Source organism: Actinacidiphila paucisporea, assembly GCF_900142575.1.
GTDB classification, from domain to species: Bacteria; Actinomycetota; Actinomycetes; order Streptomycetales; family Streptomycetaceae; genus Actinacidiphila; species Actinacidiphila paucisporea.
Window position 1 is genome coordinate 1 of record NZ_FRBI01000020.1, and the last position, 57,671, is coordinate 57,671.

A 57,671-nucleotide genomic window follows, 5' to 3' on the forward strand; every position below is an offset into this window, starting at 1 on the left:
CACCCACAACACCCCCATCAACTGGACCACCCACTTCACCAACACACCCACCACCGACCTCCCCACCTACCCCTTCCAAACCACCCACTACTGGGCCAAGTTGTCGGCCGGGAGCGGTGATCCGAGCGGGTTGGGTCAGCAGGCGGCGAACCACCCGTTCCTCGGGGCGTCGGTGCACCTGCCGGACGGGGCGGCACTTTTCACCGGGAGGATCTCCCTCGCGGACCACCCGTGGCTCGCCGACCACGCCGTCGGCGAGACCGTGCTGCTGCCCGGCACCGCATTCGTCGAACTCGCCCTGCACGCAGGTGAAGGGACCGCGCACCAGGCGGTCGAGGAGCTGACGCTCGAAGCGCCGCTCGTTCTGCTTCCGGGCCAGGCGATCCAGCTTCAGGTCACGTTGGGCGCACCTGACGACGCCGACCGCCGTACCCTCACCGTCCACTCCCGGCCGGAGCCGGGCGCGGGCGCGGCTCATGACGACCCCGACGCCACCGCCTGGACCCGGCACGCCACCGGCACCCTCACCACCACCCAGGCGCCCGAGCCCCCGCTGACGCCGGCCGACGCCGCCTGGCCGCCCCCCGGCGCCACCCCGATCGACCTCGCCGACGCCTACGACACCCTCGCCGACCAGGGCTACACCTACGGCCCGGCATTCCAGAACCTCACCGCGGCCTGGCAGGACGGCGACGACCTCTACGCGGAGATCGGGCTCGCCGCGGACCAGCAGGCCCAGGGCGCGCGCTTCGGAGTGCACCCGGCGCTGCTGGACGCGGCGCTGCATCCGGTGGCGCTGGCGGCGCAGGCGCAGGCGCGGCTGCCGTTCGCGTGGAGCGGGGTGCGGGTGCACGCCACCGGCGCCACGGCCGCCCGCGTCCACCTGACGCGTACCGGCGAGGACTCCCTCGCGGTCGAGCTGGCGGACGCGGCCGGGCAGGCGGTGGCCACCGTGGAGCGGCTGACGACGCGCGTGCTGGATGCCGCGCAGGTCGCGGCGATCGGACGGCAGCCGGTGGAGGGCCTGTACGTCGAGGCGTGGGCGCCGCTGGCGGTCGAGGCCGCCGGTGCGGCGCCGGCGGACAGCTCGCGATGGGGTGTGCTGGGCGAGCCCGGGGAGTGGGCGCCGGGGCCGGTGTACGCCGACCTGGCCGCGGTGCCCGACGCCGACGGCCGGCCCGAGGCGCTGGTGCACTTCCTTCCCGCCACCGCCGGCGACTCCACCACCGCCGGCGACTCCGCCCCCGGCGACAAACCCGCAACCGCCACCCGCGACCACCTCGACGTCCCGGGCCGGGCGCACGCGGCGGCCGAGCGTACGTTGCTGTTCCTGCAGTCCTGGCTTGCCGACGACCGCCTGCTGGACGTCCATCTGGTGCTGGTCACCCGTGGCGCGGCCGCGGTCGGACCGGGCGATGACCCCGACCTCGTGCAGGCCACCGTGACCGGCCTGGTCCGGACGGCGCAGAGCGAGTTCCCGCAGCGGATCACGCTGGTCGACAGCGACGGCACGGCGGAGTCGGGACAGGCCCTCGCGCGGGTGGTCGCGGCGGCCCGCGCGGCCGACGAGCCGTATGCCGCGGTTCGCGCGGGTACGGCGTACGCGCTACGGCTGACGCGGCACGTCGCGGCGCCGGACGACGGGGCGACCGTGCCCAGCGGCCATCCGGAGGGCACCACCCTGATCACCGGCGGCACCGGCGTGCTGGCCGGACTCACCGCCCTTCACCTCGCCGAGCACCACGGCCACCGCCACTTCCTCCTCGCCAGCCGATCCGGCCCGCAGTCCCCCGCCGCGACGGAACTCACCACCGCCCTGGCCCACTTCGACGCCACAGCCACCGTCGCCGCCGCCGACACCGCCGACCCCGACCAACTCGCCACCCTGCTCGCCGGCATCCCCGACGAGCACCCCCTCACCACCGTCATCCACGCCGCCGGCACCCTCAACGACGCCACCCTCACCACCCTCACCCCCGAACAACTGCACGCCACCCTCACCCCGAAAATCGACACCGCCTACCACCTCCACACCGCCGACCTCCCCCACCTCCAGCACTACGTCCTCTACTCCTCAGCCGCCGCCACCCTCGCCAACCCCGGCCAAGCCAACTACAACGCCGCCAACAGCTTCCTCGACGCACTCGCCCACCACCGCCACACCCACCACCAACCCGCCACCAGCCTCGCCTGGGGCCTGTGGGAACAGACCAGCTCCCTCACCGGCACCCTGGACACCGGGCAGCGCCGGCGGCTCACCCGGCAGGGGCTCCAGCCCCTCACCACCCCGCACGCCCTCTCCCTCCTCGACACAGCCCTCGCCGCACCCGATCCGGTGCTGCTGCCGGTCAGTCTCGACGCTCGGGCGCTGCGGGCGCTGTCGCCGACGCCCGCGCTGCTGCGGCAGCTGGTGCGGCGGGCGGCGCGACGGGGGCCGGACGGATCGTCGCGGCCCGCGGCACTGGCGGGTCTGCCGCCGGAGGAGCAGCGGCGCGAGGTGACGCAGTTGGTACGCGGCACGGTCGCCGCGGTGCTGGGGCACGCGGATCCGTCGGCGGTCGACACGGCACGGCCTTTCAAGGAGCTGGGGTTCGACTCGCTCACCGGGGTCGAGTTGCGCAACCGGCTGGACGCGGCGACCGGGCTGCGGATGCCGGCGACGCTGGTGTTCGACCAGCCGACCCCGTCAGCGGTGATCGAGTTCGTGCTGGGACGGCTGGCCGACTCCCGGCCGGGCCCGGCGGCGCAGCTTTTCGCGGAGCTCGACCGGGTGGACGCCGCGATCGCCGGGTTCGACGCGGTCGACGAGGCGGCGCGGGAGAAGGCCCTGTCCCGGGTGCGCGGCATCCTGTGGAGCCTGGAGGCGGCCGCGGGCGGCGGCGCTGCCGACGGGGCCGACATCGGTGGCGGCACGAACGGCGCCGACATCAGCACGGCGACCGCTGAGGACCTGCTGGACCTGATCGACCGCGAGTTCGACCTCGGCGGCTCGGCTTCGGAGGGCGCGTGAGCGGCCCGCAGCCAGGCACTGCGGCCGGACCGCCGGGCGCCGCACAAGGTCTCCGCAAGCCGGGCTTTAGCGCCGGTCATGAGCATGAGGCGGTACGACCGCGGACTGCCGTCCACAGCGCCGCCGCCCCTCAATCCCACCTCCCTATAGCCGATCTTGCCGAGAGGACCAGGATGTCCGTGCCCGAGGAGGATGTGTTCGGGTTGCTGCGAGCCGGGCTCGCGGCCGGTGCGTACCCGCGGCTGCGGGGGCTGCTCGCCGGCCTGCGCGACGCCGACCTGCAGCGTGCCGGCCGGCTGCTGGCGCGGCTCGACCCGGCCGAGGTGCTGCGTGAGCACCCCGGCACGCCGGTGGTGAAGGTCGCCGTCACCGGTCATGGCACGCTGTCCGCGCTGGTGCCCGCGCTGACCGTGCAGGCGGCCCGGCACGGGCTGCTGCTGCGTCCGCACGTGTCGGCGTTCGACAGCTGGATCTTCGAATTGTCCGATCCCGGCAGCGGGCTGTACGCGGCCGACGGCGACCTCACGCTGTGCGTGCTCGACCCGTTCGTCGTTTTCGACGAGGTGCCGGTGCCGTGGGGGCCGGCGGACGTCGAGCGGGTGCTCGGGGAGAAGCTGGCCACGCTGGAGCGGCTGGTGAAGACCTTCGACGCGGCCGGTCGCGGCGGGGTGCTGGTCCTCAACACGATTCCGCTGCCTCGCCGTTGGTCCGCGCAGCTGGTGGACCTGCGGTCGCGGGCGGAGCTGGGTGCGGTGTGGCGGGAGGCCAACGCCCGGTTGCTGCGGCTGGCCGGCGCGTCCGTCGCGGTCGTGGACCTCGACCCGCTGCTGGCGGAGGGGGTGCCGGTCACCGACCCGCGGCTGAGCGCGTACGCCAAGGAGCACCTGTCGGCGGAGCTGATCGCCGGCTATGCCCGCGAGGTGGTGCACCTGGCCCGCGGCGGAGCCGGGCGGACGAAGAAGGCGCTGGTCGTGGACCTGGACGAGACGCTGTGGGGCGGGGTGCTCAGCGAGGACGGCGTCGACGGCATCGAGATCGGCGAGGGCTACCGGGGTGAGGCCTTCGCGGCCTTCCAGCGGGTGGTCAAGCAGATCGGCTCGCAGGGTGTGATCCTGGCCGTGGCCAGCAAGAACGACGCCGAGCCGGTGGCGCAGGCGCTGCGCGAGCGGGACGGCATGGTGCTGCGCGAGGAGGATTTCGTCCGGGTGACCGCCAACTGGCGGCCCAAGCACGAGAACCTGACCGAGCTGGCCGCCGCGCTGAACATCGGCGTGGACAGCCTGGTCTTCGCCGACGACAGCCCCTTCGAATGCGGCCTGGTGGGGCGCCAGTTGCCCGATGTGGCGGTGGTGCGGCTGGACGAGGAGCCGGCGCTGCACATCGAACGGCTGCTGGCCGACGGCTGGTTCGACGTCCGCGAGGTGACGGCGGAGGACCGGGCCCGGACCTCGCGCTACCGCGACGAGCTGGTGCGGGCCGACTTCCGGGAGGGCTTCACCTCCGTGGACGATTACCTTGCGGAGCTGGACATCCGGGTGGACCTGGCCGTGCCCTCCGACCGGGAGGTGCCGCGGGTGTCGCAACTGACCCTGCGCACGAACCAGTTCAACCTCACCACCCATCGGTTGCAGCCCGCCGAGGTGAGTGCGTGGATCGCCGACCCGGCCGGGCTGGTGCTGCGCATCGCGTCCTCCGACAGGTTCGGCGAGAACGGCCTGGTGGGCGCGGTTTTCGCCCGCTGGGAGGAGAAGGTGCTGCGGATCGACAACATCGTGCTGAGCTGCCGGGTGTTCTCCCGCGGCATCGAGCAGACGTGCCTGGCCGCGGTGCTGGCGCACGCCCGGGCGGAAGGCGCGAGCGCGGTGACGGGCGACTACCGGGCGACGGCGAAGAACGCGATGGTCCGCGACTTCTACCCGCGGCACGGCTTCGTCCGGCTGGACGACGGCGACGGGTCCGCCGCGTCCTTCCGCCTCGACCTGCACGCCTCGCCGGACGCGGACGGAACCGGCGGGACCGAGGGGACCGGCGCCGCCGGCGGGACCGGCGGGACCGGGACCGGCGGGACCCGAGCCACCGACGGGACCGGCTTTCCGGCCCACGTACAGCTGACGACGACACTGAGCGGGGTACCACGATGACCGAGGGCAGGACGACGGCCGGCAGCGTACCGGCGGCGGGCACCGCCAACGATGTGCGGGAGCTGAAGCAGTTCGTCGAAGTGCACGCCAAGGCGCAGCAGTTGAGCCCGCGGACCTATCAGCCGCTGCTGGCGCGGATCACCGGCGACGGCGAGGGCACCCCCGGCTCGTGGGTGTACGAGTGGAGCCGGGCGGCGGCGGAGGCCGAGGCGGCCGGCCGGCTGCTGGAGGCCAGCCGCTACTACAACATGGCGCGCTTCCCGTTCGTCAACGGCCCGGCCCGCCAGGAGGCGCTGGACCGCTGCGTGGCCGCCTTCGACGCCTGGCGCAGCACCCAGAAGGGCATCGAGCGGCTGGACGTGGACCTGCCGGCCGGCAGGGTGCGCTGCTGGACCTCGGGGCTGCCCGCGGCCGGTTCCGACGGGAAGCGGCGGCCGCTGCTGCTGGTCACCGGCGGCATCGTGAGCGTCAAGGAGCAGTGGGCGCCGATCCTGGTGCAGGCCACCCGGCTGGGGGTGGCGGGCGTGGTCGCCGAGATGCCCGGAGTCGGCGAGAACACCCTGCCGTACGACGAGGACAGCCCCGCGATGCTGTCGGCGATCCTGGACGCGGTCGGCGAGCGGGCCGACACCGAGCGGACGTACCTGGTGGCGTTGAGCTTCAGCGGCCACATGGCGCTGCGGGCCGCGGCGGCCGATCCCCGGATCAAGGGGGTGATCACCGCGGGCGTGCCGGTCAGTTCGTTCTTCTCCGACCGCGACTGGCAGGCGCGGGTGCCGCGGGTGACCGTCGACACGCTGGCGCACCTGCTCGGCACGACCCCGGGCGGCGTCGGCGACCGGGTGGCGGGCTGGGGCCTGACCGACGGCGAACTGGGCGCGCTGGACGTGCCGGTGGCGTGCCTGTGGAGCCGTCGCGACGAGATCATCCCGTCGGCCGACCCGCAGGCGCTGCGTCGCTCGGTGCGCCGGCTGGACCTGGTCGACAACGACGACGTGCACGGCTCGCCGTCGCACCTGCTCGAGACGCGGGTGTGGGTGCTGCTGTCACTGCTGCGGATGCTCGGCGTACGGGACGTGAAGCGGCTGGTGTTCGGCGCACTGTGGCGTGCGCTGCGGCTGGCCGGCCGGCGGCGCGGGAACTGACCCGCGCCGCAGACGGGGAGAGGGTGGGAGTGGGTATGGCGGACGAGGCGAAGCTCGTCGATTACCTCAAGCGGGTCACCGCGGACCTGCGGCGGGCCCGGCAGCGGGTGCGGGAGTTGGAGGCCGAGCGGACGGACCCGATCGCCGTGGTCGCCATGGGCTGCCGCTACCCGGGCGGGGTGCGCGGGCCCGAGGACCTGTGGCGGCTGGTGTCCGAGGGCGTGGACGCCATCGGCGGCTTCCCGACCGACCGCGGCTGGGACCTGGACGCGCTGTACGACCCGGACCCGGAGCGGCCCACCACGTCGTACACCAGGCGCGGCGGTTTCCTCTACGACGCGGACCGCTTCGACGCCGACTTCTTCGGCATCAGCCCACGCGAGGCGCTGGCCACCGACCCGCAGCAGCGGCTGCTCCTGGAGGTCGCCTGGGAGACGCTGGAGCGGGCCGGGATCGACCCGGCGGAGCTGCGCGGCAGCGACACCGGGGTGTTCGCCGGGGTGATGTACGACGACTACGCCTCCCGCCTGCACCAGGTGCCGGACGAGGTGGCCGGTCTGATCGGGAACGGCAGCGCGCCGAGCGTGGCGTCCGGCCGGATCGCGTACACCTTCGGCTTCCGCGGCCCCGCGGTGTCGGTGGACACCGCGTGCTCCTCGTCGCTGGTGACGCTGCACCTGGCCGCGCAGGCGCTGCGGGCCGGCGAGTGCTCGCTCGCGCTGGCCGGCGGCGTCACGGTGATGGCCACGCCGGGGCTGTTCGTGGAGTTCAGCCGGCAGCGCGGGCTGTCGGCGGACGGCCGCTGCCGGTCCTTCGGGGCCGGCGCGGACGGTGCGGGCTTCTCCGAGGGCGTGGGCCTGCTGCTGCTTGAGCGGCTCTCGGACGCACGCCGCAACGGCCATCCGGTGCTCGCGCTGCTGCGGGGCAGCGCGGTCAACCAGGACGGCGCGAGCAACGGCCTGACCGCCCCCAACGGCCCCTCCCAGCAGCGGGTGATCCGGCAGGCGCTGGCCAGCGCGCGGCTGCGCGCCGACCAGATCGACGTGGTGGAGGGGCACGGCACCGGCACGTCGCTGGGCGACCCGGTCGAGGCGCAGGCGGTGCTCGCCACGTACGGCGCCGACCGGCCTGCCGACCGGCCGCTGCGGCTCGGCTCGGTCAAGTCCAACATCGGGCACACCCAGGCCGCGGCCGGCGCCGCGGGCGTGATCAAGATGGTGATGGCGATGCGGTACGGGGTACTGCCGCGCACCCTGCACGCCGAGGAGCCCTCGCCGCACGTGGACTGGAGCGCCGGCGCGGTGGAGCTGCTGACCGAGGAGGTGCCCTGGCCGGGCGGGGCCGAGCCGCGCCGCGCGGCCGTGTCGTCCTTCGGGATCAGCGGCACGAACGCCCATGTGATCCTGGAGGAGGCGCCGCCGGCCACCGACGGCGGGGACGAGGGCGAGGACGCGGCCGACGGGTCCGCCGCCGAGCCGGCCGAGGTGTTCGCGCCGCCGCTCGCGCCCTGGGTGCTGTCGGCCCGCACCCCGGATGCGTTGCGGGCGCAGGCGGCGCGGCTGCTGGACGCCGTGGCGGCGCCCGCGGGCGACGGCCACGACCCGGTCGACGTCGGGCGGGCGCTCGCGTCCACCCGCAGCGCCTTCGAGCACCGTGCGGCGGTCGTCGCCGAGGACGCGGCGGGGCGGTCGGCCGCGCTGGCCGCGCTGGCCGCCGGCGGCACCGCACCCGGGCTGCTCACCGGTGCAGCCGTCAAGTCGTCCACGACGGCGTACCTCTTCACCGGGCAGGGCAGCCAGCGGGTCGGAATGGGACGGGAGTTGTACGAGGCCTTCCCCGTCTTCCGTGAGGCGCTGGACGAGGTGCTGGCGGAGTTGGATCCGCTGCTGGAGCGGCCGTTGGCGCCGCTGCTGTGGGCGGCGCCTGGTTCCGAGGAGGCCGCGCAGCTGGACCGTACGCGCTTCACGCAGCCCGCGCTCTTCGCCGTGGAGACCGCGCTCTACCGGCTGCTCACCACCCTCCGGCCGGCCCCCGACCTGGTGGCCGGCCACTCGGTCGGCGAGCTGGCCGCCGCCCACGCCGCCGGGATGCTGGACCTGCCGGACGCGTGCCGGCTGGTCGCGGCCCGCGGCGCGCTGATGGACGCGCTGCCCGCGGGCGGGCTGATGGCGTCGCTGCGCGCGTCGGAGGCGGAGGTCCTGGAGTCCCTGGGCTCGGTCGCGGGCCGCATCGGGATCGCCGCGGTCAACGGCGCGCAGTCCACCGTGGTCTCCGGGGACGCCGACGCGGTGGCCGAGGTCACCGCCCGCTGGCGGCAGCGCGGCCGGCGGGTCAAGCAGCTGCGGGTCAGTCACGCCTTCCACTCCGCGCACATGGACGGCATGCTCGCCGACTTCGAACAGGTCGCGGCGGAGATACGTTTCCGCGCCCCTTCGATCCCGGTGGTCTCCGGCCTCACCGGCCGGCCCGAGGAGCGGATGGCCACGCCCGCGTACTGGGCCGAGCAGGTGCGCGGCGCCGTACGCTTCCACGACGCTGTCCGGCACCTCGCCGGCGCGGGCGTGACCGTCTTCGTGGAGGTCGGCCCGGACGTCGCGCTCTCGCCGATGGCCCAGGAGAGCGGCACCGCGGGCGCCGTCGTCGTCCCGACGCTGCGCCGCGACCGGCCCGAAGCCCGCACGTTGGCGCTGGCGCTGGCCACCCTGCACGTCAACGGAGTGCCGGTGGACTGGAGTCGCTGGTACGGCACGCCGGGGCCGCGGGCTGCGGCCCGCCATGTGCCGCTGCCGACGTACCCGTTCCGCCAGGTGCGCTACTGGCTGGACGAGCCCGCCGCGCAGGCCCCGCGGAACCGCTCCGACGACGTCTTCTGGGACGCGGTGACCGCGGGCGACGTCGACGGCGCCGCGACGGCCCTCGGCCTGGCCGACGGGACCGGCCCCGCCCTCGACACGCTGCTGCCCCAACTCGCCGCGTGGCGGCGCCGCCACACGTGGTGGTACCGCTTCGACTGGCGCCCGGCGGCCGGCCCCGCCGCGGCCTCCGCCGCCACGGCGACCGGCCCGGGCCGCTGGCTGCTGCTGGGCGGCGAGGACGGCGCGGTGGGCGAGGCCCTGACCGCGGCAGGCGCGCAACTCGGCCACGCCGGCGCTCCGGACGCCGCCGAGTGGCCGCGGCTCGCCGCCGACCCCGCGCTCGACGGGGTGCTGCTGCTTCCCGGCGCGGTCAGCGGACCGGCGGAACTGGCCCGGTTCGTCGGGGAATTGGGTGCCGCCGGGCTACGAGCCCCGCTGTGGGCGGTGACGCGGCAGGGGGTCGCGGTCGACGCCGACGACGACAGTCCCGCGATCGGCCAGGCGCCGTTGTGGGATCTGCCCGGCGGGGTGCCGTGCGGGCTGGTCGACCTGCCGGCCGAGGTGGACGCGGCCGCGGGCGCCGCGTTCGCGGCCGCGCTGGCGCAGGGCGGCGAGGACCGGGTCGCGGTCCGCCGCACGGTGACGTGGGTGCGGCGGCTGCTGCCGGTTCCGGCGCCCGAGCCCGAGCCGAAGATCGCCGCGGCGCTGCGGTCCGGTACCGCGCTGGTGGCCGGATCGGGCCCGCTGGCAGGGGAGTTCGCGGCCGCGCTGGCCGCCCAGGGTGCGGGCCGGGTCCTGCTGGCCGGTCCGGACGCCGGCGCGGTGGCCGGGGCCGGCGTCACGCCGGTGGAGTGGGCCGCGGGCGACGAGGCGGCACTGGCGGCGGTCCTTTCCGGCCTGCCGGCGGACTTCCCGCTGGCCGCGGTCGCCGTGGTCGCCGAGAGCGGCACGCCCTCGGCCGCGTCTGCCGCGGGGACGGCGCACCTGCTGGACCGGCTGACCCGCGCCCACGACCCGGCGGCCTTCGTCCTGCTGTCCGACGCCCTGCTGCCCGCCCTCGGCTTGCGGCAGCCCGAAGAACCCGCCGCCCACGCCCCGTTCGAGGCCCTCGCCCACGCCCGTCGCGACGCGGGACTGCCCGCGGTGGCGCTGGCACTGGGCCCCTGGCAGCCCGACGGCGCCCCCGGGGTGCGCCCTGTCACCGTCGGCATGCTCACCCACGTGCTGGCGGGAACGGCCGTGTCGCTCGCCGTCGCGGACATCTCCTGGCAGGAGTTGGACGCCGAACAGCTCGCCGCGGCGCGGGCGTTGCCGCTGCTGCGGGACGTGCCCGAGGTCACCGCCGCCGGCGGGGCCAGCGGCGGGCCGGACGCTGCCGGACAGTTGCGGGAACGGCTGGCCACCGTGCCCGACGGGGCGCGCCTCGACGTCCTGGTCGAGCTGGTGCGGGCGCACGCGGCCAGCGTCCTCGGCCACGAGTCGGCCGCGTCCGTACCCGAGGAGGCGAGCCTGCTCGACCTGGGGTTCTCGTCCTTCACCGCGCTGGAGATGCGGGGGCTGCTGAGCGAGGACACCGGCCTGGACATCTCCGCGATGGCCGTCTTCGACCACCCGACCCCGCGTGCGCTGGCCCGCCACCTCCACGAGGCGCTCATCGCCGCCCACCCTTCAGGTGGGTTTTAGACGCTCTGGCGATATTGGCGCAAGAGTGCGGCCGGCCGGCCGACGGAGCGAAGGAGACGGGCTTGCTAGGCAGCCGAGGCGGGGGCTCGAAGCAGTCAGGGATGGTTATCAGGACGGTCGCGGCAGGACTGGTGTGTCTGACCGCGGCGGCCTGCACGTCCGGTGGCTCCAAGGCCGGCGGCGACAGCGGCACCCCCACCGCCGGCGGCGACCTGAAATTCGCCACCTCTGTGGAACCGGAGTGCCTGGACCCCGAGGTCGGCGCCCGCGACGTGGACGCGCTGATCGACCGGAACATCTTCGACTCGCTGGTGGAGCAGGCCAAGGGCGGCACTTTCAAGCCGTGGCTGGCGACGTCGTGGACGGTCTCGCCGGACCAGCGCACGTACACCTTCACCCTGCGCCCGGGGGTGCTCTTCCACGACGGCACGCCCCTCGACGCGGCGGCGGTCAAGGCGACGCTGGACCACGCCGTCGACCCCAAGGCCCGCTCCTACTACGCGGCGAGCCTGATCTCCGCCTACAGCGGTGCGACGGTGGTCAACGCGACGACGATCGCGATCCACCTCTCGCGCCCGTCACGGCCCTTCCTGCAGGCCCTGTCGACGCCCTACCTGGGCATCCAGTCGCCGAAGTCGATCCGCGAGAACGGCACGAGCCTGTGCCAGAAGCCGGTGGGCTCCGGCCCGTTCGTCTTCGACAACTGGGCCAAGGGCACCAGCGTGAAGCTGTCGCGCAACCCGAAGTACGCCTGGGGCCCGCCGACGGCCGCCCACACCGGGCCGGCCCGGCTGAACAGCCTCACCTTCAGCTTCGTGTCGGAGGACTCCGTCCGGCTGGGCGCGCTGACCTCCGGCCAGGCCGACGTGATCAGCGAGGTCCCGCCGCACGACGTGACCGTGGTGCGCAAGGTCGACCAGCTGCTGACCGCCCCCGAGCCGGGCGCCGTCTACACGCTGCTGCTGAACACCAGGTACGGACCCCTGACCGACGAGCGCGTCCGCAAGGCCTTCCAGCGCTCGGTCGACTTCGGCAAGCTGGTGGACTCGGTCTATGCCGGGCAGTACAAGCGCTCCTGGAGCGTGCTCTCGCCGGCCACCCCCGACTACGACAAGGCCACCGCGAACAGCTGGCCGTACGACCCCGCGCTGGCGGGCTCGCTGCTGGACCAGGCCGGCTGGACCGGCCGGGACGCGCAGGGATACCGCACCAAGGACGGCAAGCGGCTGACGCTGCGCTGGCCGTACTCGGCGACGATGCAGCGCGACCAGCGGGTGGTGTTCGGCCAGGGCATCCAGGCCGAGGCGAAGAAGGTCGGCATCGACGTGCAGTACGCCAGCGAGGACCCCGGCAAGCTCGGCGCCGACCTCAACAGCGGCAAGAACCTCGACATCTTCGCGATGAGCTTCGTGCGCGCCGACCCGGACATCCTGCACTTCTACTTCGGCTCCGACCAGACGGTGGCCAAGGGCGGCGGGAACATGTTCCAGCTGTCCGACGCCTCGCTCGACGGCTGGTTCGGCACCGAGATCGCCACCTCCAGCCCGGCGGCAGCCACCACCGCGGTCGCCGCCGCGCAGCAGTACATCAACCAGCACGCGCTGGCGCTGCCCACGTACGCCTCGTCGTACCTGCTGGGCGCGGCGCACAAGGTGCACGGCATCACCTTCGACCCGACCGCCTACCCGCTGTTCTACGACGTCTGGCTGGGCAAGTGAGCCCACAGGACACGCAGGACCGGCCGGACACGCGGGACGGGCAGGTGAAGGGCGGCGGGCCGGCGGGTTCGCCGGGTACGGCGAACCTGTGGCGGTGGCTGGTACGCCGGCTGCTCCTGTCGGTCGTGGTGGTGCTCGGGTCGGCGACGGCCGCCTTCGTGGCGCTGTACCTGCTGCCGGGCGACCCGGTGCAGACCATGCTCGGGCCCACCGGGCAGACCCCGGCGCTGGTCGCCGAGGTGCGGCACGAGACCGGCTTCGACCACCCGGTGTACGTGCGGTACGGGCTGTTCATGGGGCGGCTGCTGCGCGGGGATCTCGGCCAGTCCTACCAGCTGCACCAGTCCGTGAAGAGCCTGATCTTCGACCAGCTCGGCTCGACGGTCGAACTGGCGGTGACCGGTTTCGTGCTGGCGCTGGTGGTGGCCACGGTGCTCGCCGTGACCACCGCCGGGCGCCGCCCGCTGCTGCGGGGCCTGGCCTCCACCCTGGAACTCGTGCTCGCCTCGCTGCCCGGGTTCTGGATCGGGGTGCTGCTGCTGACCTTCTTCTCCTTCCGCTGGCAGCTCTTCCCCGCGGTCGGCGGCAGCGGCGTCAACGGGCTCGTACTGCCGTCGGTGACGCTGGCGCTGACGCTGCTCGGCGTGTTCGCGCAGGTCATGCGCGAGGGCATGGAAAGGGCGCTGAGCGAGCCCTTCGTGCTCAGCTCCCGGGCGCGCGGCGCGAGCGAGACGACGGTACGGGTGCGGCACGCGCTGCGGCACGCCATGGTGCCGATGGTCACGCTGTCGGGCTGGTCGGTCGGCGCGCTGCTCAGCGGCGCGGTGATCATCGAGACGATCTTCAGCCGGCCGGGCCTCGGACGGGTGCTGGTGTCGGCGGTCAACAGCCGGGACCTGCCGGTGATCAGCGGTGTGGTGGTGGTCTCCGCGGTGGCCTTCAGCGCGGTCAACCTCCTCACCGACGTGCTCTACCGCGTGGTCGACCCACGACTGAAGGAGGCGCAGGCATGACGCGACGCGTGCTGGCGGCGGAATTGGTACTGCCCGGCGGCGACCAGGAGGCCGTGCCGGACGGCGCGGTGCTGGTGGACGGCGACACGATCGCCGACGTCGGCCCCAGGGACGCGGTGATCGGACGCGCCCCCGCGGGCACCCCGGTGCAGGAGCTGGGCGCGGCCACGCTGCTGCCCGGCCTGATCGACTGCCATGTGCACCTGGTCTTCGACGCGAGCGAGGACCCGCTGACCGCCTTCCTGGCGGCCGACGACGCGGCGCTGCTGCCGGCGATGGTCGGCCGCGCTGCGCGGCTGCTGGACGCGGGTGTGACCACCGCACGCGACCTGGGCGACCGCAACGGCCTGGTGCGCAAGGTGCGGGACGCGATCACCGCGGGCGACATCCCCGGGCCCCGCCTGCTGTCCGCCGGCACGCCGGTGACCGTGACCGGCGGCCACTGCTGGTTCCTCGGCGGCGAGGCCGACGGACAGGACGCGGTGCGGGCCGCGGTGCGCCGCAACCTGCGCGACGGCGCCGACCTGACCAAGATCATGGTCACCGGCGGCACCATGACCACGACCGGGCCGCGCCCCCACCAGGTCCAGTTCACCGCCGCCGAACTCGCCGCCGCCGTCGAGGAGTCGGCGCGCTTCGGCCGCCGGGTCGCCGCGCACGTGCATGGCACCGAGGGCATCGAGGCCGCGCTGGAGGCGGGCGCGGACACCCTGGAGCACTGCACCTTCGCCTCGGCGGTCAAGGGCCAACCGGCCCACAAGCACGAGCTGATCGACCGGATGGCCGCCGACGGGGTCTTCGTCTGCCCGACGTTCAGCAGCACGCTGGACTCGGTCGCCCGCGAGCGCGGCGCCGACACCATCCAGCCCTATCTCGACCTGGTGCGGCGGGAGTACGAGGCCGGGGTGCGGCTGGTGGCCGGCACCGACGCGGGCGTGCACCTGGCCACCTTCGAGGGCTACGCGGAGGGTCTGCTGTGGTACGAGCGGGCCGGGCTGCCGGTGGACGCGGTGCTGAAGATGGCCACGTCGGAGGCGGCCGCCGCACTCGGCGTCTCGGACCGCACCGGGCGTATCGCGCCGGGTCTGGACGCCGACCTGCTCGTCGTACCCGGCGACCTGCGCGAGGACCTGCGGGCGCTGCGCGACCCGCTGCTGGTGCTGGCCCGCGGCCGCGTCCACGTGCCGCCGGCGGCGGCGGAACGCGCGGTGCTGAGGCCGCAGGAGAAGGTGGCGCCGTGACCAGGACAGGTGCGGGCGCCGGCGGGGCGGCCTCATGAGCGCGCTCGGAACGGTCGACGGGCCGGGCTCGGTGGTCCCGCGCGCGCGGTCGCGCGGGGCGGTGCGGCTGCCGGCCTGGAGCGTGCTGATCGCCGGCCTGGTGGTCGCGCTGGTCCTGGTCGCCGCCCTCTTCCCCGGCGTGCTGACCTCCACCGACCCCAACGCCGTCGACCCGATCGCGGCCCTGGCCCCGCCCGGCGGCGGGCACCTGCTGGGCACCGACCAGCTGGGCCGGGACGTGCTGGCCCGGATCATCTACGGCGCCCGGCCGTCGCTGCTGATCGGTGTCGGCGCGACCGCGATCGCCGTCGCCGCCGGATCGGTCCTCGGTATCCTCGCCGCGACCGGCGGCCGGGTGCTCGACGAGGCGATCATGCGGCTCACCGACGTCTTCCTCGCCTTCCCCGGGCTGCTGCTCGCCCTGGTGGTCGCGGCCGTGCTCGGCCCCGGCACCGGTGACGCCACCCTCGCCATCGGCGCCTCGCTCACCCCCGGCTTCGTCCGGCTCGCCCGCGGCCAGGCCCTGGTGGTCAAGAACGCCGACTACGTGCGCAGCGCCGTGACGTACGGGCGCGGGCGGCTGAGCAACGGCGTTCGGCACCTGCTGCCGAACACCCTGCCGCCGCTGCTGGTGCTGGCCAGCATCAACATCGGCACGGCGGTGATCGCCGGCTCGTCGCTGAGCTTCCTCGGCCTCGGCCCCAAGGCGCCCACGGCCGAGTGGGGCGAAATGCTGTCCGACGGACGGGACTTCCTCGCCACCGCGTGGGCGATGGCGGTCTTCCCCGGTGTGGCGATCACCGTCACCGTCGTCGCCGTCAACATCCTCGGCCGCGACCTGAGGCGGCGCTTCGAAGGGCGGGAGGGATGATGACGAAATACCCGAACGGGCCTCAGGAGCACGGTAGTTCGTCCGCCAGCCCCCGGGACGCGCAGGCCGAACGGCCGCAGGAGCCCGGCGCGCGGGCGGTACGGCCGCTGGTCGCCGTCGAGGACCTGCGGGTGTCCTTCCGCGGCGCCCGGGGCGTGGTCGTGGAGGCCGTACGCGGGGTGGACCTGGCCATCGCTCCCGGCGAATGCCTGGCCGTGGTCGGGGAGTCCGGGTCGGGCAAGAGCGTGACCGCCCGTGCGCTGGTCGGCCTGGCGGGCGCGGGCGCGACCGTGCGGGCGGCCCGGCTGGAGGCCGACGGTCGCGACCTGCGCGGCCTGGACGACCGGCAGTGGCGGGAGATCCGCGGCCGCCGGATCGGGCTGATGCTGCAGGACGCGCTGTCCTCCCTCGATCCGGTCCGCACGGTCGGCGCCGAGATCGCGGAGGCACTGCGGGTGCACCGCGTCGTGCCGAGGGCCGAGGTGGGCGGCCGGGTGGTGGAACTGCTGGCCCAGTCGCGGGTGCCCGAGCCGGAACTGCGTGCCCGGCAGTATCCCTACCAGCTGTCCGGCGGCCTGCGGCAGCGCGCGCTGATCGCCTCCGCGATGGCCGCGGACCCCGGCGTGCTGATCGCCGACGAGCCCACCACGGCGCTGGACGTCGCGGTGCAGGCGCAGATACTCGACCTGCTCGCGGCGAAGAAGGCCGAGGGCACGGCGGTGCTGCTGATCAGCCACGACCTGGCGGTGGTGGCGCGGCTCGCCGACCGTATCGCGGTGATGTACCGCGGGGTGTTCGTCGAGACCGGCACCGCTGAGCAGGTGCTGCGCGCACCGTCCCACCCCTACACCCGGCAACTGCTGGCCGCGGTGCCGTCCGCGCACGCCAAGGGCACCCGGCTGTCGCCGTGGCCCGGCGGCCGGGCCACCGCGGGCGGCGCATGGGACGGCACCGGCTGCGCGTTCGCCGACCGCTGCCCGCTGGCCGTCGACCTGTGCCGCGAGCAGCAGCCGCCGGACGTGCCGGCGGGCGGGGACGCCGAGGCCGGCGCCGCCGGCGGTGAACACCGCGCGCGCTGCTCGCGGTTGGACGTGCCCTGGCCCGCGCCCGCCGCGGTCGCGGCCGGCCGCGGCCGCGGTGGCGACCAGCGGACCGTCCTGGAAGTGAGCGGCGTCAGCAAGAGCTTCGCCGGGCCCGACGGCGTCCGCCGGCTCGCCGTCGACGACGTGTCCTTCACCCTGGATGCCGGCGAGACGCTGGGCGTGCTGGGCGAGTCCGGATCCGGCAAGAGCACCACCGCGGCCGTCGTGCTGGGCCTGCTGGAGCCCGACGCCGGGTCGGTGCGGGTGCTGGGCCGGCCCTGGTCGGGGCGGCCGGAGTCCGAGCGGCGGCCGGTGCGCAGCCGCGTGCAGCTCATCCACCAGGACCCGCTTGGCTCCTTCGACCCGCGCTTCACCGTGGAGCGGGTGATCAGCGAGGCGCTCGGGACACCCGGGCGGCGCACGGTGCGCCGGGAGCGCGCCAGGATCACCGAACTGCTGCGGCTGGTCGGCCTGGACCCGGCGCTGGCGGGCCGCCGCCCCCGGCAGCTGTCCGGCGGGCAGCGCCAGCGGGTGGCCATCGCGCGGGCCATCGCACCGGAACCGGACATCGTCGTCTGCGACGAGCCGGTGTCCGCACTGGACGCCTCGGTGCAGGCGCAGATCCTCGACCTGCTCGCCGACCTGCAGGAACGGCTGGGCATGGCCATGCTGTTCATCTCGCACGACCTCGGCGTCATCCACCACACCAGCGACCGGGTGCTGGTGATGCGCCAGGGGGTCGTGGTGGAGAGCGGCCGGGTCGAGGAGGTCTTCCTCGCCCCGGCCCACTCCTACACCCGGGAACTGCTCGCCGCCCTCCCGAGGGTGGACGATCCCGCGGCCGTACCGGACAAGGAGGTCCGGACCGTCTCCACGGCCAAGGCGGCCGCACCGGCGGAGCCCGTAGCGGGCGACCCGCCGGCCGGCCCGACCTCCCCGCCACCTTCTACCGCTCGGACCGCCCGCAAGGAGGCACCGCTGCGCTGATGCCCGGCGCCCCGGCCGTCCGATGGCCCGCCGCACCGCCCGACCGGAGAACGACGAGGACCCGCCATGACGCCTGACCCGTCCGCCCGTTCCGCAGGTGACTTCGCCGCCGACACCGACACCGCCGACTGGGTCCGGGTGCACCGCCCGCGCCCGGACGCCGCCCTGCGCCTGGTGTGCTTCCCGCACGCCGGTGGCGCCGCGTCCGCCTTCTACCCGTGGGCGGTGGCGCTCGACGACGTCGAGGTGCTCGCCGTCCAGTACCCGGGCCGCCAGGACCGGCGCGCCGAGCCGCTGGTACGCGACCTGGCGCGGCTCGCCGCGCTGACCGCGCCCGCGGTGGCCGCCGTGCTGGACGACGGCCGCCCGTACGCCTTCTTCGGCCACAGCATGGGCGCGGCGCTCGCGTTCGAGGTGGCCAGGCTGCTGGAGGGGCAGGGCAGGGGGCCGTCGCTGCTCGCGGTCTCCGGCCGCCGCGCCCCCTCGCTGCCGGCCACCATCGGCCCGGTCGTCCTCGGCCTGGACGACCCGGGCCTGGCCGCGCACCTGGGGGACCTCAGCGGCACCGACCCGCGGCTGCTGGCCGACCCGGAGGTCCGCCAGATGATCCTGCCGGTCATCCGGGCGGACCTGCACGCCGCGGAGACCCACCTGCTCCCCCGCGGCACCACGGTCCGCGCCCCGATCCTGGCCCTCACCGGGGACAGCGACCCCTGGGCGACGGTCACCGCGTCCCGCGCGTGGGCCGCGCACACCACGGGCGGCTTCGAATTCCGCGCGCTGCCCGGCGGCCACTTCTACCTGGTCGAGCACCAGCGGGAAGTGCTGTCGCTGCTGACCGCCCGGCTGTCCGCGGCCGCCGCCCGCACGGCGGTGGAGGCGAAGGGCTGACCCGGGGATTCCGGGACCGGGCGGCCGCGGCGGGAACTCGGCGACGTGCCGCGCCTCTTGGGGCCACAGACGGCGCCGCGGGCGCCCGGGAAGCCGGGCGGAAATTGGCATGGTCGGACTCGTTGCGCTTCGACAATTCGACTGTCATCGTATCGGCCAATCCCCCGATGACGGCAGCGAACTGCTTCACCCCACTGTCGAAGCGCTTCGACAACGCGTCTCCCACGCGTGGCCGTCACGGCTCACGAACGGAGTCCCCCATGCGTAGAACCCTTCGCGCGAAACCCCGCGTCGTCCTGCTCGGCCTGGTCGCCGCCGCGGCCGCCGCGGTCGGGCTGGCCGCGGCGCCGGCCCAGGCCGCCACCTGGTCGTCCGGCGACCAGTGGGCCACCTGGTCCAACGGCGGCTACACGCTCTACAACGACGTCTGGGGCAGCGGCGCCGGCCCGCAGACGATCTGGGCCAACTCGTACAGCAACTGGGGGGTGTGGGCGAACCACCCCAACACCGGCGGCGTCAAGTCGTACCCCAACGCGACCCGTTACGTGGGCAGGAAGCTCAGCACGCTGCACTCCGTCAGCTCCGGCTTCAACGTCAGCGTGCCGTCGAGCGGCGCGTACGAGACGGCGTACGACATCTGGGACACCAACAACGCGTACGAGATCATGCTCTGGATGAACAAGACCGGCGCGGTCGGCCCGCTGGGCACATCGCAGGGCACGGTGAGCGTCGGCGGCAGCACGTGGACGGTCTACAAGGGGAGCAACGGCGCCAACGCCGTCTTCTCCTTCGTCCGCACCTCCAACACCAGCTCCGCCACCGTGGACGTGCTGGCCGTCCTGAACTGGATCAGGAACACCAAGGCCTGGTTCGGCGACATCACCCTCGGCAATGTCCAGTTCGGCTACGAGATCACGTCCTCCTCCGGCGGCCTGGACTTCACGACGAACTCGTTCTCCGTGTCGTCCTCCTGAGGCTCCGGCATCCCTGATGCGTGCCCCTCACGGACCGGCGCGCCCTGAGGTATAGTCGACTTCGGTTACTCGAACTCGACTATGATCTCTGGGGGGTCGGATGCCGCCGCGTGCGCTGCGGACACCGCTGACGCTCGCGGTGCTGAGCCTGCTGCGGGAAGGCCCCCGGCATCCCTACGAGATCCAGGCGCTGGTCCGTGAGCGGCACGTCGACCAGGTCGTGAAGATGCGCGGCGGTTCGCTCTACGACGCGATCGGCCGGCTGGCCGACGCCGGCCTGATCACCGCCGTCACCTCGGAGCGGGCCGGTGCCCGGCCGGAGCGCACCGTCTACGCGATCACCGCCGAGGGCGCGGCCGTGGCCGACGCGCTCGTCCGGGACTATCTGCGCACCCCTGCCCAGGACTTCCCGGTGTTCGTCACCGGTCTCGCGCACATCCTCAACCTCGACGCGGCGACCGCGGCAGACCTGCTGCGGCAGCGCAGGACCGCGATCCAGGCCACCTACGACCAGGTCGCGGGCCGGCTGGCCGCCGACACCGCGGACCTGCCGCGGGTGGTGACCCTGGAGGCCGAGTACGCACAGGCGCTGCGCGTCGCGGAGGTGGCCTGGCTGGACCGGGTCATCGGCGACATCGACGCGGGCGCCCTGCCCTGGCTGGAGCCGGCGGACGTGCCGCCGGCCGGCGGCACATAGCCGCGCACGGACATCCGCACGGACAATCGGAGGAATCGCATGGGAACGGTCGTGTTGGCGGTCGACGTGGTGCGCGACGACACCGGTGTCCTCGACGTGTCATGGGAGTTGGCCGGCGCGGGTCCGGTGGAGCTGGCGGTCGGGCCCACGCCCGAGTCGGTCGACCACGGCCGCCCGGTCGCCCTCGTCGACGGCGGTTCGACGCGGGTGTCGCTGAAGGAGCTGGGCCCCGGCCGGCACTACGTGTCCGTCGTGCCGGCCGGCGGCGGCGCCGCGGTGCTCGCCGCCGAGCGGGTCGTACCGCTGGAGGGCGCGAGCAACTTCCGCGACCTGGGCGGCTATCGGACGGCGGACGGCGGCCGTACGCGGTGGGGCATGGTCTTCCGCGCCGACGCGCCCGACCGGCTGACCGCCGCCGACCTCGCCGCGATCGACCAGCTCGGCCTCCGGGTGGCCTACGACCTGCGCACCGACGACGAGCGGACGAAGGCGCCGTCCGCGCTGCCCGCGGCCGTCCGGCACGTGCCGTTCGCCATCGGCGGCGACGCCTCGCGGCCCAACCCGCTCGGCGACCTGTTCCGCAGCGGCCGGGTCGCCGAGGTCCCCGACGACCTGCTGCACCGGATCTACCTGGACATGGGCGAGCAGGACGCGGCCGTGCTCGGCCGGGTCCTCACCGGGCTTGCCGCGCCGGACGGCCTGCCCGCGGTGATCCACTGCACCGCGGGCAAGGACCGTACCGGTATGGCGGTCGCGCTGCTGCTGTCCGTGCTGGGCGTGGACGACGCGACGGTCCTGGACGACTACACGCTCAGCAGCGTGTACTTCAGCGAGCGCCGGGTGGCCCACCTGCTGCCCAGGCTCGCCAAGCTGGGCCTGGACCTCGCCCGCTACCGGGAGGTGTTCGGCGCGCCCCGGCACGCGATGGCGGCCACCCTGGAGGCCCTGCGCGGGCGGTACGGATCGGTGGAGGACTACCTGACCGGGCCCGGCGGGGTGACGCCCGGGACGATCGCGACGCTGCGGGAGCGGCTGGTGGCACCCGCCCAGGTGTGAGGCACAAGCGTGCGGGGGGCGCGGCGATCTCGCCGCGCCCCCCGCACGCTTGCCCCGTCCGGCCCGGTCAGACGCGGGCCGCCCAGTCGATCCGGTAGTCCAGGACCCAGTCGAGCCCGCCGTCGGGCGCCGCGTCGTTCAGCTTGGCGGCGGACGCGCGGGCGCCCAGCGCCACGATGCCCTCGACCCGCTCCCTGCGCAACTCCTCGTAACGGGCCAGGGCCTGGCGCCTCGGCAGGTCGCGCAGGCACTTGGCGAGCACCACCGCGTCCTCGATCGCCATCGACGAGCCCTGTCCGGAGGTCGGCGTGGTGGCGTGCGCCGCGTCACCGAGGATGACCATGTCGTCCCGCGACCAGGTCGGCACGCCGCCCAGGTCGTGGGTGGGCAGCGCGTACAGGTCGGTGTACGTCGCGCGGATCACGTCCGCCACGTAACCCGGGGCCTCGGCGAAGGTGTCGAGCAGGCGCTCGGTGAGCCAGGCGCGGTCCATCGCCGCCAGTTCGGCCCGGCTCGGCTCCGCGCCCCAGGGCAGGTTGGCGAACCACCACACCTCGCCCGCACCCGAGCCGGCGTAGCCGAAGAACCCCTTGGGGCTGCGGACGAACTGCAGCTGCGCGGCCTCGCCGGGGGCCTCCACGCCGGACGCGAAGCCGCCGAGGTTGAGCAGCGGTACGTAGCGTGCCGTGGGCGCGGCCGGGTCGATGATCGACCTGGTGCGGGAGTGGATGCCGTCGCAGCCGACGAGCAGGTCGCCGGCGAGGGCCGAACCGTCGGCGAACCGGGCGACCACCCCGTCGGCGGTGGTCTCGGCGGCGATCAGCTTCCGGTCGTGCTCGATCCGCGCGCCGCGGGCCGCCGCGGCTTCGCGCAGCAGGCGGTAGAGCCCGGCGCGGCGCATGGGGGCGAAGCCGGACGGGCCGACCGCGCCTGCCAGCGACTCGCGCAGCACCGTCTCCTCAAGCCCCAGCACGTCGAGCGCGGCGAGGCCGTTCGGGGCGACCATGACCCACAGACCGGCGTCCTTGTCCTCGGCCGGGCGGGCTTCGCAGACGGTGACGTCGACACCGATGGAACGCAGGGCGACAGCCGTGGCAGGACCGGCCACCCCGCCGCCGATGACCAGAGCGTGCATCGCTAGCTCCTCTCTTTGCCGGTCGCGCGCGCATGCACGATCCGGCCGCCGAACAGGTCGGGCAGCGACGGGTCGAGCCCGTAGCGCGCCAGGCAGTCGTGCCAGCCGATGTCGGCGACGCTGTCGAAGCCGGCGTCGGCCAGTTCCGCCGCGATGTCGGCCGGTGTGAAGAACGACCGCCACGGCTCCCCCGCCTTGGCCATCGCCTCGGCCTGCGCGGCGCGGGTGGCCTGGCGGTGCGGGGGCAGCGCGTCGGCCGGCTGGTTGTAGTCGAAGACCAGTTCCGCGGGCGCGGGCAGCTGCGCCACGAAGCGCGCCGTGGCCAGCAGCGCGTCCCTGGTCAGGTAGGGCGCCACGCCGAGCAGCAGGAAGAAGGCCGGCGCGTGCCGGTCGAACCCGGCCGCCGCGAGCCCCTCCTGCGCGGTCTGCTCGGCGAAGTCGACCGGGCAGAAGACGACGGTGTCCGGTATGTCGATGCCGGCGTCGGCCAGCCGCCGGCGTTTCCACTCCTGCGTGGCCGGCAGGTCGACCTCGAAGACCCGCAGCGCCGGATTCCGGTTCCGGTACGCGAAGGTGTCAAGGCCCGCGCCCAGGACGACCACCTGCCTGGTCCGGGCGGCGGCCCACAGCGCGTCCTCGGCGACCCGGTGGCGCAGCGCCATGAACAGCCGGACCTCGGCGGGCATGGCGGGCACCCCCGGAGGCCGCGGGTCGTCGTCGGCGACGCCGCCGACGATGCGCACCGCCAGCGGGTCGGCGAACACCGGTGGCGAGTCCGCGACCTGGTGGACGGCGCGGGCGCGCGCCGAGCTCATTGCGGTACGGCTGGGCCGGCCCGTCTGCATCACCGATCTCCTCCTGTGGTGCTCAGCCGCAGCCGCCGGGCGTAGCTGATGAGCTCCGCCCGGCGGCTGACTCCGAGCTTGACCTTGATCGACGCACGCTGCGCCTCGATGGTGCGTACCGACAGACCCAGCTCGTCGGCGATCTGCGGATGGGTCAGGCCGTCGGCGATCAGCCCGAGCACCTCGCGCTCCCGGCGGCTCAGTTCGCCGTCGGGGTCGGTGTGCCGGTCGAGCAGGGACGCGCCGAGTGCCGGGTCGAGGTACCGGCCGCCCGCGGCGAGCGCGTCGACCGCGGCGACCAGTTCCTCGGCGGCGGCGTCCTTGGACAGGAAGCCGTGGGCGCCGGCGGCCAGCGACTCCCGTGCGGAGTCCAGGTCGTTGTGCATGGTGAGCATCAGCACCCGGGTGGCGGGCGAGACCGCCCGCACGGTGGGCAGCACGCACAGGCTGAGGGTGCCGAGGAAACTCAGGTCGAGCAGCAGCACGGTGGGCCGGTGCCGGTCCACCTGCTCGACGGTGCCCGCCAGGTCCGCCGCCTCGCCCACGACCCGGTAGCGCTCGTCGGGGAGCAGCGTGCGGATGCCGCAGCGCACCACGGGGTGGTCGTCGCAGATCAGGATGGTCGGCCGGTACGAGGGGTCGGGCGGCGTCATCGCGGGACTTCCCCCTCGGGCACCGGGTTCCTGGGTAGTGAGAGGGTGACGAAGGTGCCGGTGCCGCGGGACTGGACGGCCAGGTAGCCGCCCGCCTTCCTGGCCTGCGCGTACATCGAGGTGAGCCCGAAGTGCGGGCGGGCGGTGGCCGGCGCGAAGCGCCCGTCGTCGGACACCACGCAGACCAGCCGGTCCCGCCGTACGGCCACGGTGACCCCGGCGTGCCGGGCGCCGCTGTGCCTGGCGGTGTTGTGCAGTGCCTCGCGCACGATCCGGTAGGCGACCAGGTCGTTCCCCGCCCACCGGCCGCGCGGTGCGGTGCGGCTCTCGACGCTGATGTGGATGCCGGTGGCCGACTGGAGGTTCTCCGCGGTGGCGGCCAGCGCGCTGGGCAGGTCCGGTTGCGGTGGTGTGGGCTGTGCGGAACCGCTGATCAGGTGGCGGAGGTCGGCGATCTGGCGGTCCAGCATCAGCTTCAGGTCGGTGCCCAGCTCGCGGGGCAACGGGCCGGGCGCGGCGAGCGCCCGGCCCAGCTGGATCCGGGCGACTGCCAGCTCCTGGAGGACGCCGTCGTGGAGGTGCCGGGCCACATCGGGCAGTTCGCCGCTCATCGCGCCCCCGGATGGCGTGCGGCGAACAGGCAGACGGCCCCGGTCCTGACCGTCTCGACGTCGGTGAAGCGGGCGCGCAGCTGCTCGTCGAGGTCTTCGAGACGGTCGTCGAGGTTGCTGAACACCTCGCTGCGGTTGAGCTTGGCCAGCAGCTTGCCGGAGCGCGCCGTGTGGTGCGGGCCGGTGCCCAGCACGGTGCTGCCGAACACCCGGGCGCCGGGCCGCAGGTACGGTGTCACGTGGTCGAACACCACCGACTTCTGCCGCATCGTGCCGGGCAGGCAGTGCAGCAGGAAGTTCATGCCGACCGAGTCGAACCGCTCGGTGCCGAGGTCGAACGGTTTGAACGCGTCACCGACCCGGATTTCCGGACGATACCGGCTGATCCGGTGCGCCGCGGTGGAGAGCACCACCTCGTTGAGGTCGACCAGGGTGATCGACGGGGATTTCACCGGAAATCTGCATTTGTCCAGAAACCAGCCGGTGCCCGGCCCGATATCCAGATGCGTCGCGCCGACCTGCCGGTCGTAATGCGCAAGCATTCTGCCACGCGGGCAGCGCCACATGAACCGGCTCATCATGCCCAACACGAACATGTCGTAGGCGGCGAGCATCGGCCGCCGATACGACTCGGCTGCGGCCTCAATGCGGGCCTGCGTCGGTTCGGGAAGTTCGGTCTGTGCCTGGTTCGATTCCATATCCTTCGTCCCGGTCAGTCGCGGGTCGCGGTGATGAACTGGCCGCCGGACAGCCGGCCGTCGGGTCGCCCGTAGCGCGGCCCCAGCTCGCCCCGGTCGGTGATCTCGATGGTCCAGCCCTGGCCGGCCACCCAGTCCCGGCCGCCCGGGCCGAGGCCGCCGCGGACCATCGCGCTGATCCGGTCCGCGCCGGGCGTGGTGAACGCCGCGGCCGCGGCCTTGGGGTCGGGGCCGGCCTTGTCGGAGTGCTCGAAGACCAGCCTGCTGCCGGGCGCCGACAGCCGGCCGACGTCGGTGATCACCTGCCGCGCCTGCTCGGCGGTCAGGTAGGGCAGCACGCCCTCGGCGACCCACGCGGTGCGCCTGGCCGGGTCGAACGTGCTGCCGGCCAGCCGCGCGGCGAAGTCTTCCCGCAGGTCGGCGTCGACCGCGGTGCGCGAGCGGGCGGTGGGCCGGGCGCCGGCGTCGGCCAGCACCTGGTCCTTGAAGGCGAACGCCGACGCGGTGTCCACCTCGAACACGTCGGCGTCGGGCAGCGGCAGCCGGAAGGCCCGCGCATCGAGGCCGGCCCCGAGCAGCACCACCTGGGTGCAGCCGCCGGCCGCCGCCTCGCACACGAAGTCGTCGATGAAACGGGTGCGCACCACGCCGCGGGAGTAGAACAGGTCGACCCAGGCCGTCAGCGACGGCCACTCGCCGGGGTCGGAGACCGCCTTGGCCACGTCGACGAACGACTGGGCGTACGGGTCGTGGAACAGCCGGTCGGGGCGGCCGGACTCGATGGCCCTGGCCATCGCCACGGCGACCGCGGTGATCCCTGCGCCGGCCGGTGCCTTTATGGGTGCTGCTGAGGCGTCCATTTTCATCTCCGGGGCAATCGAGGAAATCAATTGGAGCCAGTGAAGCACCGGGCCGGAAATAACGTCAATAATTCGGTGGGTCGGCAATAGATCATCCGCGAGGATGGGTCGGCCTCATTCTCGGGCATGAGCCGATTTAGTTCTCCAGGCTGAAGATAATCAGGACCATTATTGCGTAGCCTGAGTTGCCGGGTTCGTAGCCGAAATGCGAAGGGGAATCGCTGTGTCGACATTCACAATTAGTGAGCTCATGGAGATCCTGGTCGTGAAAGCCGGGTTGCCGCGGTCCGCGGTCACCGCCGACCCGAGTGCCACGCTCAGCGACGTCGACCTGGACTCGCTGGCGCAACTGCAGGTCAAGGCGGAGATCGAGGACCGCTACGGTATCGAGTTGGACGACGAGCATGCGAACGCGACCTTCGGTGAGCTAGTGACGCTGGTCAACGAGGAACTGAGCGAGCGGGCACGATGAGCGGCCGGCGGCGCATCGTGGTCACCGGGATCGGCGTGGTCGCGCCCGGTGGCGCCACGCGGAAGGCGTTCTGGCAGCTGATCACCGACGGGCGCACCGCGACCCGCCGGATCTCGCTGTTCAACCCGGCGCAGTTCCGCTCCCAACTGGCCGCCGAGGTCGACTTCGACCCGCTGGCCGCGGGTCTGACCCGGCAGGAGGTCTTCCGCAACGACCGTTCCGTCCAGTTCGCGCTGGTCGCCGCCGACGAGGCGATGGCCGACTCGGGCCTGGACCTGGACGGCGGATTCGACCACGACCGGATGGCGGTGTGCCTGGGCAGCGCGGTCGGCGCGAGCACCCGCCTGGAGGACGAGTACGTGGTGGCCAGCGACGGCGGCCGGAACTGGCTGGTCGAGCCGGAGTTCGCCTCCGACTTCCTCTACCAGGCGTGGGTGCCCAGCAGCATGGCCGCCGAGGTCGCCTACCGGTACGGCGCGCACGGACCGGCCTCGGTGGTCTCCACCGGCTGCACCTCGGGCATCGACGCGATCGGCCAGGCGTACCAGCTGATCCAGGACGACATGGCCGACATCATGATCGCCGGTGCGAGCGACGCGCCCATCACGCCGATCTCGATCGCCTGCTTCGACGCCATCGGCGCCACCAGCACCCGCAACGACGACCCCGAGCACGCCTCCCGCCCGTTCGACGCGACCCGCGACGGGTTCGTGATGGGCGAGGGATCGGCCGTGCTCATCCTCGAGGAGTACGAGCACGCCCGCCGGCGGGACGCGCACATCTACGCGGAGATCCTCGGCTACGCCAACCGGTGCAACGCCTTCCACATGACCGGGCTGCGCCCCGACGGCCTGGAGATGGCCGCCGCGATCGGCAGCGCGCTCGACCAGGCCCGGCTCGACCCCACCGCACTGGACTACGTCAACGCGCACGGCTCGGGCACCAAGCAGAACGACCGGCACGAGACCGCCGCCATCAAGCGCAGCCTGGGCGCGCACGCCTTCCAGGTGCCGGTCAGCTCGATCAAGTCCATGGTCGGGCACTCCCTCGGCGCGATCGGCTCCATCGAAGTAGCCGCCACCGCGCTGGCCATCGAGCACAACGTCGTGCCGCCCACCGCCAACTACGCCCACCCCGATCCGCTGTGCGACCTGGACTACGTGCCCAACACCGCACGCGACCACCGGGTCGACGCCGCGCTGTCGGTCGGCAGCGGCTTCGGCGGCTTCCAGTCGGCCATCGTGCTGGCCGGGGTCCGCTGATGGCCGCCGTGATCACCGGGATCGGCGTCGTCGCGCCGACCGGCATCGGCGCGGCCGAGCACTGGCGCGCGACCCTGGCCGGTGAGCTGGCGGTGCGCCCCATCGAGGCCTTCGACGCCGGCCGCTACGCCACCACGCTGGCCGGCCAGGTGCCCGGTTTCGACGTGGCCGAGCACGTACCCGACCGGCTGGCGATCCAGACCGACCGGTGGACCTGGCTGGCCTTCGCCGCGACCGGTATGGCCCTCGACGACGCGGGCTACGACCCGTCCGCCCACGACCCGTACGCCACGTCGGTGATCCTCGGCAGCGGCTCCGGCGGCAACGAATTCGGCCAGCGGGAGATCCAGGCGCTGTGGAGCCGGGGCCGCAAGGCGGTCGGCGTCTACCAGTCCATCGCCTGGTTCTACGCCGCGAGCACCGGCCAACTGGCCATCCACCACGGCGCCAAGGGGCCGTGCGGCGTGCTGGTCTCCGACGCCGCGTCGGGCCTCGACAGCCTCGGCTGGGCCGACCGGGCGATCAGACGCGGCACCGGCGCCGTGCTGGCCGGCGGCACCGAGGCCCCGATCGCCCCCTACGCGCTGACCGCCCAGATGGCCGGCGGCCGGCTGTCCACCGCGACCGACCCGAGGGCCGGCTACAAGCCGTTCGACCGGGCGGCCAACGGCCACCTGCCCGGCGAGGGCGGCGCGGTGCTCGTGGTGGAGGACGAGTCCGCCGCGCGTGCCCGGTCGGCGCCGGCCGGCTACGGCGTCATCGCCGGCTACGCGGCCACCCAGGACGCGCACCACTACCGGGACACCGCGCAGGACGGGCGGCAGTACGCCCGAGCGATCGACCTGGCGCTGCGACGGGCCGGCGTACGGCCCGACGAGGTGGACCTGGTGCTCGCCGACGGCGCCGGCCGTCCGGACGCCGACGCCGCGGAAGCGGCGGCGCTGTGCTCGGTGTTCGGCCCACACGGGGTCCCGGTCACCGCGCCGCAGGGCCTGGTGGGCCGGCTGCTGGCCGGGGGCTCCGCGCTCAACGTGGCAACGGCGCTGCTGGCGATGCGGGCCGGCGTCATCCCGCCGGTGGGCAACCTGGACGACCCCGACCCGGCCTACGGTCTCGACCTGGTGCGCGAACCGCGCGAACGCAAGCTCGGCACCGTGCTGGTGACCGCGCGCGGCCAGGGCGGATTCAACAGCGCGCTGGTGCTGCGCACCCCCACCGCGCAGGGCGCGCAGCAGCTCACGCCGGGGGTGCCAGAAGGCGGCAGATAGCGAGTACCCCCACGACTGACCGGGGGCGGGGCCGTGACATGACGTGGCCGCGCGGGCTTTCTTCGAGTGCGAACAAGAAGGGTGCCCGCGCGGCCACCGTCATGCCACGGCACCGCGCCCGTCCCCTCCCGCGACTCCGCTCGGAGCCCGGGGCCGCTGTCCGCACTACGGCGGACAGCGGCCCGGACGTACCGATATTCGGTGCGCTTGGCGCTGACTATAGGGGAGCGTACGGACGCCGGTTACGCGAGTGCGCGGCGGGGAGAGCCAACTGGTGGCGGTGATGTCTGCCCCACAAATCCACAGATGGTTTATCACTCTGCGGGGGTCTCGATGGATATTGTCCGTGGTTTAGACGATTTGTTGCCGGTCGCAGTTTGTGGTGGTCCTGGCGTGTACCGGGCAGGCATGATGACCGTACTGCGGGGTATACAGGGGATAGATGTGGTGGTCGAATTCGACACCGCGAGTTATAATCCCGGTTTGCTGAAGGAGCATCAGCCGCGCGTGTTGCTGATGGACCTCGACAGCTTCGACATCGAGGAGCTGCTGGCGAGGCAGCTGGTGAGCCGGACCGCCGAGGAGTCGGTGAAGGTGCTCGCCCTGTCCGCCAACCTCGATCCGGGCACGGCGCTCAAGGTACTCCTCGGGGGCGCCCAGGGCTTCCTGCACAAGGACACGCCGGTGCAGGGGCTCGTGGACGCGATCCGGGCCGTCGACCGGGGCGGCGTGGCCCTGGACCCGCAGGTGGCCAGCGAACTGGTGACCGCACTGCGCTTCAGCGGACCTTCGGGAGTGCCGGCCGGGCCGGGCAACGGGGTGAAGCTCACCCCGCGGCAACGGCAGATCCTCGGCCTGATCGGCCACGGGTTGACCAACGTGGAGATCGCCGACCAGCTCCAGCTGGGCAGGCCCACGGTCAAGACGCACATCTCCTCGCTGCTGCGCACCCTCGACCTGCGCGATCGGACGCAACTGGCGGTATACGCCTGTACGCACGGATTCCGGGCGCACGCGGCGGTTCCCTGACCCCAGGGGGAATGACCGCTTGACGGGCCGGCGGGCCTTGCCCGCCGGCCCGCTTTCTTTTTCTTCGCCGACCGGCCCGCTGCGGGTTCCCCGCAGCGGGTTGCGGAATAACCGCCGATATTTCGCGGCAGATTTCCGATGCGATACCGCGGGGCCGTCGGACATGATTCACCTATGAGTGATTCACAGGTGAGCCGAATCCGCGCCGATGAGATAGAGCCCTATCGGAAACGCGGCGGCCAGTTGCGTATGGTCCTGCATCCCGGTTCCGTGGGCAGCCGATCCGGCTATATGGGCACGGCCGTTCTCCAGCCCGGTGAACACGTGGTGGAGCATTTCCACCCCTATTCCGAGGAATTCCTCTTCGTCATCAGCGGCGATCTGGTCCTCGAAGTCGAGGGCGAGAACTGGACACTGGCGGCCGGCGAGGGCATCTACGTGCCCATCGGCAAGCGGCACCGGCTGCGCAATGTCGGCACGACCGAGTCGCTGACCGTCTACCACATCGGCCCGCTCGCGCCCGACCCGTCGCTGGCGCACGTGGACACCGAGGTCCTCGGCGAGGCGGCGGAGGTCGAGGAGGCGGACGGCGCGGCGGGCACCGCCCGCGTCCTGTTCATGATGAAGGTCGATGAGGACAGGCGGGAGGAGTTCCTCGCCGCCTACGAGAAGGTCCGCTTCAGTGTCGCGGCGACCCCCGGCCACATCCGCGACCAGATCTGCCAGGCGCCCGACGATCCGCGGAGCTGGCTGATCGTCAGCGAGTGGACCACCCTCGTGGACTTCTTCACCTGGGAGAAGTCCGAGAGCCACAAGGAAATCGTCCGGCCGATGCGGGACTGCTACTCCGACCCGGAGTTCCGCAGTTTCACCGTGGTCGCCGAGACGTTGGCGACGTGGTCATGAGCACCATTTCCGCCGAGGAACGGCTGATGACCTACATCAACGTCTTCCACTGCAAGCCGGAGAACCAGCAGGCGCTGTCCACCGCCATCCGCAAGGAGACGGACGAGATCGTCCGGCACATGCCCGGTTTCATCTCCGCCAACGTGCACTGCAGCGTCGACGGGACCCGGGTGACGAACTACGCCCAGTGGAGCGAGCTGACGGCCTTCCAGGAGCACATCCGCAGCGAGGCGGGCCGCGCGCTGATCCTCGAACTGCACAAATACGCCGACAACGTGGACGTACACGTCTACCAGGTCGACTGGATCGTATCCGGCGAAAGGGAACTGACATGAAGACCGCCCGGGAACTCTGGGAGGCCGTGTACGCCGCGGTCGAGGCCGAGAACCACTTCGCCTTCTACGAACTGTGCGACGCGGAGATGGACATCCGCACCGCGAGTCAGAGCAAGATCGGCCCGAAGGCCCTCGCCGGGATGTTCACGCAGCAGCGCGGGCTGTACGCGCAGCTGGAGCACACCGTCGACGGCACCATCGAGTCCGCGGACGGCTCCGCGTTGTCGGTCGAGTTGACGCTGTCCGGCGTGCCCAAGGGCACCGACGAGCGGTTGACCTGGAACGTCGTGGAGACGATACGGGCCGACGCCGGCCGCATCGTGTCCTGGCACGCCATGCTCGACCGCGCGGGACTGGTCCAGCGGATCCGCGCGCTCCAGGGATGACCGCCATGCCGGTCGGGATTCCCGTGCGCCAGGAGGTCGAGGTCGCCGACGGCGTCGTCGCGGTGGTCAACGGCGACGGCAGCGCGGGCCTGTCCAACAGCGTGCTGCTGCTCGGCGGCCCGGCCACCGTGATCGACACGATGCTGCTGCCGGAGATGGCGGACGCCGTCGTGGCGGCGCTGAGCCGCCGGGGCCGCACCGCGGAACTGGTCGTCAACACCCACATCCACACCGACCACATCGGCGGGAACGTCCTGTTCGACAAGGTCCCGATCATCGCCCATCCGCGCACGGTGGCCGGGATGCGCAAGATGATCGGCGAGCCGGGACTGCCCGCGCTGCTCGCCAAGGTGATGCCCGCCTTCGCGGACCGGCTCGGCGGCTGGGACAGCGTGGCCGCGGAACCGGTGCCGCCGGCCGGCATCGAACGCGCACTGCCCGACGGCACGCGGGTGCTGGAGTTCACCGACGCCCACTCCGCCGCCGACCTCGCGGTGTGGCTGCCCGCCGAAAGGGTGCTGGTCAGCGGCGACCTGTGCTTCGCCGGCGTGACACCGCTTGCGGTGCACGGCCGGGTCGGCCGCTGGCGGGCGGCACTCGACCAGCTGATCGCGCTGGACCCCGGGGTCGTCCTGCCCGGTCACGGCAGGCCGGCCGGCATCGAGGCGCTGCGTGACCTGGCCGACTACTTCGACCGGGTGCTCGCAGCCGCCCGGGAGGCACACGCCGAGCGCCTGTCCGCGGAAGCGGTGTGGGCGCGGTTCGACCCGGGCCCCGCGGCGGGCTGGCTCGAACCGGAACGCACTCTCGTCAACATCCAGGTAGCCCTTTCCGAAATCACCGGAAAACCATTCCAAGGAGAACATCGTGTCCAACAAGACCGTGGCCCGTCGCATTCTGGATGAAGGATTCTCCCAGGGCAACGCCGACGTCCTGGACGAGGTGATGAGCGAGGACTTCGTCAACCACAACGCGCCGCCCGGAATGGACACCAGCCGTGAGGGCGTCAAGTCGGTGATCCTGATCGAGCGACAGGGCTTTCCCGACCTGAAGGTCAACATCATCAACGAGTTCGAGGACGGCGAGTACGTCATCCAGCACGTCGAGCTGACCGGCACCCACAAGGGCGTCGTCTTCGGCGCCGAGCCGACCGGCCGCACCATCAGCTGGAACGAGATCCACATCGCCCGGGTCCGCGACGGCCGGGTGAGCGACCACTGGGCGTGCAACGACCTGCACGTCCTGATGATGCAGCTGGGCAAGATGGCGCCGCCGGACACCTCCGCATTCCGCCGGGCGCCCGCCGCTTCCTGACCGGTAACCCGCGTCAGGCTTCCGGATTTCGGGGTTTCGGGATTTCGTCGAGGAGATGCATCATGACAGACGGGTTCGCAATCATCGGTATGGCCGCCCGGCTGCCCCGGGCGAATGGACCGGCCGAATTCTGGCGGCTCCTGAGTTCGGGCACCGACGCCGTCACCGACCCGCCTCCTGGCCGGCCGGCAGCGCGCCGTGGTGCATTCCTCGACGACATCACCGGATTCGACGCGGCTTTCTTCGGCGTCTTCCCACGGGAAGCCGCCGCGATGGACCCGCACCAGCGGCTGATACTGGAGCTGGGCTGGGAGGCGCTGGAGCAGGCGCGGCTGACCGCGGCCCGGCTGGAGGGCACGCAGACCGGCGTGTTCGTGGCCGCGCCGGGAGAGATCGCGCCGGCTTCCCCGCCCGACCGCTACACCTTCACCGGGCGGCAGCGCGGCATGGCGGCCAACCGGCTGTCCTACGCCCTGGGGCTGAACGGCCCCAGCCTCACGGTGGACACCGGTCAGTCCTCGTCGCTGGTCGCGGTGCACCTGGCCGTGCAGTCGCTGCGCGGCGGCGAGTGCGACCTGGCCATCGCGGGCGGGGCCAGCCTGATGGTGGCCCCGGACGCCGACAGCGGCCTTGCCGAGATGGGCGTGCTGTCCCCCGACGCCCGCTGCCACGTCTTCGACAGCCGCGCCAACGGGTTCGTACGCGGCGAAGGCGGCGGTCTGGTCGTGCTCAAGCGCCTCGCCGACGCCCTCGCCGACGGCGACCCGATCGCCGCGGTCGTCGCCGGCAGCGCGGTGAACAACGACGGCCGCACGGAAGGGCTGACGACACCCAGCGCCGCCGCGCAGCAGGCCCTGATCGAACGGGCCTGCCGCGAGGCCCGGATCGACCCCGGAGCGGTCCACTACGTCGAGCTGCACGGCACCGGCACCGCTGTCGGCGACCCCGTCGAGGCCGCCGCGCTCGGCGCCGCGCTGGGCACGGCGCCGACCAGGACGGCGCCACTGCTGGTCGGGTCGGTCAAGACCAACATCGGACACCTGGAAGCCGCGGCCGGCATCGCCGGACTGCTCAAGGCCGTACTGAGCCTGCGCAACCGGCAGGTGCCGGCGAGCCTGCACTTCGCGGAGCCCAACCCGGCGATCCCGCTGACGGAGTTGAACCTGGCGGTGAACACCGCGTCGCGGCCGTGGCCCGGCGGCCCGGCCGTCGCGGGCGTCAGCTCGTTCGGCCTCGGCGGCACGAACTGCCACGTGGTGCTCACCGAGGCACCGCCGGTACCGGCCTCGCCGGCGCCGTCCGGCCCGCCGGTGGTGCCGTGGGTACTGTCGGCGAAGACGCCGGACGCCCTGCGCGGGCAGGCCAGGCGGCTGCTGGACCAGGCCGCGGGAGCCGACCCGGTGGACATCGGGTACTCGCTGGCGGCCACCAGGACGGCCTTCCCGGTCCGCGCCGTCGCCTTCGGCCGCGACCGCCTCGAACTGGAGTCCGCGCTGCGGACGTTGATCGGCGGCGACCTGCCGGCGGTGGTCGGTCCCGCCACGGAGCCGCTGTCGGCGATGGCCGCCGACTTCGTGGCCGGCGCAAAGGTCGACTGGCCCGCGGTCTACGCCGGCACCGGGGCCCGCCCGGTGGACCTGCCCACGTACGCTTTCGACCGCCCGACCGGTCCGGCGGACCGCCCGAGCGCCCCAGCCGACCGCCCCGCCGCCGCGGCACCCTCGCGGGACGCCGACCTCATCAGGGTCGTCCGCACCGAGGTCGCCGCCCAGTTGGGCCACGGCGACGCCGACGCCGTGCCGCGCGAGCGCAGTTTCAAGGACCTCGGCTTCGGCTCGCTCAGCGCCGTAGAACTGGCCGAGCGGCTCTCGGCGGCGCTCGGCAGGCAGGTCGAGCCGACCGCGGTCTTCGACTTCCCGACGCCGCTTGCGCTCGCCGCGCACCTGGCCGAGCACGTGGCGGACGACCCCGCCGCGGGCGACGCGTCGGCCGGCGACCGGGCGCGGGCGGTCCCGGCCACCCGGCCCGCCGCGGACGACGACGCCGCCGCCGACCCGATCGCCATCGTCGGCATCGGCTGCCGGTATCCGGGCGGCATCGCCTCAGCGGCCGATCTGTGGGACGTGGCGGCCGGCGGACGCGACGTGATCTCGGCCTTCCCCACCGACCGGGGCTGGGATCTGGCCGCCCTCTACGACCCCGACCCGGACCGCGCCGGCACGACGTACGTCCGCGAGGGCGGCTTCATCAGCGACGTCGCCGGCTTCGACGCCGCCTTCTTCGGGATCAGCCCCGGCGAGGCGCTCGCGATGGACCCGCAGCAGCGGCTGCTGCTCGAAGTCACCTGGGAGGCGCTGGAGAACGCCGGTGTCGAGCCGCGGTCACTGGCCGGCAGCAGGACCGGCACCTTCGTGGGCATGTACGGCTGGGACTCCAGCGAATCCGTCGAGGGCTACCGCATCACCGGCGGCCTGTCGGGTGTCGCGTCCGGCCGGGTGGCGTACGCACTGGGCCTGGAGGGCCCGGCGGTGACCGTCGACACGGCGTGCTCGTCGTCGCTGGTCGCGATGCACCTCGCGTGCGGTTCGCTGCGGTCCGGCGAGTCGGACCTGGTGCTGGCCGGCGGCGCCAGCGTGATGGCGACACCGCGGGTCTTCCTGGAATTCGCCCGGCAGCGCGGCCTGTCGCCGGACGCCCGGTGCAAGTCCTTCGCGGCGGCGGCCGACGGTACGGCCTGGGCCGAGGGCGTCGGCGTCGTCGTACTGGAACGCCTGTCGGACGCGCGCCGGAACGGGCACGAGGTGCTGGCGCTGGTACGCGGCAGCGCCATGAACCAGGACGGCGCCTCCAACGGGCTCACCGCGCCCAACGGCCCCTCGCAGCAGCGGGTGATCCAGGCCGCGCTCGCCGACGCCGGGCTGTCCGCCGCGGACGTCGACGTGGTCGAGGCGCACGGCACCGGCACCGCGCTGGGCGACCCGATCGAGGCGCAGGCGATCCTCGCGACCTACGGGCAGGGCCGGCCGCGCGGCCGGCAGTTGCTGCTCGGCTCGCTGAAGTCGAACATCGGGCACACCCAGGCCGCCGCCGGCCTGGCCGGCGTGATCAAGATGGTCGCGGCCATGCGGCACGGAGTCGTGCCTGCCACCTTGCACGTCGACACGCCCAGCCCCCACGTCGACTGGTCGTCCGGTGCGGTGCGGCTGGCCACCAGCGCCCAGGACTGGCCGGACACCGGGCAGCCGCGGCGTGCCGGGGTGTCCTCGTTCGGAATCTCCGGCACCAACGCCCACGTCGTCCTCGAACAGGCGCCCGCCCCTTCGACCGCGCCTCCCGGCGAGCCGCGCTGGCCCGTCGTGCCCTGGGTCCTGTCGGCGAGGACCGAGGAGGCACTGCGCGGCCAGGCGCAACGGCTGCTCGCGCACGCCGGCACGTACGACGCGGCCGACATCGGCCGGTCGCTGGCGACCACCCGGTCGCGCTTCGAGCACCGCGCGGTGGTGGTCGGCGCCGACTCCGCCGGCCTGACCGCCGGGCTGTCGGCGGTGGCCGCGGGGCTGCCCGCCGCGAACGTCACCTACGGCCGAGCCGAGGAGGACCCGGGCAGGACCGCGTTCGTCTTCCCCGGACACGGCATCCAGTGGCTCGGGATGGCCGCGGAACTGCTCGACAGCGCACCGGTGTTCGCCGCCCGGATGGCCGACTGCGCGCGGATCATCGACCCGCTGGTGGACTGGTCGCTGCTGGAGACGGTCCGGGAGGGCGCCGACGACTCCTGGCTCGCGCGCGTCGACATCGTGCAGCCCGCGCTGTTCGCGGTACTGGTGTCGCTGGCCGAGCAGTGGCGCTCGCTGGGCGTACGGCCCGACGCCGTCGTGGGCACCTCGCAGGGCGAGGTCGCGGCCGCGTGCGTGGCCGGTGCGCTGTCGCTCGACGACGCGTGCCGGCTCATCGTGGCCAGGGCGCGGCTGATCGCCGAGCAACTCCCGGGCGCGATCGTCTCGGTCGGGGCGCCGGAGGGCGTCGTGGCGGGGCGGCTGATCCCCGGCCTGTCGATAGCGGGCGTCAACGGCCCGAACGGGACCACGGTGGCCGGTCCCGCGGACGTGCTGGCCGCTTTCATCGCCGAGCTGCGCGCGGCCGAGGTGCCGGTCAGGATCGTGACGCCGTTCGCCTCGCACTCCCCGCTGGTCGACCCGCTGGAAGGCGGCTTCACCGACCTGCTCTCCTTCGTACGCCCCGCCGCCGGCTCGGTTCCCGTCTACTCGTCGGTGACCGGCGCGGCCGTCGCGGGCGAGGACCTGACGGCCGCGTACTGGTACCGCAACTGCCGGCAGCCGGTGGCCTTCCAGCAGACCGTCGAGGCGCTGCTCGCCGACGGGTTCACGCACTTCGTGGAGTGCTCCCCGCATCCGGCGCTGGGCATCCACATCGAGCAGACCGCCGAGCTGGCCGGCCGTGCGGTCACCGTGGTCGGCTCGCTGCGCCGCGACGAGGGCGGCCCCGCACGGCTGTTGGCCTCCGCCGCCGAGCGGTACGTGCGCGGCGGCGAGGTGGCGTGGGGGCCGGTCTTCGGCGGTGCGCGGCAAGTGCCGCTGCCCACCTACGCGTTCGACCGGAAGCGGTACTGGCTGGAGCCGAAGCCGCGCACCGACGCGACCGCCCTGGGCCTGACCGCCGCGGAGCATCCGCTGGTCGGTGCCGTGGCCGAACTGCCCGACACCGGCGCGGTGCTGCTGACCGGGCGGCTGTCACTGGCCACCCACGGCTGGCTGGCCGACCACGCCGCCGCCGGCGCGGTGCTGCTACCCGCCACCGCGTTCGTCGAACTGGCCCTGCGCGCGGGCGCGGAGTCCGGCCGGGGGGACTTGCGGGAACTGGTGATCCACAGCCCCCTCGTCCTACCGGAGGAGGGCGCGGTGGACGTAAGGGTGGTGGAGGACGACGGCGAGGTCGCGATCCACTCGCGCGGCGACGGCGAGTGGGTGACGCACGCACGGGGCGAGCTGGCCGCCGGGGAGCCGGCGGATCCGGGCCCGCTGCCCGAATGGCCGCCCGCCGCGGCGACCGCGGTCGACCTGGGCGACGCCTACCAGCGGCTGGCCGAGCGCGGTTACGCCTACGGGCCGGCATTCCGCGGCCTGCGGGCGCTGTGGCGCCGGGGCGACGAGGTTTTCGCCGAGGTCGCACTGCCCGAAGGCGCCGACCCGGCCGGGTTCGGCCTGCACCCGGCGCTGCTCGACGCGGCGCTGCACGCGGCGCTGCTCACCGTCGCCGAGCAGGGCCTCGCGCTGCCGTTCGCGTGGGCCGACGTCCGGCTGCTGGCGACGGGTGCGACCGCCCTGCGGGTGGCGATCACGCCGAGCGGCCAGGACGAGATGGCGCTCGCGGCGTACGACGACTCCGGGCGGCCGGTCCTCACCGCGGGAGGGGTCGTGCTGCGGCGCCTGTCGCGCGAGCAGCAGGCCGCGGTGTCCCGGGCCGCCCACGCCGCCGCCCACCGCCTGCTGGAGGTGACCTGGCCGCCGCTGGCCTCGCCCAGGGCGATCCCGGTGTCGGTCGTGGGCTGGGACGAGCGGGACCGGGCGGCGCCGCTCCCGAACGTGGTGGTCTTCCGGGGCGCGTTCGGCTCGGACACCGCCGGCTTCGACGCGGTCGCCGAGACGCACGCCGCCACCCACCACATGCTCGGGGTGCTCCAGGACTGGCTCGCCGACGAGGGCTCGGCGGACAGCGTCCTGCTGATCGCCACCCGCGGCGCGGTGCAGCCGGCCGGCGAGGGCGCACCCGACCCGGTCGCCGCCGCGGTGTGGGGCCTGGTGCGCGCGGCCCAGGTCGAGGCGCCCGGCAGGTTCGTCCTGGTGGACACCGACGGGGACGTCGACGTGGCCACCGTCGTGGCGAGCGGCGAACCGCAGGTGATGATCCGCTCCGGCGTGCTGCGCGCGCCCCGGCTGGCTCCGGTGCAGGACACGCCCGGGGGCGGCTTCGACACCTCTGGACCCGCCCTGATCACCGGCGGCACCGGCGGCCTCGGCTCGGCGCTGGCCCGCCACCTGGTGACGCGGCACGGCGTACGGAAGGTGGTGCTCGCCTCACGGCAGGGCCCCGACGCCCCCGGCGCTCGCGAACTGGTGGCAGAACTGACCGAGTTGGGCGCCGAGGCGCAGGTGGTGCGGTGCGACGTCACCGACCGCGACGCGGTCGGCCGGCTGGTGACGCCGGAGCTGACCACGGTGATCCACGCGGCCGGCGTACTGGACGACGGCGTCGTGGACGCGCTGACCCCGGCCCGGATGGACACCGTGCTGCGTCCCAAGGCCGACGCGGCCTGGTATCTGCACGAGGCCACCGCGCGGACCGGCGCCGCGCTCGTGCTGTTCTCCTCGGTGCTCGCCGTGAGCGGCGGTCCCGGTCAGGCCAACTACGGCGCCGCCAACGCCTTCCTCGACGCCCTGGCCGCCTCCCGGCACGACCGCGGGCTGCCCTCGCTGTCCATCGGCTGGGGGCTGTGGGACCGCGGCGCCGGCATGGCCGGGCAGTTGGGCGACGCGGACCTCGCCCGGCTCAGGCGGCGCGGCCTGACCGAACTCCCGGTCGACGCCGGGCTCGCCCTCTTCGACGCCGCCCTCGCGCAGCACCGGCCGCACGTGGTCGCCATGGCGGTCGACCGCGCGGCCCTCCAGGTGTCCGCGGGGATCGGTGAACTGCCCGCCGTCCTGCGGGACCTGGCCCCGGCCCGGCCGCAGGAGGCGCCCGCCACCGCGGTGTCCGCGGGCGCGGACCTGCTCTCGCTGACCCGGGCCGCGGCCGCGCTGCTGCTGGGGCGCGGCGACGGCGGGCAGATCGATCCCGACCGCAACTTCCGTGACCTCGGCTTCGACTCGCTGCTGGCCGTCGAGCTGCGCAACCGGCTCAAGACGGCCACCGGGATGACGCTGCCCGCGGGGGTGGTCTTCGACTACCCCACGCCCGCCGCGCTGGCCGGTTACCTGCGCGACCGGGCCGACGGACGCACCGGCGTCGCGCAGGAGCGGCCGGCGGCCGTGGCGGACGGGGCCGACCCGATCGTCGTGGTGGGCATGAGCTGCCGCTTCCCCGGCGGTATCGACTCCCCTGAGGACCTGTGGGAGGCCGTGCTCGACGGCCGGGACGCGATCGGCGACTTCCCGACCGACCGCGGCTGGCAGGTGGGCGGGCTGTCCACCCGGCAGGGCGGATTCCTCGCCGACGCGGCGGCCTTCGACGCCGGCTTCTTCGGCATCAACCCGCACGAGGCGGCCGCGATGGACCCGCAGCAGCGGCTGCTGCTGGAGGTGAGCTGGGAGGCCGTGGAGCGCGCCGGGATCGCACCGGAGTCGCTGGCCGGCAGCAGGACCGGCGTCTTCGCCGGGATCATGGCCCAGGAGTACGGCGCGGGCGCGGACGACGCCGCGGCCGGGGTGGAGGGCTACCGGCTGATCGGCAGCCAGGGCAGTGTCGCCTCCGGCCGGGTCGCGTACGCGCTCGGCCTGGAGGGCCCCGCGGTCACCGTGGACACGGCCTGCTCCTCGTCGCTGGTGGCGGTGCACCTGGCCGCACGGTCGCTGTGGGCCGACGAGTGCGACCTGGCGCTGGTCGGCGCCGCCACGGTGATCGGCACGCCGCGGGTCTTCGTGGAGTTCGCCAGGCAGGGCGGGCTGGGCGCCGACGGCCGGTGCAAGTCGTTCGGCGCGGGCGCCGACGGGACCGGCTGGAGCGAGGGCGCCGGCATGCTGGTGCTGGAGCGGATGTCGCGGGCCCGGGAGCGCGGGGACCGGGTGCTCGCGGTCGTACGCGGCAGCGCCGTCAACCAGGACGGCGCCTCCAACGGGCTGACCGCGCCCAACGGCCCGTCCCAGCAGCGCGTCATCCGCGCCGCCCTCGCGGCCGCCGGCCTGTCCACCGCGGATGTCGACGTGCTGGAGGCGCACGGCACCGGCACGGTGCTCGGCGACCCCATCGAGGCGGAGGCGGTGCTGGCGACGTACGGCCAGGGCCGTCCGGCCGACCGGCCGCTGCTGCTCGGCTCGGTCAAGTCGAACCTCGGGCACACCCAGGCCGCGGCGGGTGTGGCCGGCATGATCAAGATGATCGGCGCCCTCAATCGGGGCGTGGTGCCGCCGACGCTGCACGCCGACCCGCCGACGCCGGCGGTGGACTGGTCGAGCGGTGCCGTCGCGCTGGCGACGGAGGCGGCCGACTGGCCGCGGACGGGGCGGCCCCGGCGGGCAGGCGTGTCGGCGTTCGGCATCTCCGGCACCAACGCCCATGTGATCCTCGAACAGCCGCCCGCGCAGCCGGAGTCCGCCGCCGCGCAACGGGACTGGCCGGTGCTGCCGCTGGTGCTGTCCGCCCGCACCGAGCCCGCGCTGCGCGGCCAGGCCGCCCGGCTGCTGGCCCACCTGCGGGCGGACGAGAACCTCGACCCGGCGGCCGTTGCCACGGCGCTGGTCGCGACCAGGTCGCGCCTCCCGCACCGGACGGTCGTCACCGGTACGGACCGCGGCGAGCTGCTCGACCGGCTCGCCGAGGCCGCGCAGGCCGGTCCGGCCGAGCCGGTGACCGGCCCGGTCGTCTTCCTCTTCCCCGGCCACGGCAGCCAGTACGCCCGCATGGGCGCGACGCTGCACGCCGAATTCCCGGCCTTCGCCACCGCGCTGGACGAGGTGCTCGCCGCGCTCGACGCGAACCTGGACCGGCCGCTGGCCGAGCTGCTGTTCGCCGCGAAGGGCACGCCCGAGGCGGCCGTCCTCCAGGACCGGACCGAATTCACCCAGCCGGCCCTCTTCGCCATCGAGGTCGCGCTGTTCCGCCTGGTCGAATCCTTCGGTCTGCGGCCGGACTACCTGCTCGGGCACTCCTTCGGCGAACTGGCCGCCGCGCACGTGGCCGGCATCCTGACGCTGCCCGACGCCGCCCGGCTGATCACCGCCCGCGGCCGCGCCATGGGCGCCCTGCCGCCCGGCGTGATGGTGCAGATCCAGGCGGGCGCCGACGAGATCGAGCCCACCCTGGTGCCGGGCGTGTCGATCGCGGCACTCAACGCGCCGGACGCCACGGTGGTCTCCGGCACGCCCGACGCGGTCGACCGGGTCATCGAGGTGTGGCGCGGGCGCGGCCGGCGGTCGATCAAGCTGCGCAACCGGCATGCCTTCCACTCAGCCGAACTCGACGGCAGGCTCGGCGAGTTCGCCGAGGTGGCCCGGCAGGTCAGCTACCACCCGCCGACCATCCCGATCCTTTCCAACGTCACCGGCGGACCGGCCGGCGAAGGCGACCTGCGCTCCGCCGACTACTGGATGCGGCACGCCAGGGGGGCGGTGCGGTTCCTGCCCTGCGTCAACGCCCTCGCCGAGCTGGGCGCCAGGACCTTCGTCGAGATCGGTCCCGGGCGGGCACTGGCCACGCTGACGGCGCAGAGCATTCCCACTCCGGTGGTCGCGCTGCCGCTGCTGCGCCGCGACCTGCCGGAGATGGCCAGCGTCCTGCCGGCGCTCGGCGAGCTGTCCTCGCGCGGCCTACCGGTGGACTGGCGGGCCGTCTTCGGCGAGCCGGCCGGGCCCTTCGCGCAGCTGCCGACCTACGCCTTCGACCGGCAGCGCTACTGGCTGCGGCCGCAGGAGCCGGTCGCCGGGGCGGGGCTGGGATTCGTCGCCGCCGACCACCCGGTGCTGACCGCCCGGATGGAGCTGGCGGACAGCGGCACGGTGATCTGGTCGGGGGCGGTCTCCCGGAATGCGCCCGGCTGGCTGGCCGACCACGCGGTGGGCGGCGCGGTGCTGGCACCGGGCACGCTCTTCGCCGAACTGGCGCTGCGGGCCTGCGCCGACCTGCGGGCGACCACCGTCAGGGAACTGGTGGTCCTCGCTCCGCTGGCGCTCCCCGAGCAGGGCAGGTCGACCCTCCAGGTGGTCGCCCAGCCGACCGGCGAGGTGGTGATCTCCGCCCGCACCGACGAGCCGGGGGCGCCGTGGGTGGTGCATGCCAGGGCTCAGGTGGCCGCGGCGGACCCCGGAGACCCGCAGAAGCTGGTGGCCTGGCCGCCACCCGGCGCCGAGGCGATCGACCCGGCCGGGGCGTACGAGCGGCTGGCGCGGCAGGGATACGACTACGGCCCGGCCTTCCGCGGGCTGCGCGCGCTGTGGCGCGACGGCGACGACGTTTTCGCCGAGATCGCGGCCGAGGTCGACCCGACCGGGTACGGACTGCATCCGGCGCTGCTGGACGGGGCCTTGCAGGCATGGCTGGTGGGAACGGGCCGCGGTGGCACGGACGTCCCCTTCGCCTGGGAGGACGTGGTGCTGCACCGGGCCGGGGCCGGCGGCCTGCGGGTCCGGCTGTCACCGGCGGGCCGGGACGGCGTCTCGGTCGCCGTGTGCGACCAGGCGGGGCGGCCGGTGCTGACCGCCGGTTCGGTACGCCTGCGGCCGATGGCGGAGTCCGCCGGCCGGCTGCGGGAACTGGCCTGGTCCCCGCTGGCCTCCGCGCCCGCCGCCGCCGTACCGGAATCCGACGTCGCGGTGCTGGACGGCTTCTCCACCGGTGCGGACGTGGTCTCCTCGGTGCACGCGGCGACGCGGACGGTGCTGGAGGCGTTGCAGGCGCCGACGCCACGGCGGCTGGTGATCGTGACCCGTGGCGCGGTCGGGCTGCCGGGCGAGGACGTAGCGGACCTGGCGGGCGCCGCGGTGTGGGGTCTGGTGCGGTCCGCGCAGGCCGAACAGCCGGGCAGGTTCGTCCTGGTGGACACCGACGGCGAACTCGACCTGCCCGCGGTCCTGGCGGCGGACCAGCCGCACCTGCTGATCAGGGCCGGGGTGCCCTACACGGCCCAACTGGCCCCGCTGACCGGGTCGCCGACGGGCGTCTCCCCCTTCGGACCGGAAGGGACGGTGCTGGTCACCGGCGGCACCAGCGGTCTGGGCGCGCTCTTCGCCCGGCACCTGGTGGTGGAGCACGGCGTACGGCGGCTGGTGCTGGCCAGCAGGCGCGGCCCCGCCGCGCCGGGGGCGTCCGCACTGCGCGCGGAGCTGACCGGGCTGGGCGCGGAGGTCGAGGTCGTGGCCTGCGACGTGTCCGACCGGGCCGCCGTATCGGGCCTGGTGACACCGGAGTTGACCGCGGTGGTGCACGCGGCCGGCGTGCTGGACGACGGTGTGCTCGGGTCGCTGACACCGCGGCGGCTGTCCGCGGTGCTCGCGGCCAAGGCGGACGCCGCGTGGCACCTGCACGAGGCGACACGCGGGTCGGAACTGACCGCCTTCGTGCTCTTCTCGTCGGTGGCCGGCACGCTCGGCTCCGCCGGGCAGGCCAACTACGCCGCCGCGAACGCCTTCCTGGACGGGCTGGCCGCGCACCGCAGGGCCGCCGGGCTCCCCGCGGTGTCCATCGCCTGGGGCCTGTGGGCCGGACAGGGCGGCATGACCGAGCACCTGGGCGAGGCGGACCTGGCGCGGCTGCGCGACCGGGGGCTCGCCGCGATCTCCGAGTCCGACGGCCTGGCGATGTTCGACGCCGCCCTGACCGCGCCGCGCGCGCAGGTGACCGCGGTGACGCTGCGCCCGCCCGCCCCGCCGAACCGCCAGGACGACGCCCTGCGGCTGCGCCAGGAACTGGCCGGCCTGGACCCGGACGAGCGGCGGCACCGGCTGGGCGACCTGGTGAACCGCAAGCTGGCCGCGGTGCTGGGCCACCCGGACGGCCAGGCCTTCGACGCGGACCGCAACTTCCGCGACCTGGGCGTCGACTCGCTCACCGCCATCGAACTGCGCAACGCCCTCGCGCCGCTGACCGACACGCCGCTGCCGGCCACGGCGGTCTTCGACTACCCGACTCCCGCGGCGCTCACCGACCACATACACCGAATCCTCGTCGCGCCGGAGCCGGACGCGCGGCCGAGCCGGAAGGAGCTGATCGAGACGATGGACACCGAAGAACTGATCGCGGCCGCCCTGGGAGAGGGTGGTCCGCGATGATCGGCTGGCTTCCGATGGCACAGATACCGTCCGGACGGCCGGCGGGTCCAGGCAACCGTACGCAACCCGCGTCCTACCGGCGGGACCAGGCCTTCCTGATCGCCCTGTGGCAGATCCTCGTCTCCATGGGCACCCCGTTCGTGCCGCCGCCGGTCGACTTCGACGACGAGCTCGACGACCCGTACGACTCCGAACGCCCCGCCGGCTCCGGCGGCTCCGCCGGCTCCGGCGGCTCCGGGCGGAGTGACGCGCGATGAGCGAGGACACCGAGGCCAGGCTGGTGGAGGCGCTGCGCGAGTCGCTCAAGGAGATCGAGCGGCTGCGCGGGAGGAGCCGCGGCGGTGACGACCCGGTCGCGATCGTGGGCATCGGCTGCCGCTTCCCCGGGGGCGCCGTCTCGCCGGCCGCACTGTGGGACGTGGTCGCCGAGGGCCGCGACGTGATCTCGGGCTTTCCCTCCGACCGGGGCTGGGACCTGGACGGCCTCTACGATCCCGATCCGGACCGCCCCGGTACGACGTACGTGCGCGACGGCGGATTCGTGGCCGGTGCGGCGGACTTCGACGCCGACTTCTTCGGGATCACCCCCGGCGAGGCCGTCGCGATGGACCCGCAGCAGCGCCTGGTGCTCGAAGTGGCCTGGGAGGCGCTGGAGAACGCGGGCATCGACCCGCACTCCCTCGCCGGCAGCGCGACCGGGGTGTTCGTCGGCCACATGGCGCAGGAGTACGGGCAGGGCATCGAGGAGGCCGGGGCCGAGGGCTACCGGCTGACCGGCACGGCGGGCAGCCTCGTCTCCGGCCGCCTGTCCTACACGCTGGGCCTGGAGGGTCCGGCCGTCACCCTCGACACGGCGTGCTCGTCGTCGCTGGTCGCGGTGCACCTGGCGTGCGGTTCGCTGCGGTCCGGCGAGTCCGACCTGGTGCTGGCCGGCGGCGCGACGGTCATGGCGACGCCCCGGGGCTTCGTGGACATGGCCCGGCAGCACGGTCTCGCGCCGGACGGCCGGTGCAAGTCCTTCGCCGCCGCGGCGGACGGCACCGGGTGGGCCGAGGGCGTCGGCGTGCTGGTGCTGGAGCGGTTGTCCGACGCGCGTGCGCACGGGCACGAGGTGCTGGCGCTGGTACGCGGCAGCGCGGTGAACCAGGACGGCGCCTCCAACGGCCTGACCGCGCCCAACGGCCCGTCCCAGCAGCGGGTGATCCAGGCCGCGCTCGCCGACGCCGGGCTGTCCGGGAGGGACGTCGACGTGGTGGAGGCGCACGGCACCGGGACGGTGCTGGGCGACCCGATCGAGGCGCAGGCGGTGCTGGCGACGTACGGGCAGGGCCGGCCCGCGGACCGGCCGGTGTGGCTGGGGTCGCTGAAGTCGAACATCGGCCACACCCAGGCCGCCGCGGGTGTCGCGGGGATGATCAAGATGGTCGAGGCGATGCGTCGGGGCGTGGTGCCCGTGACCCTGCACGTCGACGCTCCGAGCCCGCACGTCGACTGGTCGTCCGGCCGGGTGGCGCTGGCGACCGGGCCGCGGAGCTGGCCGGAGACCGGGCGGCCGCGCCGCGCGGCGGTGTCCGCCTTCGGCATCGCCGGGACCAACGCCCACGTCGTCGTCGAGCAGGCGCCGCCGGCGGCCGGCGTGCCCCGCCGGCCGATGCCCGCGGTGCCGTGGGTGCTCTCGGCGCGGAGCCCGGCCGCGCTGGCAGCACAGGCCGCCCGGCTGCTCGCGCTGGTCGAGGGGGCGGACGTCGACCCGGCAGACGTCGGGTTCACCCTGCTGTCCCGGGCCCGGTTCGCGCACCGGGCCGTCGTGCTCGGCACGGACCTGGACGAACTGCTGGCGGGTTTGCGCACGTTGGCCCGCACGCCCGAGCCGGGGACCGTGATCGGGCGGACCGCGCTGCGCGGCCTGGCCGAGCGGTTCGCGGCCGGTGGCGCGGTCGACTGGGCGGCCGTCTTCACCGGGTCGGGCGCGCGGCGGGTCGACCTGCCCACGTATCCCTTCGCCCGGCAGCGGTTCTGGCCGGCGCCGGCGGGGGCCGCGGTGCGAGCGGCGGCCTCCCCCGCTGCCCCGCCCTCCCCCGCCGCCACGGAGCGCGCGGGCGACAGCGTCGCCACGGTACGCATCGCCGTCGGCGACATCCTCACCGAATACGGCTCCCTCGACCTCGACGACGACATCTTCGCGCACGGACTGAACTCGCTGTCGGCCGTGGAACTGCGGGGCCGGCTGCAGGCACTGGCCGACGTGCGGATCAGCCTGACGGACATCTTCGACAACCCGACCATCCGCTCGCTGGCCAAGTTCTTGGACGAGCGCTGACAGTCCCGGAGGCTCCGATGCCCATCGATCCCGTTGCCGCTCTCAACTTCGACCAGTTCGTGCCGCCCACGACGGTCAACCGGCGGTCCCCCCGCGAGGTGTTCGTCACCGACCACACGCGGACCGGCCCCGACGAGTTCGCGATCGCCGTGCGGGTGGCGCACGACCACCCCCTGTGGTCCGACCAGCGGGCGCCCTGGCACGACCCGGTGGCCATGACCGAGGCATTCCGGCAGGCCTTCGTGGTGGTCCGGCACGAATACCTCGACGTCCAGCGAGGCACCCCGTCGGCCGTACAGCAGGTGACGCTGGACGTGTCGGAGTTGGACGCCTTCCGGGCCGACGGCAGCACGCCGCTGCAAGGCGTCGTCAAGGTCCGTGTCACGCAGACCGACAGCACCTTCGACATCGCGGGCGACTTCCTGGTCGGCGGGGCGCGGGCCATGTCGCTCTCGTTCGGCAGCATCCTCTTCCCCCGCGAGTCCTACCGCGAGATCCGGGACTACCAGCGGTCCCGGCGCGCGCTGGACGCGGGCAGCGCGCCCGACGCCAAGCCGATCGACCCCGAGCTGGTCGGGCGGCGCGACCGCGGCAACGTGGTGATCGGGCCCGCCGTGCGGCCCGACCGGTATCCGCTGCTGGTGGACCGGACGCACCCGTCGTTCTTCGACCGCGACTACGACCACATCCCCGCGTCGCTGCTCATCGAGGCCATGCGGCAGTCCGCGCTGCGCAGCGCGGCGGAGGCGGGCCTGTGCGCGGGTGACGCGGCCCTGACCCGGGCCGAGTTGGACTTCGGCATCTTCGTGGAGATCGACGTGCCGGCCGAATGCGCGGTGTCGGTGACCGGACGGCCCGGCACGGTGGCCGCGTCGATCGGCATCGACCAGGCCGGCGTCCGCGTCGCCAGCGGAACGTTGGAACTGACCGAGCTGCACGCGTGACCGGACCGGCGAGGAGGGTGGATGCCATGGGCGAACGACGCGAGGTCGCGCTGGTCTTTCCCGGCCAGGGCGGACAACAGCCGCGGATGGGCGCCGACTTGTACGGCGCCGAGGCGGCTTTCACCGCCGTGATGGACGACTTCTTCACCGCCGCGGGCACCGAGGGGAAGCGGCTGCGCGACGACTGGCTGGCCGAGGATCCGGGCCCGGAGTTCGACGACTGCAGCCGGGCGCAGCCGCTGCTCTTCGCCGTCGGCGCGGCCCTGGCCTTCGCGGTGATCGCGCGGGGCCTGCGGCCCACGGTCCTGGTCGGGCACAGCGTCGGCGAACTGGCCGCGGCCGCCGTCGCCGGGGTTTTCAGTGTCGCCGACGGCAGCCGGGTGATGGCGGCGCGGACCTCCGCGATGGCGGCGACGGAGCCGGGCGGGATGCTCGCGGTGGCCGCCGGCGTCGACCGCGTCCGCGAGGTGCTCGGCGACCTCGCCGGGCGCGGCCTGGCGGTCGCGGCCGTCAACAGCCCTCTGCAGACGGTGCTCTCCGGCGCGACGGCGCCGTTGCTCGCCGCCGAGCGGGCCCTGACGGCCGAGGTGGTCGCGTGCCGCCCGGTGAAGGCGAGGCAGGCCTTCCACAGCCCGCTGTGCGCCGGCGCGGCGGCCCGGTTCCGCGAACAGCTGCACCACATCCGGCTGCGCCCGCCGGCCATCACGATCCGCTCGACCTCCACCGCCCGCGATGTGACGGACGCGGAGTCGGTCACCCCGGAGTTCTGGTCGGCGCAACTGACCAGGCCGGTGCTGTTCTGGCCGGCGGTGGACGGGCTGCTGGGCTCCGGCAGCCGCGTCTTCCTCGAAGCGGGTCCGAAGGGCAGTTGCGCGGCGGCGCTGCGGCTGCATCCCGCGGTCCAGTCCGGCGCGAGCACGGTGTTCCCGCTGCTGCCCGCGGCGCCGGGGGCCGCGGGGGCAGGGCGCCGCGTCTTCGAGGAGTCCGTCGCCGCGGCACTGGCGGTGGCCGGCTGACCGGACCCCGCACCCGCGCCTGATTCAGCGGTCGGCGGCCGAGCCGCCGATGCCGAGACGGTGACGGCCGTCGTCGGGGTGGACCGCGAATTGCGGCCGGCGCGGGTGCCGGGAGGCCGTGCGTTCGATGACCAGCAGGGCCGCGTCGTCGGAGAGCCGCTCGCCCGCGTGCTCCAGCAGGTCGCGGTGGACCCGGCGCAGCAGCGCCTCGGGGCCGGCGGCGGGGAAGGAGGCGACCCGGTCGGCGAGCGGGTACATGCCCCCGGTCGGCGAGCGGGCCTCGATGACGCCGTCGGTGTAGAGCAGCAGCAGGTCGCCGGCCTCGAAGGTGAACGGGTCGATGCGGCTGCCGCGCTCCGACGACAGGCCGCACAGGCCCAGCGGTGGCGCGGGGGTGCGCGGGTGCAGGGCGGTGACCTCGCCACCGTGCACCAGCAGGGGCGGCGGGTGGCCGCGGTTGATCATCTGCGCCTGCTCGTCCCCGTCGGGGATGTCGAGGAGCAGGGCGGTCACGAAGTGCTCCCCCGGGTCGCGTACGGTGTCGGCGACCTCTTCCAGGTCCCGGCAGACGCTGTCCTCGACGGCACCGACGAGTTCGGGCAGTGCCTCGTACCGGGGGGCGCCCTCGCGGAAGGCGCCCATCACCATCGACGCCTCGCCGATGGAGGCCAGGCCGTGGCCGCGGACGTCCCCGATGATCACCCGGGTGCGGCGGCGGCCGGCCCGTACGACGGCGAAGAGGTCCCCGCCGATCTGGGTCTCGTCCTCGGCCGCCAGATATCTCCAGGCCACCGCGAGGGGCCCGACCCGGCGGGGTGGCGGACGCAGCAGGACGCGCTGCGCCGTCTCGGCCACCGAGCGGACCCGGCTCAGCTCGCGCTCCCGCCGCACCCGCACGGAGGAGATGAAGACCACCAGAGCCGACAGCACGGCCAGGGCGACGAGCTGCGCCATGTGGTTGGTCGTGCTCAGACCGCCGTGGAAGACCGAGATGATCAGCAGGGCCAACTCCGCCAGCCCCCCGACCAGGGCGGTCAGCCGCGGCCCGGCGAAGGACGCGGTGAGGGTGGGCGCGATGACCAGCAGCGGTCCCAGATGGACACTCGTCCCGAGCCAGACGTCCGTCACGCTGATCGCCACGATCAGTGCGAGCGCGATCGCCAGCAGGCCGCGCCCGGTTCGCTCCTCCAGGACACGGTCCACCGGTAGCCGGCGCCGACCCATGGCAGGCTTCTGCCCCCTTTGCCGGAGATACATGCATTTTCCCTGGCGTGTCGGGAGGCGACGGTCGGCACACCGTCCGCGACCGGGGCGTACGCCCACCGCGCCCCCCGGCGCAGGAACTGACGCCCCATAGACTCCGCTGTCATGCGCATAGCCCGTAGACCCCTGTACAGCTCCGCCGTGGCCGTCGTCCTGGCCGCCGCGCTCCTCGCCACCGTGACCGCCTGCTCGTCCGGCGACGGCGGGTCGAAACCCTTGAAGGCACTGCGGCACCTGCCGGCCGACGCCAACGCCTCGAAGCAGGTGACGTACGTCGACAACGTACGGATACGGAAGCTGAGCGCCGCCGACCCGAAGCGCTTCGCGACCATCGCGCAGCTCACCAGCCCGCTGCTGAGCGGCTACCGAGGCGGGCCGTGGGGGCAGACCCTCAAGGAGTCCCAGATCGACACCGCCGTCGACACCGCCGCGGCGGGCCACTGGGACGGCTCCTTCGACGCGGCGGCCGTCACCGCGTCCCTGAAGAAGAGCGGCTACACGTCGACCGAGCGGGACGGCGGGCAGGTCTGGAAGCCCGCGGGCTCCGGCCCGGCATTCGCCGTCTCCGACGACGAGATCCGCTACGCCACGGACGCCGCCCGCTTCTCCGCGGCCGACCCCGGAGACAGCGCCTCCCTGGCCGGCAAGGAGGAATACCGGCTCGTCGCGGGCTGCCTCGGCGACGTCTACCGCGCCGACTTCAACGCCCTCTCCACCACCGAACCGGTCCGCCTGTCCGCCCTCGGCCAGCAGGCCGACGACTCCGGCAAGAACACCGAGACCCTGTGCGCGGCGGTCAAGGACCAGGCCACCGCCGACCGCCTGGCGGCCAAGCTCCGCTCGGTCGTCAAGGACAGGTCCCCGCGCTTCGACGGCACGACGGTGACCGTCACCAAGGGGGACCACCCCGTGGTCAGCGCCACCGTCCCCGACACCGCCGCCCAACGCCCGGGCCGGCTCCTCCTGACCGACTTCCAGCTGTGGACGGCGGTCGGCGAGCTGTGACGCGGCCCCCGCCGCACCGGTAGGCCGCGCCGGTAGGACCCGGCGCGCGCCCGGAGACGTCTCCGCCGACGGCCCCGCGCCCGATGCCGGCGCCGGGCGGATCCAGGTCCGCGCCGACTCCGGCGGCCCGGCGGTGCACGGCACCCGGCCTCGCGGCCGCCCGCGGCGCGGCGGGGCTCGTGATGCGGGACCATCCCGGCTGCGCGACGCTGGGAGTCGGGCTGCGCCGCGCCGGGTGGATTCCGGCCCGCTCCCGATTTCCCGACCGATACCGCCGATGCGCTCGCGATCGTGAGGAAAACAGCCATGCCTTTCATCACCGCGAAGGACGGAACCAAGATCTTCTACAAGGACTGGGGGTCGGGTCGGCCGGTCGTGTTCAGCCACGGCTGGCCGCTGACCGCCGACGCGTGGGACCCGCAGGCGAAGCTGGTCGCGGACAACGGTTTCCGCGCGATCGCGCACGACCGGCGAGGCGGCGGCCGGTCCGGGCAGCCGTGGGACGGGAACGACCTCGACACGTACGCCGAGGACCTGGCGTCGCTGATCGAGGCACTCGACCTACGGGACGTCGTCCTGGTGGGGCACTCGACCGGTGGCGGCGAGGTGACCCGCTACGTCGGCAGGCACGGCACCGACCGGGTGGCCAAGGTCGTGCTGCTCGGTGCGATCCCGCCGCTGATGCTGAAGACGGCGGAGAATCCCGAGGGCCTGCCGATCGAGGTCTTCGACGAGATCCGCGACGGGGTCGCCACCGACCGCTCGCAGTTCTACCAGGACCTCAGCGCGGCCTTCTTCGGTGCCAACCGGGACGGCTCGACGGTGACGCAGGGCACCCGTGACGCGTTCTGGCTGTGGTCCATGACCGTGGGGATCAAGGGCGCGTACGACTGCGTCAAGGCCTTCTCCGAGACCGACCTGACCGAGGACCTCAAGCGGTTCGACGTCCCCACGCTCATCGTCCACGGCGACGACGACCAGATCGTGCCCATCGTGGCGGCGGGCGAGAAGTCGTCGAAACTGGTCAAGGACGCCACCTTCAAGGTCTACGAGGGCGCCCCGCACGGCCTGTCGATGGTCCCGAAGTTCGCCGACCGGTTCAACACCGACCTGCTGGCCTTCCTCCGCGGCTGACGGCGCGGCCGCTCCCCACCACCACCACGTCCCGTCCGCGGTTCGCGTCCGCACCTCCCGGGTCCGCGACGGCTCACCGCATAGCGTAAGCGTACAAACCGGTACGTAACGCGACAGCGGGAGCGACTGAGCGTGGATCGCAAGTGGTGGACTCTGATCGCGGTGTCGGTGGCGACCTTCATGCTGCTGCTCGACATCACGGTGGTCAACGTGGCGCTGCCGTCGATCCGGAAGGATCTGAACGCCAGCTTCACGGACCTGCAATGGGTGCTCGACGCCTACGCGTTGACGCTCGCCGCACTGGTGCTGACCGCCGGTTCGCTGGCCGACCGGCTGGGGCGGCGCAGGATCTTCTCCTGGGGGCTGGTGATCTTCTCGCTGGCTTCGCTGCTGTGCGCGCTGTCGCCGAACCCGACGTTCCTGAACATCGCGCGGGCCGTGCAGGGAGTCGGCGGCGCCGCGATGTTCGCGGTGTCGCTGGCACTGGTGGCGCAGGAATTCCCCGCGGGCAGGGAGCGGGGGGTGGCGATGGGGTGGTACGGGGCGACGATCGGCGTGGCGGTGGCGCTCGGACCGCTGGTCGGCGGGGCCCTGACGGACGGGCTGGGCTGGGAGTCGATCTTCTACCTGAACGTGCCGATCGGCGTGGTGACGCTGATCGTGACCTTCACCCGGCTGCGCGAGAGCCGCGATCCGCACGCGACACGGGTCGACTGGGCGGGCGTGGCGGCCTTCAGCGCGTCGCTCTTCCTGCTGGTGCTGGCCTTGGTGCGGGGCAACGACGAGGGGTGGACCAGCACGCTGATCCTGTCGCTGCTCTCGGCGTCCGCGGCGCTGATGGCCGTCTTCGTGTGGATCGAGCTGCGGGTGCCCGAGCCGATGCTTCCCATGCGGCTCTTCCGGCGGCACGCCTTCACCGGCGTGCAGCTGGCGGCGTTCGGGGTGTCGAGCTCGCTCTTCGCGCTGTTCCTCTACCTCACGCTGTACATGCAGAACTATCTCGGGCTCACCCCCTTCGGGACCGGCCTGCGCTATCTGCCGGTCACCGCGGTGAGCTTCCTCGCCTCGCCGATCGCCGGACTCCTGCTATCGCGGGTGCCGGCCCGGGTGATGCTCGGCGCGGGCCTCGCGGCGATCGGCCTCGGCCTGTACCTCATGGGCGGTGTCGCCCCGGGCGACGAGTGGACGACGCTGCTGCCCGGGTTCGTGATCGCGGGCGCGGGGGTGGGGCTGATCAACCCGGTGATCGCGGACGTGGCCGTGAGCGTGGTGCCGAAGCAGCAGAGCGGCATGGCGGCCGGTATCAACGACACCTTCCGGCAGGTCGGGATCTCCGTGGGCATCGCCGTGTGGGGGGCGATCTTCGTGGCCCGGGGCGCGAGAGAGGTCCGCGAGCTGGCGGCGGGGACCCCCGCGGCCGGCGGCGGCCACCCGCACGAGCTGGTCGAGGCCGCGTCGTCGGGGAATCTGGACATGGTGCTCGCCGCCTTTCCCCCGCGGTCCAGGCAGGCGGTCGCGACCGCCGCCCGCGACGGCTTCCTCGCCGGGTTCAACGAGGTGCTCTACTACGGCTCGCTGGTCTGCTTCGCCGCCGCGGTGCTGGCCGTGTGGCTGGTCAGGGAGCACCAGATCGAGCGCTGAGCACTGCCCTGCGGTGAAGTCGCCGGGTGGAACGGCTGCGGGGAGGCGGTCATAGAATCGCCGGGTGACGGCTGAAGACGACGCGTTCACGGCACTGACCGTGCTGAGCGATCCCGTACGGCGGAAGCTCTACCGGCATGTCGCCGCCTCCGTGGAGGAGGTGGGGCGGGACGCCGCCGCCGAGGCGGTCGGGATCTCCCGGTCGCTGGCGGCTTTCCATCTGGACAAGCTGGTCGCGGCCGGGCTGCTGGCCGTGTCCTTCCGGCGCCTGTCGGAGCGCACCGGCCCGGGCGCCGGGCGGCCGGCGAAGATGTACCGGCCGGCCGACGGCGAGCACACGGTCTCGCTGCCGCCTCGCTCCTACGACACCGTGGGCCGCCTGCTGGCGGGGGTGGTGGAGAAGGCCGGTCTCGACAGGGAGCTGCAGGCCGCGGCGAAGGCCGCAGGCGCCGCGGACCAGGACGCGGCGGCCGGCGACCTGGTCGAGGTGCTCCGCTCCCGCGGCTATCTGCCGTACTGGGACGGCGGGACGCTGCGACTGAAGAACTGCCCCTTCCATGCCCTCGCGGACGACTTCCGCGCGCTGATCTGCGGGATGAACCTGGCGCTGATCGAGGGCATGGCTCCCGAGGGGTGGTCGGCGGAGGTCGAGCCGTGCCCGGGCGGGTGCTGCGTGGCCCTCCGATCTAAAACAAATTTTCATTGGCTATAGAGATCGGGCCTTGCCATGCTGACCCCATGACTGGCTTTCACCTCGCACAGGTCAACGTGGGCCGCAGCGTCGCTCCCCTGGGCGGCCCCGAGTTGGCCGACTTCGTCGCACAACTACCCGAGATCAACGCGCTGGCCGACCGTGCGCCCGGATTCGTCTGGCGCATGGTCGACGACGGCGGCGAGGACTCGACCGCCCTGCGGCCGGACGGGGATGACGACCTGCTCCTGATCAACTGCTCGACCTGGGAGTCGGTCGAAGCCCTCAAGGACTTCGCCTACCACACGGACCACCTGCGCGTGCTGAGCCGCCGCAGGGAGTGGTTCCAGCCCCTGGGCGGCCCCCACCAGGCACTGTGGTGGGTCCCCGCCGGCCACCGCCCGAGCGTCGCGGAGGCGATGGGGCGGATCGCGATACTGCGCGAGCGGGGTTCAGGTCCGCAGGCCTTCACCTTCCGCGACCCGCACTCGGCACCGGTCGCGGCGACGTAGGCCGTATTCACGGGGGTCGGGGCGTCACGGGGTCGGGGCGTCGCGGGCTCACGGGGTCGGGGCGTCGGCGGGTCTGCCTCCCCAGGCGGTGAGCATGCCGGCCGACAGCGCGGCGCACGCGTCGGAGTCGAGATACCGGACCGCCGCGTCGACGGCCGCTCCGTCGACCAGCCCGGTGGCGAGCATCGCGGCCCTGCTGCGCTCCCAGGTGTCGACCCAGAAGCGGCTGATGGGCGAGCCCGGCAGCAGCGGCGGCACATGGATCTCGGCGGCCACCGACACCAGTCCCGCCCCGCGCAGCAGCTGCGGATACGACGGCACCCAGGAGACGTCGGTGCCGATGGTCGCCCGCAGCCCCTGCCACATCGCCCGTATCACCGCGGTGTACGGAGTCTCCGGCGTCCGGTCGCTGGTCAGGTCGACGGCGTCGCTGAGCACCAGCACACCGCCGGGCGCGACGAGGTCGGCCAGCGCCGCGATGAGGTCGTCGCGCTCGGGCAGGTGCATCAGCACGAAGCGCGCGTGGACGAGCCGGAAACGCCCCGGGACCGCGCCCGGGGCGGTGATGTCGGCCTCCAGCACGTCCAGCCCGGGCGCGGGCCGCTCGGCGAGGAAACGCACGTCGCGGTCCACGGCGAGCACGCTCGCCACCCCGGCCTCGTCCAGCAGCCGGCGGGAGACCGTACCCGTACCGGCACCCACGTCGAGGCAGTGCCACCCCGGGCCGGCCCCGAGTGCCCGCAGCCGCGCCATGGTGATGTCGTCGTAGGCGAGGGCGCCGAAGTCGATCCGCTCGCCCTCGCCCGCCTGCCCGGGACGGAAGACGGCCTGGCCGTAGCGGCTGCCCCGCGGCGCGTCACCGGCTGAGGCGGCGCTCACCTCGCCACCGGCGGGACGCCGGGCCCCAGCGGCCGGTACGGCGGGTGGTCGGGCATGTTCATCCGGACCTCTTCACGCGGTGGGGCGGCGGCCCGGAAGAGCCGCCGCCCCAAGATCCTCCGCGCGGCCGCCGGCACGGCCCAGGCGCGCCGCCCGGCTCAGCGCACGTCGCCCATGAGGGCGACCACCTTGCGCCGGTACATCCAGATCGCGTAGCCCGCGACACAGGCCAGAATTCCCTCGAAGGCCACCACGTTGGTGCCGTTCAGGTCGACGCCGGCCAGCGACAGCAGACTCGTCGTGCAGTCGCCCGCGGTGACCGCGAGGAACCAGACGCCCATCATCTGGCTGCCGTACTTCCCTGGCGCCATCTTCGTGGTCACCGACAGGCCGACCGGGGACAGGGCCAGCTCGCCGACGGTCTGGATCATGTAGATCGACACCAGCCACATCGGGCTGACCCGCGTACCGTCCGAGGCCATCGCCATCGGCACCACGAAGACCAGGAAGGAGGCGCCGATGAGGAACAGGCCCATGGCGAACTTCACCGTCGTGCTCGGCTCCCGGTTCCTGCGCGCCAGCCACACCCACACCCAGGCCAGGACCGGCGCCAGCGCCATGATCCACAGCGGGTTCACCGACTGGTACCAGGAGGAGGGGAAGCCGAAGCCGAACAGCGTGCCGCGGGTCTTCGTGTCACCGAAGATCGACATCGTCGATCCGCCCTGGTCGTAGATCATCCAGAACACGGCGGCGGCCACGAAGAACCAGATGTAGCCGCTCATCTTGGACTGCTCGGTCGCCGACAGCTCCCTGTCGCGCTTGATGCGCACCAGGACGCCGACCGGAATGACCAGGCCGACCACGGTGATCGGCACCAGCGCCCAGTTGAGCGTGTAGACGCCCGTGGCGATCAGCACGGCGTACGCGGCGGCCGCGGCGACCAGCCACGCCATGCTCTTGCGCAGGGTCGCGTTGCGCTCGGTCCGGCTCAGGGGCTTCGGGACGACGCTGCTGCGCTCGCTCAGGTGGCGGGTGCCCAGCAGGAACTGGACCAGGCCGAGGGCCATGCCCACCGCGGCCAGCGCGAAGC

At 73.7% G+C, this 57,671-nt stretch carries 39 protein-coding genes and 2 pseudogenes (1 of these 41 running past the window's edge); 32 read left to right on the forward strand and 9 right to left on the reverse strand.

The window, feature by feature from the left end; translation table 11 throughout:
• From BUE44_RS25220 to BUE44_RS25280, 13 genes are all read left to right on the forward strand, one after another.
• On the forward strand, window positions 1-3,010 hold a 3,010-nt coding region (locus BUE44_RS25220; protein ID WP_143172581.1), incomplete at its 5' end, for a type I polyketide synthase.
• Between the two features lie 173 nt (window positions 3,011-3,183).
• Complete coding sequence (locus BUE44_RS25225; RefSeq protein WP_073501294.1) at window positions 3,184-5,151, forward strand: HAD-IIIC family phosphatase; 1,968 nt, start codon at window positions 3,184-3,186, stop codon at window positions 5,149-5,151.
• The gene (locus BUE44_RS25230; RefSeq protein ID WP_073501295.1) at window positions 5,148-6,296 is read left to right on the forward strand and encodes an alpha/beta hydrolase; all 1,149 of its coding nucleotides are present in this window, start codon (window positions 5,148-5,150) and stop codon (window positions 6,294-6,296) included. Before BUE44_RS25225 ends, BUE44_RS25230 begins: the two co-directional genes overlap by 4 nt.
• Window positions 6,297-6,325: 29 nt before the next feature.
• Window positions 6,326-10,834: a type I polyketide synthase gene (locus BUE44_RS25235; protein ID WP_407640055.1), complete on the forward strand. Its 4,509-nt coding sequence runs from the start codon at window positions 6,326-6,328 to the stop codon at window positions 10,832-10,834.
• A gap of 101 nt (window positions 10,835-10,935) precedes the next feature.
• Window positions 10,936-12,552, forward strand: a complete 1,617-nt coding sequence (locus tag BUE44_RS25240) for an ABC transporter substrate-binding protein (RefSeq protein WP_073501297.1) — start codon at window positions 10,936-10,938, stop codon at window positions 12,550-12,552.
• Window positions 12,549-13,565 carry an ABC transporter permease gene (locus BUE44_RS25245; protein ID WP_235002437.1) on the forward strand — a complete coding sequence of 339 codons (1,017 nt, stop codon included), beginning with the start codon at window positions 12,549-12,551 and terminating at the stop codon, window positions 13,563-13,565. The genes BUE44_RS25240 and BUE44_RS25245 overlap by 4 nt, the downstream gene beginning before the upstream one ends.
• The gene (locus BUE44_RS25250) at window positions 13,562-14,806 is read left to right on the forward strand and encodes an amidohydrolase family protein (protein ID WP_073501298.1); all 1,245 of its coding nucleotides are present in this window, start codon (window positions 13,562-13,564) and stop codon (window positions 14,804-14,806) included. The genes BUE44_RS25245 and BUE44_RS25250 overlap by 4 nt, the downstream gene beginning before the upstream one ends.
• Before the next feature lie 34 nt (window positions 14,807-14,840).
• Entirely contained in the window at window positions 14,841-15,716 is an 876-nt protein-coding gene (locus tag BUE44_RS25255) for an ABC transporter permease (protein ID WP_073501299.1), read from the forward strand.
• Window positions 15,713-17,785 (forward strand): ABC transporter ATP-binding protein, encoded by a 2,073-nt coding sequence (locus tag BUE44_RS25260; protein WP_235002439.1) that lies wholly within the window; start codon window positions 15,713-15,715, stop codon window positions 17,783-17,785. The genes BUE44_RS25255 and BUE44_RS25260 overlap by 4 nt, the downstream gene beginning before the upstream one ends.
• Window positions 17,786-17,851: 66 nt before the next feature.
• Window positions 17,852-18,676, forward strand: coding sequence for a thioesterase II family protein (locus tag BUE44_RS25265; RefSeq protein WP_073501301.1), 825 nt, complete (start codon window positions 17,852-17,854; stop codon window positions 18,674-18,676).
• A gap of 260 nt (window positions 18,677-18,936) precedes the next feature.
• A complete protein-coding gene (locus BUE44_RS25270; RefSeq protein WP_073501302.1) occupies window positions 18,937-19,650 on the forward strand; it encodes a glycoside hydrolase family 12 protein in 714 nt (237 codons plus the stop codon).
• Window positions 19,651-19,750: 100 nt separating this feature from the next.
• Window positions 19,751-20,347 carry a PadR family transcriptional regulator gene (locus BUE44_RS25275; protein WP_073501303.1) on the forward strand — a complete coding sequence of 199 codons (597 nt, stop codon included), beginning with the start codon at window positions 19,751-19,753 and terminating at the stop codon, window positions 20,345-20,347.
• 39 nt (window positions 20,348-20,386) lie between these two features.
• Complete coding sequence (locus tag BUE44_RS25280; RefSeq protein ID WP_073501304.1) at window positions 20,387-21,403, forward strand: tyrosine-protein phosphatase; 1,017 nt, start codon at window positions 20,387-20,389, stop codon at window positions 21,401-21,403.
• A 67-nt stretch (window positions 21,404-21,470) separates the two neighbouring features.
• Here the strand turns inward: BUE44_RS25280 and BUE44_RS25285 are convergent, their stop codons facing one another.
• The 6 genes from BUE44_RS25285 to BUE44_RS25310 are packed head-to-tail and all read right to left on the reverse strand — an operon-like array spanning window position 21,471 to window position 26,205.
• Window positions 21,471-22,538 (reverse strand): FAD-dependent monooxygenase, encoded by a 1,068-nt coding sequence (locus BUE44_RS25285; protein WP_073501305.1) that lies wholly within the window; start codon window positions 22,536-22,538, stop codon window positions 21,471-21,473.
• Window positions 22,539-22,540: 2 nt separating this feature from the next.
• Complete coding sequence (locus tag BUE44_RS25290) at window positions 22,541-23,383, reverse strand: class I SAM-dependent methyltransferase (protein WP_073501306.1); 843 nt, start codon at window positions 23,381-23,383, stop codon at window positions 22,541-22,543.
• The gene (locus BUE44_RS25295; protein ID WP_073501307.1) at window positions 23,383-24,036 is read right to left on the reverse strand and encodes a response regulator; all 654 of its coding nucleotides are present in this window, start codon (window positions 24,034-24,036) and stop codon (window positions 23,383-23,385) included. Before BUE44_RS25295 ends, BUE44_RS25290 begins: the two co-directional genes overlap by 1 nt.
• Window positions 24,033-24,647 carry a sensor histidine kinase gene (locus BUE44_RS25300; RefSeq protein ID WP_107415831.1) on the reverse strand — a complete coding sequence of 205 codons (615 nt, stop codon included), beginning with the start codon at window positions 24,645-24,647 and terminating at the stop codon, window positions 24,033-24,035. The genes BUE44_RS25295 and BUE44_RS25300 overlap by 4 nt, the downstream gene beginning before the upstream one ends.
• Window positions 24,644-25,345, reverse strand: coding sequence for a class I SAM-dependent methyltransferase (locus tag BUE44_RS25305; RefSeq protein WP_107415832.1), 702 nt, complete (start codon window positions 25,343-25,345; stop codon window positions 24,644-24,646). Before BUE44_RS25305 ends, BUE44_RS25300 begins: the two co-directional genes overlap by 4 nt.
• A 14-nt stretch (window positions 25,346-25,359) precedes the next feature.
• Window positions 25,360-26,205, reverse strand: a complete 846-nt coding sequence (locus BUE44_RS25310) for an SAM-dependent methyltransferase (RefSeq protein WP_159450298.1) — start codon at window positions 26,203-26,205, stop codon at window positions 25,360-25,362.
• A 250-nt stretch (window positions 26,206-26,455) separates the two neighbouring features.
• Between BUE44_RS25310 and BUE44_RS25315 the strand changes: the two genes are divergently transcribed.
• From BUE44_RS25315 to BUE44_RS25440, 14 genes and pseudogenes are all read left to right on the forward strand, one after another.
• Window positions 26,456-26,677 carry an acyl carrier protein gene (locus BUE44_RS25315; RefSeq protein ID WP_235002441.1) on the forward strand — a complete coding sequence of 74 codons (222 nt, stop codon included), beginning with the start codon at window positions 26,456-26,458 and terminating at the stop codon, window positions 26,675-26,677.
• Complete coding sequence (locus BUE44_RS25320) at window positions 26,674-27,939, forward strand: beta-ketoacyl-[acyl-carrier-protein] synthase family protein (protein ID WP_073501311.1); 1,266 nt, start codon at window positions 26,674-26,676, stop codon at window positions 27,937-27,939. The genes BUE44_RS25315 and BUE44_RS25320 overlap by 4 nt, the downstream gene beginning before the upstream one ends.
• Window positions 27,939-29,207, forward strand: a complete 1,269-nt coding sequence (locus BUE44_RS25325; protein WP_073501312.1) for a beta-ketoacyl synthase N-terminal-like domain-containing protein — start codon at window positions 27,939-27,941, stop codon at window positions 29,205-29,207. Before BUE44_RS25320 ends, BUE44_RS25325 begins: the two co-directional genes overlap by 1 nt.
• A 483-nt stretch (window positions 29,208-29,690) precedes the next feature.
• Window positions 29,691-30,236, forward strand: coding sequence for a LuxR C-terminal-related transcriptional regulator (locus BUE44_RS25330; protein ID WP_159450300.1), 546 nt, complete (start codon window positions 29,691-29,693; stop codon window positions 30,234-30,236).
• A gap of 174 nt (window positions 30,237-30,410) precedes the next feature.
• Entirely contained in the window at window positions 30,411-31,142 is a 732-nt protein-coding gene (locus BUE44_RS25335; RefSeq protein ID WP_079190069.1) for a cupin domain-containing protein, read from the forward strand.
• Window positions 31,139-31,477, forward strand: a complete 339-nt coding sequence (locus tag BUE44_RS25340; RefSeq protein WP_073501315.1) for an antibiotic biosynthesis monooxygenase family protein — start codon at window positions 31,139-31,141, stop codon at window positions 31,475-31,477. The genes BUE44_RS25335 and BUE44_RS25340 overlap by 4 nt, the downstream gene beginning before the upstream one ends.
• Entirely contained in the window at window positions 31,474-31,863 is a 390-nt protein-coding gene (locus BUE44_RS25345; protein WP_073501316.1) for a nuclear transport factor 2 family protein, read from the forward strand. The genes BUE44_RS25340 and BUE44_RS25345 overlap by 4 nt, the downstream gene beginning before the upstream one ends.
• A 5-nt stretch (window positions 31,864-31,868) precedes the next feature.
• The gene (locus BUE44_RS25350) at window positions 31,869-32,768 is read left to right on the forward strand and encodes an MBL fold metallo-hydrolase (RefSeq protein WP_159450301.1); all 900 of its coding nucleotides are present in this window, start codon (window positions 31,869-31,871) and stop codon (window positions 32,766-32,768) included.
• A complete protein-coding gene (locus BUE44_RS25355) occupies window positions 32,731-33,177 on the forward strand; it encodes an ester cyclase (protein ID WP_073501318.1) in 447 nt (148 codons plus the stop codon). Before BUE44_RS25350 ends, BUE44_RS25355 begins: the two co-directional genes overlap by 38 nt.
• Before the next feature lie 62 nt (window positions 33,178-33,239).
• Window positions 33,240-45,044 (forward strand): annotated as a pseudogene (locus BUE44_RS36695) (SDR family NAD(P)-dependent oxidoreductase); the annotation flags it as partial.
• 125 nt (window positions 45,045-45,169) lie between these two features.
• A complete protein-coding gene (locus tag BUE44_RS37605) occupies window positions 45,170-45,430 on the forward strand; it encodes a hypothetical protein (RefSeq protein WP_073501319.1) in 261 nt (86 codons plus the stop codon).
• Window positions 45,427-47,469 (forward strand): annotated as a pseudogene (locus BUE44_RS25430) (beta-ketoacyl synthase N-terminal-like domain-containing protein); the annotation flags it as partial. The gene BUE44_RS37605 and the pseudogene BUE44_RS25430, both read left to right, overlap by 4 nt.
• 41 nt (window positions 47,470-47,510) lie before the next feature.
• The gene (locus BUE44_RS25435) at window positions 47,511-48,437 is read left to right on the forward strand and encodes an AfsA-related hotdog domain-containing protein (RefSeq protein WP_073501321.1); all 927 of its coding nucleotides are present in this window, start codon (window positions 47,511-47,513) and stop codon (window positions 48,435-48,437) included.
• 26 nt (window positions 48,438-48,463) lie between these two features.
• Window positions 48,464-49,453, forward strand: coding sequence for an acyltransferase domain-containing protein (locus BUE44_RS25440; protein ID WP_073501322.1), 990 nt, complete (start codon window positions 48,464-48,466; stop codon window positions 49,451-49,453).
• Window positions 49,454-49,477: 24 nt separating this feature from the next.
• Here the strand turns inward: BUE44_RS25440 and BUE44_RS25445 are convergent, their stop codons facing one another.
• Window positions 49,478-50,677 carry a PP2C family protein-serine/threonine phosphatase gene (locus BUE44_RS25445; RefSeq protein WP_073501323.1) on the reverse strand — a complete coding sequence of 400 codons (1,200 nt, stop codon included), beginning with the start codon at window positions 50,675-50,677 and terminating at the stop codon, window positions 49,478-49,480.
• Between the two features lie 144 nt (window positions 50,678-50,821).
• On the opposite strand from BUE44_RS25445, the gene BUE44_RS25450 reads away from it, so the two are divergent.
• From BUE44_RS25450 to BUE44_RS25470, 5 genes are all read left to right on the forward strand, one after another.
• Window positions 50,822-51,721: a hypothetical protein gene (locus BUE44_RS25450; protein ID WP_073501324.1), complete on the forward strand. Its 900-nt coding sequence runs from the start codon at window positions 50,822-50,824 to the stop codon at window positions 51,719-51,721.
• Between the two features lie 306 nt (window positions 51,722-52,027).
• Window positions 52,028-52,855: an alpha/beta fold hydrolase gene (locus BUE44_RS25455; protein ID WP_073501325.1), complete on the forward strand. Its 828-nt coding sequence runs from the start codon at window positions 52,028-52,030 to the stop codon at window positions 52,853-52,855.
• Between the two features lie 132 nt (window positions 52,856-52,987).
• Window positions 52,988-54,496 carry an MFS transporter gene (locus tag BUE44_RS25460; protein WP_200804518.1) on the forward strand — a complete coding sequence of 503 codons (1,509 nt, stop codon included), beginning with the start codon at window positions 52,988-52,990 and terminating at the stop codon, window positions 54,494-54,496.
• A gap of 64 nt (window positions 54,497-54,560) precedes the next feature.
• The gene (locus BUE44_RS25465; RefSeq protein ID WP_073501327.1) at window positions 54,561-55,208 is read left to right on the forward strand and encodes a helix-turn-helix transcriptional regulator; all 648 of its coding nucleotides are present in this window, start codon (window positions 54,561-54,563) and stop codon (window positions 55,206-55,208) included.
• A gap of 26 nt (window positions 55,209-55,234) precedes the next feature.
• Entirely contained in the window at window positions 55,235-55,699 is a 465-nt protein-coding gene (locus tag BUE44_RS25470) for a DUF3291 domain-containing protein (protein WP_073501328.1), read from the forward strand.
• A 48-nt stretch (window positions 55,700-55,747) separates the two neighbouring features.
• Here the strand turns inward: BUE44_RS25470 and BUE44_RS25475 are convergent, their stop codons facing one another.
• Window positions 55,748-56,578: a class I SAM-dependent methyltransferase gene (locus tag BUE44_RS25475; RefSeq protein ID WP_073501329.1), complete on the reverse strand. Its 831-nt coding sequence runs from the start codon at window positions 56,576-56,578 to the stop codon at window positions 55,748-55,750.
• Window positions 56,579-56,736: 158 nt separating this feature from the next.
• Window positions 56,737-57,671, reverse strand: partial view of a peptide MFS transporter gene (locus BUE44_RS25480; RefSeq protein WP_073501330.1) — the 3' portion only. Its footprint extends 601 nt past the window's final position; 935 of the gene's 1,536 nt are visible here — the last part of the coding sequence; its start codon lies beyond the right edge, outside the window; its stop codon occupies window positions 56,737-56,739.

Coding starts and splice junctions, on each gene's coding strand:
- BUE44_RS25240 (WP_073501297.1), top strand. CDS start 10,936: ATGGTTATCAGGACGGTCGCGGCAGGACTGGTGTGTCTGACCGCGGCG.
- BUE44_RS25300 (WP_107415831.1), bottom strand. CDS start 24,647: ATGAGCGGCGAACTGCCCGATGTGGCCCGGCACCTCCACGACGGCGTC.
- BUE44_RS25445 (WP_073501323.1), bottom strand. CDS start 50,677: ATGGGTCGGCGCCGGCTACCGGTGGACCGTGTCCTGGAGGAGCGAACC.
- BUE44_RS37605 (WP_073501319.1), top strand. CDS start 45,170: ATGATCGGCTGGCTTCCGATGGCACAGATACCGTCCGGACGGCCGGCG.
- BUE44_RS25335 (WP_079190069.1), top strand. CDS start 30,411: ATGAGTGATTCACAGGTGAGCCGAATCCGCGCCGATGAGATAGAGCCC.
- BUE44_RS25285 (WP_073501305.1), bottom strand. CDS start 22,538: ATGCACGCTCTGGTCATCGGCGGCGGGGTGGCCGGTCCTGCCACGGCT.
- BUE44_RS25305 (WP_107415832.1), bottom strand. CDS start 25,345: ATGGAATCGAACCAGGCACAGACCGAACTTCCCGAACCGACGCAGGCC.
- BUE44_RS25470 (WP_073501328.1), top strand. CDS start 55,235: ATGACTGGCTTTCACCTCGCACAGGTCAACGTGGGCCGCAGCGTCGCT.
- BUE44_RS25315 (WP_235002441.1), top strand. CDS start 26,456: ATGGAGATCCTGGTCGTGAAAGCCGGGTTGCCGCGGTCCGCGGTCACC.
- BUE44_RS25280 (WP_073501304.1), top strand. CDS start 20,387: ATGGGAACGGTCGTGTTGGCGGTCGACGTGGTGCGCGACGACACCGGT.
- BUE44_RS25320 (WP_073501311.1), top strand. CDS start 26,674: ATGAGCGGCCGGCGGCGCATCGTGGTCACCGGGATCGGCGTGGTCGCG.
- BUE44_RS25295 (WP_073501307.1), bottom strand. CDS start 24,036: ATGACGCCGCCCGACCCCTCGTACCGGCCGACCATCCTGATCTGCGAC.
- BUE44_RS25270 (WP_073501302.1), top strand. CDS start 18,937: ATGCGTAGAACCCTTCGCGCGAAACCCCGCGTCGTCCTGCTCGGCCTG.
- BUE44_RS25275 (WP_073501303.1), top strand. CDS start 19,751: ATGCCGCCGCGTGCGCTGCGGACACCGCTGACGCTCGCGGTGCTGAGC.
- BUE44_RS25230 (WP_073501295.1), top strand. CDS start 5,148: ATGACCGAGGGCAGGACGACGGCCGGCAGCGTACCGGCGGCGGGCACC.
- BUE44_RS25310 (WP_159450298.1), bottom strand. CDS start 26,205: ATGGACGCCTCAGCAGCACCCATAAAGGCACCGGCCGGCGCAGGGATC.
- BUE44_RS25290 (WP_073501306.1), bottom strand. CDS start 23,383: ATGCAGACGGGCCGGCCCAGCCGTACCGCAATGAGCTCGGCGCGCGCC.
- BUE44_RS25450 (WP_073501324.1), top strand. CDS start 50,822: ATGCGCATAGCCCGTAGACCCCTGTACAGCTCCGCCGTGGCCGTCGTC.
- BUE44_RS25345 (WP_073501316.1), top strand. CDS start 31,474: ATGAAGACCGCCCGGGAACTCTGGGAGGCCGTGTACGCCGCGGTCGAG.
- BUE44_RS25350 (WP_159450301.1), top strand. CDS start 31,869: ATGCCGGTCGGGATTCCCGTGCGCCAGGAGGTCGAGGTCGCCGACGGC.
- BUE44_RS25455 (WP_073501325.1), top strand. CDS start 52,028: ATGCCTTTCATCACCGCGAAGGACGGAACCAAGATCTTCTACAAGGAC.
- BUE44_RS25255 (WP_073501299.1), top strand. CDS start 14,841: ATGAGCGCGCTCGGAACGGTCGACGGGCCGGGCTCGGTGGTCCCGCGC.
- BUE44_RS25260 (WP_235002439.1), top strand. CDS start 15,713: ATGATGACGAAATACCCGAACGGGCCTCAGGAGCACGGTAGTTCGTCC.
- BUE44_RS25440 (WP_073501322.1), top strand. CDS start 48,464: ATGGGCGAACGACGCGAGGTCGCGCTGGTCTTTCCCGGCCAGGGCGGA.
- BUE44_RS25250 (WP_073501298.1), top strand. CDS start 13,562: ATGACGCGACGCGTGCTGGCGGCGGAATTGGTACTGCCCGGCGGCGAC.
- BUE44_RS25265 (WP_073501301.1), top strand. CDS start 17,852: ATGACGCCTGACCCGTCCGCCCGTTCCGCAGGTGACTTCGCCGCCGAC.
- BUE44_RS25340 (WP_073501315.1), top strand. CDS start 31,139: ATGAGCACCATTTCCGCCGAGGAACGGCTGATGACCTACATCAACGTC.
- BUE44_RS25325 (WP_073501312.1), top strand. CDS start 27,939: ATGGCCGCCGTGATCACCGGGATCGGCGTCGTCGCGCCGACCGGCATC.
- BUE44_RS25225 (WP_073501294.1), top strand. CDS start 3,184: ATGTCCGTGCCCGAGGAGGATGTGTTCGGGTTGCTGCGAGCCGGGCTC.
- BUE44_RS25435 (WP_073501321.1), top strand. CDS start 47,511: ATGCCCATCGATCCCGTTGCCGCTCTCAACTTCGACCAGTTCGTGCCG.